Source organism: Pseudomonas sp. LTR0 (assembly GCF_036630035.1).
Taxonomy (GTDB): Bacteria; Pseudomonadota; Gammaproteobacteria; order Pseudomonadales; family Pseudomonadaceae; genus Aquipseudomonas; species Aquipseudomonas putida_Y.
Genome location: NZ_CP123734.1, coordinates 2,907,817 through 2,965,487, shown reverse-complemented (window position 1 = coordinate 2,965,487; position 57,671 = coordinate 2,907,817). Strand labels below are relative to the sequence as shown.

At 58.7% G+C, this 57,671-nt stretch carries 46 protein-coding genes and 5 pseudogenes (1 of these 51 running past the window's edge); 19 read left to right on the top strand and 32 right to left on the bottom strand.

The genetic code is table 11. The annotated features are described in order from the left end of the window. Positions 1–411 precede the first annotated feature (411 nt). The 3 genes from QCL51_RS13720 to QCL51_RS13710 all read right to left on the bottom strand — a co-directional run bounded on the left by QCL51_RS13720 (position 412) and on the right by QCL51_RS13710 (position 2,811). On the bottom strand, positions 412–963 hold the full coding sequence (locus QCL51_RS13720) for a YbhB/YbcL family Raf kinase inhibitor-like protein (protein WP_021785672.1): 552 nt from the start codon (positions 961–963) through the stop codon (positions 412–414). Between the two features lie 48 nt (positions 964–1,011). Beyond that, the gene (locus QCL51_RS13715; protein WP_021785673.1) at positions 1,012–1,320 is read right to left on the bottom strand and encodes a hypothetical protein; all 309 of its coding nucleotides are present in this window, start codon (positions 1,318–1,320) and stop codon (positions 1,012–1,014) included. Between the two features lie 195 nt (positions 1,321–1,515). Then, positions 1,516–2,811: an MFS transporter gene (locus tag QCL51_RS13710; protein WP_021785674.1), complete on the bottom strand. Its 1,296-nt coding sequence runs from the start codon at positions 2,809–2,811 to the stop codon at positions 1,516–1,518. Between the two features lie 428 nt (positions 2,812–3,239). On the opposite strand from QCL51_RS13710, the gene QCL51_RS13705 reads away from it, so the two are divergent. Further along, positions 3,240–4,115, top strand: a complete 876-nt coding sequence (locus QCL51_RS13705; protein WP_021785675.1) for an AEC family transporter — start codon at positions 3,240–3,242, stop codon at positions 4,113–4,115. Between the two features lie 78 nt (positions 4,116–4,193). Here QCL51_RS13705 and QCL51_RS13700 read toward each other — a convergent pair whose 3' ends face one another. The 17 genes from QCL51_RS13700 to QCL51_RS13620 form a co-directional block, all read right to left on the bottom strand. Next, a complete protein-coding gene (locus QCL51_RS13700) occupies positions 4,194–6,710 on the bottom strand; it encodes an excinuclease ABC subunit UvrA (protein ID WP_323601226.1) in 2,517 nt (838 codons plus the stop codon). A gap of 168 nt (positions 6,711–6,878) precedes the next feature. After that, positions 6,879–7,964 carry a type VI secretion system protein TssA gene (gene tssA, locus QCL51_RS13695; RefSeq protein ID WP_021785677.1) on the bottom strand — a complete coding sequence of 362 codons (1,086 nt, stop codon included), beginning with the start codon at positions 7,962–7,964 and terminating at the stop codon, positions 6,879–6,881. 95 nt (positions 7,965–8,059) lie between these two features. Beyond that, positions 8,060–8,578 carry a type VI secretion system tube protein Hcp gene (locus QCL51_RS13690; RefSeq protein ID WP_012052417.1) on the bottom strand — a complete coding sequence of 173 codons (519 nt, stop codon included), beginning with the start codon at positions 8,576–8,578 and terminating at the stop codon, positions 8,060–8,062. Between the two features lie 143 nt (positions 8,579–8,721). Then, the gene (gene tssM, locus QCL51_RS13685) at positions 8,722–11,217 is read right to left on the bottom strand and encodes a type VI secretion system membrane subunit TssM (protein WP_021785678.1); all 2,496 of its coding nucleotides are present in this window, start codon (positions 11,215–11,217) and stop codon (positions 8,722–8,724) included. Beyond that, positions 11,214–12,122 carry a type VI secretion system-associated protein TagF gene (gene tagF, locus QCL51_RS13680; RefSeq protein WP_021785679.1) on the bottom strand — a complete coding sequence of 303 codons (909 nt, stop codon included), beginning with the start codon at positions 12,120–12,122 and terminating at the stop codon, positions 11,214–11,216. Before tagF ends, tssM begins: the two co-directional genes overlap by 4 nt. After that, positions 12,119–15,922 (bottom strand): type VI secretion protein IcmF/TssM N-terminal domain-containing protein, encoded by a 3,804-nt coding sequence (locus QCL51_RS13675; RefSeq protein ID WP_101196074.1) that lies wholly within the window; start codon positions 15,920–15,922, stop codon positions 12,119–12,121. Before QCL51_RS13675 ends, tagF begins: the two co-directional genes overlap by 4 nt. A gap of 30 nt (positions 15,923–15,952) precedes the next feature. Continuing rightward, positions 15,953–16,669 carry a type IVB secretion system protein IcmH/DotU gene (gene icmH / locus QCL51_RS13670; RefSeq protein ID WP_004576640.1) on the bottom strand — a complete coding sequence of 239 codons (717 nt, stop codon included), beginning with the start codon at positions 16,667–16,669 and terminating at the stop codon, positions 15,953–15,955. Beyond that, on the bottom strand, positions 16,666–18,009 hold the full coding sequence (gene tssK, locus QCL51_RS13665; RefSeq protein ID WP_021785681.1) for a type VI secretion system baseplate subunit TssK: 1,344 nt from the start codon (positions 18,007–18,009) through the stop codon (positions 16,666–16,668). Before tssK ends, icmH begins: the two co-directional genes overlap by 4 nt. Next, a complete protein-coding gene (gene tssJ / locus QCL51_RS13660) occupies positions 18,006–18,728 on the bottom strand; it encodes a type VI secretion system lipoprotein TssJ (RefSeq protein ID WP_323601224.1) in 723 nt (240 codons plus the stop codon). The genes tssK and tssJ overlap by 4 nt, the downstream gene beginning before the upstream one ends. 24 nt (positions 18,729–18,752) lie before the next feature. Next, the gene (tssH, locus tag QCL51_RS13655; protein ID WP_135192719.1) at positions 18,753–21,350 is read right to left on the bottom strand and encodes a type VI secretion system ATPase TssH; all 2,598 of its coding nucleotides are present in this window, start codon (positions 21,348–21,350) and stop codon (positions 18,753–18,755) included. Then, positions 21,347–22,417, bottom strand: a complete 1,071-nt coding sequence (gene tssG, locus QCL51_RS13650) for a type VI secretion system baseplate subunit TssG (protein WP_135192718.1) — start codon at positions 22,415–22,417, stop codon at positions 21,347–21,349. The genes tssH and tssG overlap by 4 nt, the downstream gene beginning before the upstream one ends. Then, positions 22,381–24,201, bottom strand: coding sequence for a type VI secretion system baseplate subunit TssF (gene tssF / locus QCL51_RS13645; protein WP_319298144.1), 1,821 nt, complete (start codon positions 24,199–24,201; stop codon positions 22,381–22,383). Before tssF ends, tssG begins: the two co-directional genes overlap by 37 nt. Beyond that, positions 24,201–24,683, bottom strand: a complete 483-nt coding sequence (tssE, locus tag QCL51_RS13640) for a type VI secretion system baseplate subunit TssE (RefSeq protein WP_003248355.1) — start codon at positions 24,681–24,683, stop codon at positions 24,201–24,203. The genes tssF and tssE overlap by 1 nt, the downstream gene beginning before the upstream one ends. Positions 24,684–24,709: 26 nt before the next feature. Then, positions 24,710–26,212, bottom strand: a complete 1,503-nt coding sequence (tssC, locus tag QCL51_RS13635) for a type VI secretion system contractile sheath large subunit (RefSeq protein ID WP_103462541.1) — start codon at positions 26,210–26,212, stop codon at positions 24,710–24,712. A 14-nt stretch (positions 26,213–26,226) separates the two neighbouring features. After that, positions 26,227–26,766, bottom strand: coding sequence for a type VI secretion system contractile sheath small subunit (gene tssB, locus QCL51_RS13630; RefSeq protein WP_028697264.1), 540 nt, complete (start codon positions 26,764–26,766; stop codon positions 26,227–26,229). A gap of 64 nt (positions 26,767–26,830) precedes the next feature. Further along, entirely contained in the window at positions 26,831–27,580 is a 750-nt protein-coding gene (locus QCL51_RS13625; protein WP_028697263.1) for a hypothetical protein, read from the bottom strand. Positions 27,581–28,018: 438 nt separating this feature from the next. Next, positions 28,019–28,588, bottom strand: coding sequence for a hypothetical protein (locus tag QCL51_RS13620; RefSeq protein ID WP_021785689.1), 570 nt, complete (start codon positions 28,586–28,588; stop codon positions 28,019–28,021). A 139-nt stretch (positions 28,589–28,727) separates the two neighbouring features. Between QCL51_RS13620 and tri1 the strand changes: the two genes are divergently transcribed. After that, complete coding sequence (gene tri1 / locus QCL51_RS13615; RefSeq protein WP_319298146.1) at positions 28,728–29,828, top strand: ADP-ribosylarginine hydrolase Tri1; 1,101 nt, start codon at positions 28,728–28,730, stop codon at positions 29,826–29,828. Between the two features lie 115 nt (positions 29,829–29,943). Here tri1 and QCL51_RS13610 read toward each other — a convergent pair whose 3' ends face one another. The 3 genes from QCL51_RS13610 to QCL51_RS13600 all read right to left on the bottom strand — a co-directional run bounded on the left by QCL51_RS13610 (position 29,944) and on the right by QCL51_RS13600 (position 31,971). Further along, positions 29,944–30,255 (bottom strand): hypothetical protein, encoded by a 312-nt coding sequence (locus QCL51_RS13610; RefSeq protein ID WP_009686747.1) that lies wholly within the window; start codon positions 30,253–30,255, stop codon positions 29,944–29,946. A gap of 130 nt (positions 30,256–30,385) precedes the next feature. Then, a complete protein-coding gene (locus QCL51_RS13605) occupies positions 30,386–30,895 on the bottom strand; it encodes a hypothetical protein (RefSeq protein ID WP_021785691.1) in 510 nt (169 codons plus the stop codon). Between the two features lie 50 nt (positions 30,896–30,945). Beyond that, a complete protein-coding gene (locus QCL51_RS13600; RefSeq protein WP_319298147.1) occupies positions 30,946–31,971 on the bottom strand; it encodes a hypothetical protein in 1,026 nt (341 codons plus the stop codon). Positions 31,972–32,262: 291 nt separating this feature from the next. On the opposite strand from QCL51_RS13600, the gene QCL51_RS13595 reads away from it, so the two are divergent. After that, complete coding sequence (locus tag QCL51_RS13595) at positions 32,263–32,961, top strand: hypothetical protein (protein WP_103444328.1); 699 nt, start codon at positions 32,263–32,265, stop codon at positions 32,959–32,961. A gap of 167 nt (positions 32,962–33,128) precedes the next feature. On the opposite strand, the gene QCL51_RS13590 is transcribed toward QCL51_RS13595, so the two are convergent. The 5 genes and pseudogenes from QCL51_RS13590 to QCL51_RS13570 all read right to left on the bottom strand — a co-directional run bounded on the left by QCL51_RS13590 (position 33,129) and on the right by QCL51_RS13570 (position 36,674). Continuing rightward, the gene (locus QCL51_RS13590) at positions 33,129–33,326 is read right to left on the bottom strand and encodes a polymorphic toxin type 46 domain-containing protein (protein WP_338443455.1); all 198 of its coding nucleotides are present in this window, start codon (positions 33,324–33,326) and stop codon (positions 33,129–33,131) included. Between the two features lie 26 nt (positions 33,327–33,352). Next, positions 33,353–33,664 (bottom strand): hypothetical protein, encoded by a 312-nt coding sequence (locus tag QCL51_RS13585; protein WP_103462538.1) that lies wholly within the window; start codon positions 33,662–33,664, stop codon positions 33,353–33,355. A gap of 472 nt (positions 33,665–34,136) precedes the next feature. After that, positions 34,137–34,500 (bottom strand): annotated as a pseudogene (locus tag QCL51_RS13580) (reverse transcriptase domain-containing protein); the annotation flags it as partial. 423 nt (positions 34,501–34,923) lie between these two features. Beyond that, entirely contained in the window at positions 34,924–35,220 is a 297-nt protein-coding gene (locus QCL51_RS13575) for an immunity protein Tsi6 family protein (protein WP_003248391.1), read from the bottom strand. Beyond that, positions 35,217–36,674 carry a polymorphic toxin type 46 domain-containing protein gene (locus tag QCL51_RS13570; protein WP_338444890.1) on the bottom strand — a complete coding sequence of 486 codons (1,458 nt, stop codon included), beginning with the start codon at positions 36,672–36,674 and terminating at the stop codon, positions 35,217–35,219. The genes QCL51_RS13575 and QCL51_RS13570 overlap by 4 nt, the downstream gene beginning before the upstream one ends. A gap of 124 nt (positions 36,675–36,798) precedes the next feature. Here QCL51_RS13570 and QCL51_RS13565 point away from each other — a divergent pair, with 124 nt between their 5' ends. The 7 genes and pseudogenes from QCL51_RS13565 to QCL51_RS13535 all read left to right on the top strand — a co-directional run. Beyond that, a complete protein-coding gene (locus QCL51_RS13565; RefSeq protein ID WP_330507980.1) occupies positions 36,799–37,140 on the top strand; it encodes a hypothetical protein in 342 nt (113 codons plus the stop codon). 246 nt (positions 37,141–37,386) lie between these two features. Continuing rightward, a complete protein-coding gene (gene tssI / locus QCL51_RS13560) occupies positions 37,387–39,228 on the top strand; it encodes a type VI secretion system tip protein TssI/VgrG (RefSeq protein WP_338443452.1) in 1,842 nt (613 codons plus the stop codon). A 21-nt stretch (positions 39,229–39,249) separates the two neighbouring features. Next, positions 39,250–39,843, top strand: a complete 594-nt coding sequence (locus QCL51_RS13555) for a DcrB-related protein (RefSeq protein WP_338443450.1) — start codon at positions 39,250–39,252, stop codon at positions 39,841–39,843. Next, positions 39,840–41,072: a PAAR domain-containing protein gene (locus QCL51_RS13550; RefSeq protein WP_338443449.1), complete on the top strand. Its 1,233-nt coding sequence runs from the start codon at positions 39,840–39,842 to the stop codon at positions 41,070–41,072. The genes QCL51_RS13555 and QCL51_RS13550 overlap by 4 nt, the downstream gene beginning before the upstream one ends. Positions 41,073–41,084: 12 nt before the next feature. Continuing rightward, a complete protein-coding gene (locus tag QCL51_RS13545; RefSeq protein ID WP_338443446.1) occupies positions 41,085–41,765 on the top strand; it encodes an SMI1/KNR4 family protein in 681 nt (226 codons plus the stop codon). 368 nt (positions 41,766–42,133) lie between these two features. Next, positions 42,134–42,619, top strand: a complete 486-nt coding sequence (locus tag QCL51_RS13540) for a hypothetical protein (protein WP_338443444.1) — start codon at positions 42,134–42,136, stop codon at positions 42,617–42,619. Between the two features lie 291 nt (positions 42,620–42,910). Continuing rightward, positions 42,911–43,264, top strand: a pseudogene (locus QCL51_RS13535) (sugar-binding protein); the annotation flags it as partial. Positions 43,265–43,322: 58 nt separating this feature from the next. Here QCL51_RS13535 and QCL51_RS13530 read toward each other — a convergent pair. After that, positions 43,323–44,855, bottom strand: coding sequence for an IS66-like element ISPpu13 family transposase (locus tag QCL51_RS13530; RefSeq protein ID WP_029885958.1), 1,533 nt, complete (start codon positions 44,853–44,855; stop codon positions 43,323–43,325). Between the two features lie 18 nt (positions 44,856–44,873). After that, positions 44,874–45,233, bottom strand: coding sequence for an IS66 family insertion sequence element accessory protein TnpB (gene tnpB / locus QCL51_RS13525; RefSeq protein ID WP_010954006.1), 360 nt, complete (start codon positions 45,231–45,233; stop codon positions 44,874–44,876). A 95-nt stretch (positions 45,234–45,328) separates the two neighbouring features. Here tnpB (QCL51_RS13525) and QCL51_RS13520 point away from each other — a divergent pair. The 5 genes and pseudogenes from QCL51_RS13520 to QCL51_RS13500 all read left to right on the top strand — a co-directional run. Continuing rightward, positions 45,329–46,615, top strand: a pseudogene (locus tag QCL51_RS13520) (RHS repeat-associated core domain-containing protein); the annotation flags it as partial. Positions 46,616–47,020: 405 nt separating this feature from the next. Further along, entirely contained in the window at positions 47,021–47,512 is a 492-nt protein-coding gene (locus QCL51_RS13515) for an SMI1/KNR4 family protein (protein ID WP_260681235.1), read from the top strand. A gap of 259 nt (positions 47,513–47,771) precedes the next feature. Next, positions 47,772–50,513, top strand: a pseudogene (locus tag QCL51_RS13510) (RHS repeat-associated core domain-containing protein); the annotation flags it as partial. Between the two features lie 97 nt (positions 50,514–50,610). Beyond that, a complete protein-coding gene (locus QCL51_RS13505) occupies positions 50,611–51,039 on the top strand; it encodes a hypothetical protein (RefSeq protein ID WP_103444340.1) in 429 nt (142 codons plus the stop codon). 3 nt (positions 51,040–51,042) lie between these two features. Further along, entirely contained in the window at positions 51,043–51,468 is a 426-nt protein-coding gene (locus QCL51_RS13500; RefSeq protein ID WP_275967273.1) for a hypothetical protein, read from the top strand. A 439-nt stretch (positions 51,469–51,907) separates the two neighbouring features. Here QCL51_RS13500 and QCL51_RS13495 read toward each other — a convergent pair whose 3' ends face one another. Together QCL51_RS13495 and tnpB (QCL51_RS13490) are read right to left on the bottom strand one after the other, a co-directional pair. Next, positions 51,908–53,440 (bottom strand): IS66 family transposase, encoded by a 1,533-nt coding sequence (locus tag QCL51_RS13495; protein WP_338443442.1) that lies wholly within the window; start codon positions 53,438–53,440, stop codon positions 51,908–51,910. An 18-nt stretch (positions 53,441–53,458) separates the two neighbouring features. After that, positions 53,459–53,647 carry an IS66 family insertion sequence element accessory protein TnpB gene (gene tnpB, locus QCL51_RS13490; protein ID WP_323601756.1) on the bottom strand — a complete coding sequence of 63 codons (189 nt, stop codon included), beginning with the start codon at positions 53,645–53,647 and terminating at the stop codon, positions 53,459–53,461. A 256-nt stretch (positions 53,648–53,903) separates the two neighbouring features. On the opposite strand from tnpB (QCL51_RS13490), the pseudogene QCL51_RS13485 reads away from it, so the two are divergent. The 4 genes and pseudogenes from QCL51_RS13485 to QCL51_RS13470 all read left to right on the top strand — a co-directional run. Continuing rightward, positions 53,904–55,276: pseudogene (locus QCL51_RS13485) on the top strand (RHS repeat-associated core domain-containing protein); the annotation flags it as partial. A gap of 427 nt (positions 55,277–55,703) precedes the next feature. Beyond that, positions 55,704–56,726, top strand: a complete 1,023-nt coding sequence (locus tag QCL51_RS13480; protein WP_275967270.1) for a hypothetical protein — start codon at positions 55,704–55,706, stop codon at positions 56,724–56,726. A gap of 79 nt (positions 56,727–56,805) precedes the next feature. Beyond that, positions 56,806–57,447: a hypothetical protein gene (locus QCL51_RS13475; protein WP_275967269.1), complete on the top strand. Its 642-nt coding sequence runs from the start codon at positions 56,806–56,808 to the stop codon at positions 57,445–57,447. A gap of 90 nt (positions 57,448–57,537) precedes the next feature. Then, on the top strand, positions 57,538–57,671 hold the 5' portion of the coding sequence (locus QCL51_RS13470; protein ID WP_274150149.1) for a hypothetical protein. The gene runs 76 nt beyond the window's last position; the window shows 134 of its 210 coding nt (coding positions 1–134); it begins with the start codon at positions 57,538–57,540; its stop codon lies beyond the right edge, outside the window.

The window sequence follows — 57,671 nt, the reverse complement described above, 5'->3', positions numbered from 1 at the left end:
ATTGGCTAAATCGCCAGGCAGAGGTGTTTGCGTAGTAATAAGTGGCGTAGTTCATGAATCTGTCCTCAAAGTGAATCGGTGTTGGTCAAAGGCCTGAAAAGCAAAACCCCCGGTCGGGAAGCCGACCGGGGGTTTGAGTATTCTCATGTTCGGCGGCCCCTCGAAGGTGGACGCCGGGTGGGTATCGGCGCCTAATGGCTAAACCAATACCCAAAGTAATAGTTGGCAGGTGCCACGCAGCCGGCAACGGCCAGCACAGGGCGCAGGCTGCGACCGGTGTGGTTGGCGTGGTTGCGGGTGTGTTTCGGCATGTTGCTCTCCAGTGAATGAGCCCGAGCTTACTTCAGTTCGTGCAGGCCATTCAATGGATAAATGCTATGGGGCTGATCATTTGTTTTTGTACTGACTGGTTCAATGGCCGTATCGCCCGACCAGGCTTTGAGCCCCCAGCGCGTGGCCTTGAAGCAGTTGTAGCAGGCCGCTGCGATCCAGCCCCTCAGGCAAGGTACCCAAAGGCAGGTCGGTGGCAATCAGGGTCAGTGCGTAATGATGAGGGTTGTCGCCGGCGGGTGGGCAGGGGCCTCGGTAGCTGAGGGTACCGCGGGAGTTGCGGCCCACTGTCACGGATGGCCCGCTCAGCCCTGCCGTGCCTGCCTTGAGCCCATCCTGTTCGGGGTCGATGTTGTAGGCGATCCAGTGCACCACACCAACGCCCTTGCCACCGTCCGGGTCGAACATGATCAGGGCCAGCGACCGCGTACCTGCGGGCAAGTTGTCCCAGCTCAGTTGCGGGGTCCGCTCTTCGCCGGCGCCGCATGCCGGGTCCTGGCCGACCTGTTGCAGGGCGATGACGCCGCCATCGGTGAATGACGAGGAACTGATCGACATCGCGCCTTGGTTGCCTGCGCCAGCTAAAGCAGTGCACGGCAGCAAAGCAGCGAACAGCCAGTGTTTGAGGTGCATGGTCAATCCTGGTCAGGGCGTCAGGGCTCAGTTTAGTCCAGGTCGGCTTCAGCGGCTGTCCTGGTCCTCGGCAGTGCCGCCGCTGGCACCGGCACCAGAGCCAGTGCCTTCGCCGGTATTGTTGGAGCCGCCAGCGGCACCGTCGGCGGCATCGGTGTTGCTGCCTGTGTCACTGCTGTCGTTACCTTTGCCGCTGCCGGGGCTGTTGACGCTGCTGCCTTCACCGACGGTCTTGCCGCCAGAGTGGTCGGTTTGCGGATGGCTGTCGGTATGGGTGTCGGTGGCGGCGAAGGCAGTGCCGGTGAGGCTGCTCAGGGCGAGCGCCAGGCACAGGGATAGCGGGCGAATGCGGATCATGGGACTTCTCCTTTGCGGATGATCAGTCATTCGTTTGGCTGGCGGCAGCTGGCGGGGTGCCTTCTGGGCGACGAGTGGCAATTTCTGGGGGCTGTATATCCCTGTCACACCCAAGGCCGCCCGCAGAAGGAAATGTAATCTTCTGTGGGAACGGCCTGGTACCGCGATTGGGCCGCAGTGCGGCCCCTGCAATCATCAGGATGCTGAGTGCTGTGCGGGCGCCGGGGTTTCGACTGGCTCCAGCGGCGGATGCTCCTGCGCTGCATGCATCAGGTCTTCGGTCACCCGCAGCTCGGCGCCAGTTGGCGAGAAGGTGGTCGACGCGGTGAACGGGGCAGGGTGCTCTGCTGCCGGGCGTTTGCCACGGCGCCACATGAAGAAGCACACCATGGTCAGGTTGACCACGGCAAACGCCCAGAACAACCCGGCCTCACCAAACTCGGTCATCATCGGTGAAATGGCCACCGGGGCCATGGCCGAACCCAGCGAGTTGATCAGTAGCAGGCCCTGAATCATCGGTACCAGCGCATCGGAAGGCGCGCGGTCGGCCGCATGGCTGACCGCCACCGGGTACAGCGTGAACACGCCGCCACCCAACAGGAACAGCATGGCCGGCAGCAGGAACGAGTCCGATGGCAGGAACACCGTTACAAGCGACAGGACAACGCACAACGCGGCAAGCGCGAGCAGCACATCGAGGCGGTCCTTGCGGTCGGACCAGCGCCCGACCGGGTATTGCAGCAGCATCGCGCCGAGGATGACCCAGGCCATCATGTTGCCAACTTCACCCACCTCCAGGCCGATGCGCTGCAAGTACAGTGGCAGCAGCGCATAGATGCCGGCAATCGCCACGCCCGAGCCGAAGCAGCCGACCAGGCCCGACGGTGCCACGCCCAGTAACTGGCGGGGCTTGAGGGGTTCGACCTGGTCCAGCAGCGGCGACACCCGCGGCAGGATCACGATCGGTAGCACCGACAGGGCGGCCAGCACGCCGGCCAGCATGAACGGGGCGGTATCGCCTAGCTGGGTGATTTCGCCAAGGCCGGCCTGGGCGATCACCCCGGCGCCGTAGAAGGCGATCATGTACAGCGCCAGCAGGCGGCCACGAATCTTTGCGTCACCGGCCAGCAGCAGCCAGCTCTCGATCACCAGAAACACGCCGACTGCCGCCCAGCCATTGATCAGGCGCAGCACCGACCACCAGGTGACCTCGTAGAACAACCCTTGCAGCAGGATGGTGACGGCAATCAGCGAGGCGAAGCTGGTATAGGCGCGGATGTGGCCAATGCGCAGGATCAGCCGGTCGTTGAAGATGGCACCGAGGGTCAGGCCGATGAAGTAGGTCGACGAGACGATACCGATGGTGGTGGCAGACTCACCGGCGGCGCCCAGGCGCAGGGTGGTCAGGGAAGACATGAAGCCGTTGCCCAGGGCGATGATGAACAGCCCGAGCAGGGGCGCCAGCGCCATGGCCAGCAAACGCGGAGACATACGTACCTCTAGTTGGATGAGCGGAATGAGCACCTTCTCGGCGCGCACACCGGCTCGACCCGGCAAGGGGCGAGTGGCGACACGGATGCGACCTGGGCAAGACTCAACCGCTGGGCGTTATGGGAGATGGGCCGGGCGGGGAGGGTTGAGCCTACTTCACATGTGCGTTCATGTGTTCAGGCGCTGACTCTGTCATTGCTGCTGGTTGCCACCGTTCAAGGCGACGGGCGAAAAGGAAGCGGGATTCTACGGGCTTGGACGCTTTTGCCAAGGGGTATGGGTGTGCGACGAGACGCCGCAGTCTCAGCGCGACATGAACATGTCTTCCACAGACATTTCAGATGGCTGCTCCTGCGTGCGGTGAGATCGGCACGGCAATCTTGCAGAGTGCTGCATAATGCTGACCCCCCCCACCAAGGAAGGCCTCCATGTTCGCGTCGCTGTTCGCAGTCCTGGCTCCGGTTTTCATCGTCGCCGGAATTGGCTTTGCCTGGGCCCGCAAGGGCCTGGATTACCCCACCGATTTCATCGCCCGGGTGGTGATGACCGTCGGCACACCTTCGCTGGTGCTGTCCACCCTCAGTCGTACCGAGCTGAACCCGAATGCCTTTACCAGCATGGCCGTGGCCTGCTTGCTGTGCACCTTGGGGATGGCCTTGGCCGCTTTGCTGGTGTGTCGCGCGTCGGGCATGCACTGGCGGGTACTGCTACCGGCGTTCATGTTCCCTAATACAGGCAACATGGGCCTGCCGATCAGTCTGTATGCCTTCGGTGAGCATGGCCTGGCCCTGGCTGTGGCGTTTTTCCTGACCCTGTCCATCGTGCAGTTCACCATCGGCATGGCCATTTCCGGCACGGCGGCTTCGCTCAAGGCGCTGCTGCGCAACCCTATCGTCATCAGCCTGGCCGGCGCCATGCCCATCATCTTTCTCGATTTCGAACTGCCGCGTTGGCTGGCCAACACCGTAGACCTGCTGGGCGGCATGACCATCCCGCTCATGCTGCTGACCTTGGGGGTATCACTGGCCAGCATTCGCCTGCGTCACGTGGGCAGCGGCATGTTGCTGGGCGGTTTGCGCATTGGCCTGGGCGCTGCGGTGGGCTGGGCAGTGGGCGCGGTATTGGATATGGACAGCCTGGAGCGTGCGGTGCTGGTGGTGCAGTCGGCGATGCCGGTGGCCGTGTTCAACTACCTGATGGCGGTGCGGGCCAACCGTGAGCCAGAGCAGGTGGCGAACCTGGTGATGTGTTCTACGGTGCTGTCGTTTGCCTGGTTGCCGGTGGTGCTGGCCTGGTGGATGTAGGCCATTGGCAACGACAGCAATTTCCGTTGAGTCAATGCGCGCTAGTCGGCGGCCCAGCAACCTGGCAATGCGCAGGGGTCACAAGGCCTTGGCCAGAAACGCCGCCGTGCGGCTGTTGGTACATGCCGCCACCACCTGCGGCGTGCCACTGACCACCACCTTGCCCCCGGCATCGCCAGCCCCCGGCCCGATATCGATCACCCAGTCGCTCTGCGCCACCACTCGCATGTCATGCTCGACCACCACCACGCTATGCCCGCTTTCTACCAGGCGGTTCAGCTGTACCAGCAGCCGGTCGATGTCCTGCGGGTGCAAGCCGTTGGTGGGTTCATCCAGCACATACAGGGTTGCCCCGCGGGCCATGCGCTGCAGTTCGGTCGCCAGCTTGATGCGCTGCGCTTCGCCACCGGACAGCTCGGTGGCTGGCTGGCCCAGACGCAAGTAGCCCAGGCCGATATCCTGTAGCACTTGCAGGCAACGGCGTGCAGGCGGTTGTTCGGCAAAAACCTGCAGGGCCTGGTCGACGGTCAACTGCAGCACTTGCGCGATGTTCATGCCTTGCCAGCTCACCGCCAGGGTTTCGGGGTTGTAGCGGGCACCCTGGCAGGTCGGGCAGGGCGCATACACGCTGGGCATGAACAGCAGCTCGACGCTGACGAAACCCTCACCCTCGCAGTTGGCGCACCGGCCCTTGGCAACGTTGAACGAAAAGCGCCCGGCGTCGAAGCCCTGTGCCTTGGCCTGCTCGGTAGCCGCGAACAGTTTGCGCACGTGGTCGAACAGGCCAGTGTAGGTGGCCAGGTTGGAGCGCGGCGTGCGGCCGATCGGCTTCTGGTCAACTTGCACCAGCCGCTTGATGCTGCCAAGCCCGGCGCTTACGTGGCCGCTGCTGGTCTGTTCAGGTTCATCTTCCAGGCTTTGCGCTTCGGGCTCGCTACGTTGCTCGGCATGGCCCAGGTGTGCCCCTACCAGTTCCAGCAGGGCCTGGCTGACCAGGCTGGATTTACCCGAGCCGGAAATACCGGTAACGGCGGTAAAGCAGCCCAGCGGGAATGCAGCGTTCAGGTTATCGAGGTTATTGCGGGTGATGCCTTCGAGCTTCAGCCAGTCGCGGGCCTGGCGGGGGGCGCGTGTGGCCTGGGCCGGGGCACTGAACAGGTAGGTGCGGGTGCATGACTGCTGGACCTCGGCCAGGCCGGCAGGCGGCCCGCTGTAGAGGATGGTGCCGCCGTGCTCGCCGGCAGCTGGCCCTACATCCACCAGCCAGTCGGCGCGGTGCATGGTGTCCAGGTCATGCTCCACCACATACACCGAGTTGCCAGCCTGTTTCAGGCGCTGCAAGGCTTCGAACAGCGCTTCACTGTCAGCCGGGTGCAAGCCGGCCGACGGCTCGTCGAGCACGTAGACCACCCCGAACAGCTGCGAATTCAGCTGCGTGGCCAGGCGCAGGCGTTGCAGTTCACCGGAAGACAAGGTTGGGGTGCTGCGCTCCAGGGCCAGGTAACCAAGGCCGAGGTCAAGCAGCGTGTCAATGCGTTCGAGCAGCTCGTTGGCGATGCGTTGGGCCGCCAGGCGTTTTTCCAGTGTCAGTTCGTCCTGCTGCTGGGTCAGGTAGTCAGCTGCCGCCACCTTGCGGAACACCTCGGCCAGCGCCTGCAACGACAGGTGCGACAGTTCGGCGATGTCCAGCCCGGCGAAGGTCACGGCCAGCGCTTCGCGCTTCAGGCGTTTGCCTTGGCACAGCGGGCAAGGGCTGGGGCGCATGTACTGGGCCACACGCTTGCGCATCTGCGCGCTCTGCGAGTGCATGAAGGTATGCAGCACGTAACGTCGGGCACCCATGAACGTGCCTTGATAGCTGGGCTCCAGTTTGCGCTTGAGGGCTTCGCGGGTCTGCGCCGGGGTCAGGCCGGCATACACGGGGGCGGTGGGCGTCTCTTCAGTGAACAGGATCCAGTCGCGCTGTGCCTGGGGCAGGTCGCGCCAAGGGATATCGACGTCATAGCCCAGCGTGACCAGGATGTCGCGCAGGTTTTGCCCTTGCCAGGCCATTGGCCACGCTGCTACCGCACGCTCACGGATGGTCAGCGAAGGGTCGGGGACCATGGTCGCTTCGGTCACCTCGTAGACACGCCCCAGGCCATGGCATTGCGGGCAAGCGCCCTGGGGCGTGTTCGGAGAAAAGTCTTCGGCGTACAGCATCGCTTGCCCGGCCGGGTAATGGCCTGCGCGGGAGTAAAGCATGCGGATCGAACTGGACAAGGTGGTCACGCTACCCACCGAGGAGCGTGCACTCGGCGTGCCGCGTTGCTGCTGCAGGGCCACCGCCGGCGGCAAGCCATCGATGGCATCGACATCCGGCACGCCAACCTGGTCGATCAGGCGCCGGGCATAGGGCGCCACCGATTCGAAATAGCGACGCTGGGCTTCGGCATACAGCGTGGAGAACGCCAACGAGGACTTGCCCGAGCCGGACACGCCGGTGAACACCACCAAGGCATCGCGGGGGATATCGACATCAATGTTCTTCAGGTTGTGCTCGCGGGCGCCACGGACGCGGATGAAACCGCTTGGGGTGGTTGGGCTTGGTGGCATGAAGCAGTCCTTGTCTGAAGCTGAGCAGGGCGCTCAAGTTAACAGCAATTGCAGCGCCCTTGCGTGGGCAACAGTCAAGGGACCTGCCCGATGGAGCCGGTGGGGGGGGCAGGGAGCCGGCTGTCTTCGCCTTACCTGACGTTCGTCTCAAGGCTTTTATTGCAGACCCTAGCGGGTGCCCAGCACATCGCGGATGTTGTCCACCACGTTGTTGTCCTTGATCACGTCACTCAACCAGCCTTCCAACGGCATGTTGCCCCACTTGATCGCACGTTCGATCAGGTAGGGTACCGGGCTTTGCGGTTCGCTCTGTTTGAAGTACTGGGCGATGCCCGCAAGCATGGTGAATGCCTCGTCGCGGGTCAGCGGGGTTGTGCGCAGGGCTGCAGGCGCGGTCGTCGGGGGCGTGGCATTCATCGGTTCACCTGCTTCGTGGAGGTTGGCGCCCGTGGCCTGTGGCTGTGCTTCCTCCGGGATGGCGGGGTGTAGCTCTACGCCGCGGTCCTTGAGCAGTTTTTCCGCCAGCTGGCTGGCACGCGAAAGCATGTCGGCAAGGCTGGCAAAGCTGGGCGCCTCGTGGCCGAACAGGCGGTCGGCGCTGGCCTGCAGGCGTTTGCATGCATTCAGGCTGGTAGCGATCTGCTGGGCCTTGGCGCGCAGGTAATCGGTGTCGGTAAGCGCTACCGAACGCTGGAAGATCTCGGCGTTGATCTTGCCTTCGTTCAGCGCTGTCTGCATCGCCTTGGGGTTTTGCAAGGCGAGGTTTTCTACATGGCGTGATTCGTCATAGCGCAACACGCCAAAATTCTGCCCCTGGATAATGGGCAAGCCACCGGCAATGTCGGTGAGCGTGGTCTTCAACCAGGACAGTCGCGCCGCGCGCTCGTCCAGGCCGTCTTCGAGGGTGGGGTACAGCGTTTCCCAGAACGCAACCAGGAGCTGTTCGGTCAGCTCGAGGCCAAAGGTGATGCCTTCGAAGTGTTCGCGCTGGGCCAGCCCCTCGCAGAGCCAGGCCACCAGCATCAGGTCTTTGCTTTGCTGCGCAAGCCCTTGAGCCGACAGGTTGATCACCTGCTCCCAGTCGGCAGTCTTCAGGTCGGTTTGCCAGTCGCCCTGGGTCAGGTAGTCAGGGTCCGCCCGGCGTGCCTCCTTGATCTGGTCGAACAAGGCAGAGAAGCTCAAGTCTTCACCACTGCCACCCTCGATAGGGGCGACCAGTGTGGCCAGCGAGAGGTCATTGAGAATTTCAGGCATAGAACACTCTGGACATGGCTAATGAACAGCGCGCCAGAAAACCCGGCGCGCTGCGGAACACAGGCCGCCGAAGCGGCCCATGGTCTGGCACGTGCTTAGGCAAACACTTTGTTCGCGGTGCGGTCCCAGCCACCGACGATGTTGCCGCCGGCCTGGCCGTCGGTGCGGTTCTGCTGGGTGTAGGTGGTCTTGATGCGGGCAAAGTTGAAGCTGATTTCTTCAACCGGCAGGTCGCTGACCGCCTTGTCTTCACCATTCTGGTTGCCACCGGCAACAAACTTGACCGAAGAGACCACCACTTCTTCCATGTCGATGGTCAGGTAGGTGACCTTGTCGCCACCGGCGCGGTTCACGTTCAGCTTCAGCTTGGCAATGTGCTTGCCGGTGCAGCAGTGTTCGAACAGTTTGGCCGATGCCTTGTCGACTGCCTTGCGGATCTTGAAGTCGCTCAGGGCAACGCGCTCGGAGGACGCACCGCCCGAGGAGCTGGCGGTTGCCGACGTAGCCTGGGTGGCGCCGTACTCGTAGCCCAGCACTTCGATCCAGTCCTTGTGTTTTTCATCCAGTACTTCGCCTGGGATGCCGTCGATTTGGATATACGCGTCAAATGCCATTGTGAAACTCTCCATTAACAACATGTAAAGGGTTGCTCATGCGCCCCTTGGTTTTGACCTCGCCGGGCGCGCCGGCAGAGGTAGCTTGCCGCCGCCCGGGCCTCATCCTGTGAGGCCCCGGCGACCGGTTATTGCGGCGTGGCTCAGTTAAGCCCACGCACTTCGATTTCCACCCGGCGGTTGGGCTCCAGGCACTTGATCAACTGCGTTCGCGGTTGTTGCATGTCGCAGTTGACCAACGGTTTGCGGCTGCCTTCGCCCTGCGCGACCATCAGTTCGGCAGGTACGCCCTTGCCAACCAGATAGGTGCGGATGGTTTGTGCCCGTTGTTTCGAAACCTGCAGGTTGCCCTGCCTGTCACCCAGTTGGTCGGCGTGCCCCGAGATGATGATCTTGCCGATATTCGGGGTGTTCAGCAGCTTGCTGGCAATTGCGCTCAGCTGACTCTGGCCTTCGTTTTTCAGGCTCTGGAAGTCGGCGCGGCCGAAGGCGAATAAGGTGTCGGATTCCAGCGTGATGGTCTCGATCGCACGCAGTGACTGGGCCCGCAGGCTGTCGATGTAGTTGCGCGAACTGGACATCAGGAAGGCGTTGTCGAGGATGCGCGGTACATCTGGCTCACGGATCTGGTCGCTATAGAACGTGATCTGGCGGCTGGCATACAGGTAGTCCTGGTTACCGCCGGCCTCGCTGCCGGCGGCGGCCATGCTCTTGCCGGTATGACGGGCGATGGCCGGGTACCAGTAGTCCGGCAGGTGCGCCTTGAGAAACGCCGGGTCGGCATGCTCGCGCTGGCCCGGAGAAAGCATCACGTAAGTGTCCAGGGCCGCCTTTCCGAAATTGGCGATCGACTGGGCGCGGTTGTCATGGGGCAGCGCCTCGGCCTCTACGCTGTCAATGCCGCTCACTGGCTGCAGCTCACGGGTGTTGCGCTGGTAGACCTTGAGCGTGGTCAGCAGGTACAGGGTACGGGTCAGATTATCGGCCGTGGGCTTTAGCATCACATTCTGCAACGTGGCGAAGTAGCGGTCGCGCAGCAGCGGCTCGACCTCATGGCCCTGGTACAGGCCCAGGCGCATGCCGAGGGGCACGCCCTTAGCGTGGTGTTGCTCATGGTAGTGAGCAGCCCAGAAGCGCAAGCGGTCGAGGCTTCGCCAGGCGGTGTACTGGCCGCTGGCCGCCTGGTCGTCGGCCTTGGCCTGGGCCAGTTCTTCGGCAATGCTGGCCAGGGTGGCGCGGTTGTTCAGGTACGACCAGCCCCACAGGCTGCACAGCACCAGTGCCGCCAGGCCGGCAGCGCCCACCCACCCGGCCTTGCGCCGGCGTTCACGGTGGTTGCTGGTGTACAGCGCCACCAAATGCTGGTCGGGAATGATCACTTTGCGGAACAGGCTGTTGATGAACAGCGGCGCCGCGTGGCTGCCGGCAGTGCCCGTGCCTTCTGCGTGTTCAAGCGCGAAGCGTTCGGCCACATGCTGGCCGTGGCAGCCCCACTGAGTTTCGTCGGCCTGCAACGCTGCGGTGAAATAGAAGCCGCGCAGCATTTCGGCATTCTGGTAAGGGTTGGCACGCAGCAGGCTGTCGACGAACTGATGCAGGCGCGGCTTGAGCGCGGCCAGCTCCAGCGGAAAGCGGTAGGCTGCGTTGTTCTGCCGAGTGACTTGTATGTCCTGCTGCACCAGCTGCTGGCTCGCCATCTGCCCCCAGTAACGGGTCAGCTCGTCCATCGCATTGCCGAAGCGCTGGCCCCAGTCGGCTTGCTCGAAACCCTTGTGAGAGAAGGTTTTACCCATCACTTCACCACGCGCGGCATCGTCCAGCTGGCGATAGAACGCGGTGAAACCAGGGATCAGGTCGCACTTGGTGAAAACCAGGTAGATTGGCAGGCGCACTTCTAGTAGCGCGCAGCTTTCCTGAATGCGTTCGCGCAGGCGCTTGGCCACGCGTTCCTGCTCTTCGACCGGGCCATGCAGGATATCGGCGATGCTGACGCTGACGATCAAACCGTTGAGCGGGCGGCGCTGGCGGTGCTGGCGCAGCAGTTGCAAAAAGCCGCGCCACTTGCCGGCTTCTTCGGGGCTGTTCATGTAGCGCCCGGCAGTGTCCAGCAGTACCGCCTCAGAGCTGAAGAACCAGTCGCAGTTGCGCGTGCCGCCCAGGCCCGCGACCCGCGCGCCTTCGCGCTCGGCATAGGGGAAGTTCAGGCCCGACTGCAGGATCATTGTGCTCTTGCCGGCGGCCGGCTGGCCAATGACGAGGTACCAGGGCAGGGCATACAGTGCATCCTTGGTCGAGGTACCGCGCGGCTTGTTGCTGTGCAGCCGCTCGATGCCCTGTAGCAGGCGCTCGCGCAACAGGCTGACCTCTTCCCGGTCGGCTGGGGCTGCACTGAGTACGGCCTGGTCGGCGTCGTCGCGCAGCAGGCCTTCCAGGTTGTGGTGCTGACCCACTCCGCGGTACAGCAGCAGTACATAGCCCGCCGACAGCAGCAGAAACACGCCGATGCCGGCCAGCAGGCTGTGCAGCGAGGCGAAGCCGAAGGCTCGGCCGATGGCCCAGACCAGGAAGATCGCCAGGAAGAACGCCACGCCCAGCAGGTAGGGTTGGTAGCGCAGGCAGTAGTACTTGAGCTTGTTCATACAGGCGTCGCATCCAGTGCATCGACGAACTGGTCGATGACATGTTCAAGGGGGCGGTCGTAATCGTGCAGCCGAGGCACCGTCGTCAGTGGGCTGAGCAACTCCAGGTGCTGGCGCGGGTCGGCACAGCCACTGAGCAGGCGGTAGGCACAGTTGGCGTGGCGCGCCGGGAAGCTGTACAGCTGCGGGTGCATGAAGTCGTCGGCCAACAGGCTCACCGCCGGCAACTCTCGGTGCCCGCTCATGCGGCTCAGCCAGGTCAGCCAGAGATCGGCCGTGGGGTTTTTAAGGCCACGTTCGGCCGGCAACGGCAATTCGATGCCGCCTGCAAAGTCGCCCTGCAGCGAAGCACGGCCGAGCTGCAGGTGGGCGAGGGCAGTGGCGCTGTCGAAACCTGGCCAGGACCCGTGCAGTGCGCGGGCCACATCCGCGAAGCTGAAATCATGCAGGAACTTGGCGTGCACCCGGCGGAACAGGTCCAGATCCTGGCCCTGCAGCGGGCGCAAGGCCTTGATCCGTTCGAACAGGCTGGTGCAGTCGGCGCCTTGCACAGCCTGGTGCAGCATCGGTTTGATCTGTGCGCTGAACAGCTCGCCAAGCGTGAACGGGTTGACCAGTACACTGCTGTCTTCGAGCTTGAGCAGCTGGAAGATGAAGAACGGGTAGCGCCGCTGGCTGGCATCGCGCGAGCTGAGCAGGCCACCCAGTAGCCAGTTGCCGTTGCGTGCGCGGTAGGTGAAAAAACACATCGGCAGCGCGTCGAACAACGCTTGCCAGTCATCGCGGTAGCGCATGGCTGCCAGCGATGACTGCAACCAGGCGTCGAACTCGCAGACTTCTTCCGCCGCCCCATGAAGGCTGACGAAATCTGCGCTCGACGGTAGCTTGCCGAAGCAACCGATCATTGCGCCCCCCTGCTGTTGAGGGCGCTCAGGGCCTTGACGTCAGCCAGATCGGTCAGCTTGACCCCACCGAAATTGCGCACGATAAGGCTTACGCGGCCATTGGCGGTGTTCCAGCTGAAACGTTGCTGAATGCCGTCCAGGTCGTCGACGCGAGCGCTCTCGTTCATGCGCAGCAGGCCCCAGCGCCCCGGGAAGTCGAACACGGTGACCCGTGTGCCGCTCAGGGTGACGACGTCAAGGCGCGCGCCCGGCGCGTTGCTGGTGCCCGGCCAGGCGAAGCGGTTCCAACTGCTGCGGCCGTTGCGGTAGTGCTGCTCCTGGCCATCGAGGGTGAAGACGATGTCGGTGAAGTTGGCTGAAGGCTCCAGCATGATTTCGAAGCCGTTGTCACGGTCCGACAGGCTGGCGATCACCTGGCCCACGGAGCTGGCCTTGTCGATGCTGTTGAGCATGCCAGGGTTGACCAGTGCTGGCCCCTTGCTATCGCCCACGCCCAATCCTTCACCGCCGGCCAGATTGCCGATTTCGTTGCGCTTGAAGGCCGGCAGCAGGCCGCTGTCGGGATCCACGAAGCGCTGCAGGTCTTTCACCGAAGCCTCGTTGCGGCTGCTGCCGGCAATCGGGTAACGGTGTGCCATGACCTGCTCCCAGGGCTTGGCGATCTGCTGCGCCCAGGCCTTGGCGATCTGCTGGCCGGCCGGGTCGCGCAGGGTCGCCCAGGCATACTGGATGGGCAGGCTGAACAGCCCCTGCAGCGAGCGCGACAGGCCATCCTGGCTGGTGTCGACGCTGCTCTCCACGTAGTTGCGCACGGTGGTGATCTCGCTCGGCTGGCCTTCCAGGGTCTCGCTGATCAACTGTTTGCTGCTCTTGCCCACATCCTGCGAGCGCTGGATGTTGTTCAGGCGCACCTTGAGTTTGCGCAAGGCGGCCAGGTAGCGGTCCATGATGGTGCTGTCGGCGCCTTCGGCGTTGTTCTCGGCGAACACCCGCGCCACCGGCTCGAAGCGCTTGGCCAGGCTACCGTCGTCCACCGCCGGCAGGGCCGGGGCAACGTTGGCGGGCAGGGTGTCGTTAGCGTCGAACAGACCGGTGACCTTGCTCCAGAAACCATCGTCGCGGGTGGTGCCGGGGGCCGGGATGGCTTGCTTGAGCGGCAGGTCCCACTGGGTATTGTCGTTGACCGCCTGCAGCAGGTTCTTCACTGGCGAGTTCTGCACGTCGCTCAGCAGCCCCAATTGCCGGGTCGCCGAAGCCAGGTCGGCGAAGTGGCGCACGCCAACGCTGCTGACCATCTTGTACCAGGCCTGGGTGTAGTCGCGCTTGTAGCGGGCCATGAACTCGCGCACGAAGTTGGCCTTCTGCACGATGGCATCGCCGCCTTCGCCGTCCAGCACCCAGTCCGACTCGTTGCGCAGGTTGCCCGACACCAGCTTGATCAGCTCGGGCTTGACGAAGGTGTCCCAGCCCTGGCGGGTGTAGATCGCCGGCACGCCAGCGGTTCCATACAGCAGCGCGCGGCCCGGTTGCGGGACCAGGTCGTTGAGGTTCAGCGCCGGGAACTGTCGGCTCGACTCGAGCTGCAGGCGCAGGTACTCGCGGTCGACCAGCGAGCTGGAGATCATGAATGACTTAAGGTTCTGCCGGGTTTCGTTGATCAGCTGTTCGTTGCGCGGCAACGACGGCGCTTGGCCCTGCTCCAGCAACTGCACGTACAGCGGGGCATTTTCCGCGATCACGCCAGCGTCGGCCGGGGTGCCTTCGGCGGCGGCGCTGGCCCAGGCCTGGGGCAGGCTGGCAGCGACGAAGGCCGGGTCTGGATGGGCCTTGGGCTCGGTCAGCAACAGGTACAGCTTGAGGGTGTTGTAGGCCTCGATGATCGAGGCCACCTGTTGCTCGTCCAGGCGCCCGAGCATTTCTTCGGACAGTGACAGCCCACCGGTGGCGGCGGACAGCTCGGCGCCATCGCTGGCAGTGGCCAGGTTGACCTTGGCGGCATAGGCGCCAGCGCGGGTGTTGCCCAGCGCGGCCTGGGCCCTGGCCGCAATGGCAGGAGCAAGCGGCTTGCCATTGCGCTTTTTCGGCTGCGGGGCCGGGGTGAATTCCAGCTCCTGATTGATACCGTTGGCGAAGGTGTTGAACGCCCGCATCTGCACTTGCAGGTTGCGTGCGATCGGTTCCAGCGCCTGGCTGCGCAGCTGCGCCAGATAGGCGCTGCGGGTCACCTGGTGAATCGCCTCGCCCTGGTACAGGCCGCCACCCAGCTGCAGGGGTACACCCTGCAGGCGATGGGCCTCGACGTTGGCCATCTGTTCACGCAGCACTTCCAGGCCCTTGCCTGCGGCCAGCTGCTGCTCGCGGTCTGCTGCCTGCTCGATGTGCGCCAGCTGCCCGCGCAGGTTGTCCAGCCACTGGCGGTTATTGGCGAACGACAGCGCTTGCCAACCGATGAACAGCAACCCGGTGGCGGCGGCCAGGCCCAGTAGCAGCGGGCTGAACGCAGCCTGGCGGCCCAGGCGCGACTGGTAAAGGATCAGGTCGCGGTCGGGGAAGATCACCTGGCGGAAGGTGTCGGTGATGAAGTAGCTGCGGTTGCCCAGGGGCTTGTCGACGTGACCGGCCTGCTCATCGTAGGCGGCCTGCAGGGCGAATTCGTCGGCGACGACATCTTCATAGACCTGCCCCAGCTGCTGCCCGGTCTGCAGTGCACTGGTGAAGTACAGGCCACGTAGCAGCAGCGGGGCACCGCCGCGATGGCCGCGGGTGAAGTGGTCGAGGAATTGCTCGAGCACACCGCTGAGGGCGGCGAAGTACTGCGGGAAATTCAGCAAGGTGCTGTCGGCTTCGGCACCGAGGGCGATCATCTGCGCGTCGACGTGCTGGCGAATATGAGCCTGCAGCTTCTTCAGGCGTGTCTGCAGCACGGCGTGCAGGCCGTTGGTGCGGATTTCCGAAAGCCCAAAGGTCATGCCCAGCGGCTGTTGGCGATCGTGCAGGTCGAGGCCGTCGAACGCCTGGCTAAAGCCCGGCAACTGGTCGGTCTTGCTCAGCATCAGGTAAACCGGGGGGTTGGCATCGAGGCATTCGGCGTATTCTTCCACCCGTGCCACCAGCTGGGCCGCCAGGGCATTGCGCTCATCGCTGTTGGCCGCCAGCAGTTCGGGCAGGCTGACCACCAGGACCAGGCCATTGATCGCCGCTTTGCCACGCTGCTTACGCAGCATGCGCAGAAAGGCCGAGAATTCGCTGGCCGACTGGTCGTCGCGCAGGTAGCGCCCGGCGGTGTCGATCATCACGGCGTCGGGGCTGAAGTACCAGTCGCAGTGCTGGGTGCCGCTTTCACTGTCGTTGGCCGTAGCGATGCTGGCCGACAGGCCGGAATGGGTCAGCAGCGAGGTCTTGCCGGCCGCCGACATGCCGACCACCAGGTACCAGGGCAGGTCAGACAGCGCCGCCTTGCCGCCGCCACCCGCGGAGCGGTCGGTGCGCAGCATGGCGATGGCGTGCTTCAGGCGCTCACGCAGCACCTGCTGGTCACGGAACTCGCCAGTGGCATTCCACGAGCGGTCGACCTCGATCTGCAGCAGGTTCTCCAGGTTGTGTTCGGCGCGAATGCGCTGGTATTGACGCAGCACGATTACCAGCAGGAAGCAGGCACTGATGATCGCCAGCGCTTCAGGCACGTGATGACGCAGCCACGGCACCAGCGGCGCGGCCAGCCAGCAAATCAACAGGCTAGCCAGCCACAGCAATGGCAGCAGCACCCAGAAACTTTTCAACAGACGCAGTAATGTTTTCATGTCTTCCTGACTCGGCTACCTGGTATGTGCTCAGGCACTGAACAGCTGGCGGATTTGTTCGGACAGGGCGGCGACGTCCTTGTCCAGCAACCAGTCCAGCGTCAGGTACACGGCGACGCAGACCAACGCGATCAGCGCCAGATACACCCACAGCGGTACTTCATGGCGCAGCATCTGCGACACCTGGTCGGGCAGTGCCCAGTCCGGTGACAGGGCCTTGGGCGCCTTGCGGTAGCGGGCAATATCCTGGCCCAGGGTATTGGCCAGGTAACGCAACTGGTCTTTCTGGCCGAGGCTGAACTTGCCCTCGAAGCCCAGTGCCAGGCACAGGTGGTAGACCTCGAGCACGTCAATGTTCTGCTTGACGTCGGCGCGCAACGCGTCGACCTTTTCGAAGAAGCCTTCGCCGGCCAGGTGCACGCCGAAATAGCGGAACTGCAGCGGCTGCAGTTCAAAGTGCCGACGCAGCGCGTTGTCGTCCGAGCGCAGTACGCTTTCGTCGAGGAAGGCGCACAACGCGTATTGGGTGTCCTTGACCTGCTCGACGCTATAGTTGGCGGCACGGGCATCACGTTCCAGGTTGGCGAAGAAACGTTCGACGCTACCTTCGAAGGCCTGCACCGAAGTGACCTGGCGACCGCGACGTACGATCAACGCCATGCTGATGAAGTCCTGGACCAGGTCCTTGAGCGTCGGTTTGTCGCTGGCGGCCGGGACGGCGCCCTGTTGCAGTACGGCTTCGGTCATTTGAGCACCGCCATCAGTTCAAGCTTGAGGTTGGTAAAGGCGCTGGGCGCATAGAAGCAGATGGCCTGGGCGCTGATCATTCGTTCATACACAGTGCCGTGCGGCTCGATGGCGAAGTACTGGTTGTCCAGGCGCACCGGAATCGCGTTCGGCAGCCGCGCGGCGTGATTGAGGGTGACACCCGGCATGGCGCTGTTGACCACCACTTCAATGTCTTCCGGCGAACCGACCTTGAACGCACGGGGCACCAGCTCCAGCAGGCTGGCGCCAGGCATGTCGGCGTGCACGGCGATATAGAAGTCGGCCTCGGCCAGGCGCGGGTCATGCAGTTGGCCTTGCCAGTGCGATGGCTTGGTCTGGGTAAGGTTGATGACGATGCACTGGTTGGGCACGACGTTGTCGAGCATCACCCGGATCATTTCGTCGAGCTTGACCAGCGACGCGGCCGGGTCGTGGTGGTCGTATTCGGGGAGGTCGCTGAGTTGGGTGTCCAGGGTGAAGGTCAGCAGGCCACCGGCCAGGTCGGCCAGGAACAGGTACAGGCGTTCCGGATGCAGGCGCGGGTGGGCCAGTAGATGAGCCAGTTGCGGGTGGGCACGGTTGACCGTGTTCAGCAGCCAGAACAGGGTGACATCGCTGGAGCCGAACTCGGCGATCTGGTCGGCGCGCTCGCGGCGCCGGCCGGAAAGCGCCTTGCTCTTGGCCTGCAGGGCGCCGAGCAGGCGCTTGCCAATGCCGGCAATGGTCTCGTGGCTGCCCAGGTGCAGGGTGGGGTGGACGAAATGCGGGTCAAGGTTGAAACCGCCCATGCTGTTGCGTGTCAGCTTCGCCAGGGGGCAGTGGCTGTAACCGTCGAGGCTGTCACCGTCGACCAGCAGTACGACGTTCAAGCGCAAGCTGGTGATTTCGTTCTCCAGCTCGCCTTCATTAAGGTCGGGCAGGGTGTCGAACTGCTTGCGAAAGCGCCGAGCAGCCTTGTGTTCGTGGCCATCCTCGACGTAGTTGCGGCCGAATGGCTCGGGCAGCTTGAGCGCAGCATACACCTTCAGGTCGTTGGCCTTGAGCAGGTCCTTGAGGTCGCGCGCGGCCGGCAGCGGATCGTGCTGCGGCGCGTCGTAGAGGCTGCCATCGGGGAACACCAGTTTCAGGCGCTTGAGCTGCAGTGAACCAGTGGCCAGGGCGTCCTCGTCCACCTGCAGCGCCTGAACTCCCCAATGGAAAGGGGTGCTGCGCAGGGTCGCCTCAGCCAACTGGTGCTGATGGAATTCGTCCTGATACTGGAAGTGTTGGGGCAGCAGGAACATGCCTTCCGACCACATCACCCGGCTCTGCTTGCTCATTTGACGCTATCCACTAAAGAATTGAAGGTTGAATCCATGGCGTTGCTGGCCGACTGGCTGGCGGCGTCGGTGGCTTTGTCGACGACCGCGTCCTGCATCTTGTCGGTGAGGGGCGTGTCGGCATCCTTGGCCTTCTGCGCAGCTGCAAGCTGGTCGGCGGTCGGAGGTTTGTTGAGTACGTCCACGCCCCGCATGGCGCTGATTTCGGTGTTGTCCACCAGCACCCGCAGGCCGTCGGAGGAGAACCAGATACCGTCCTTGCGCAGCGAGTTGGCGTCGAAGGCGACTTTCCAACGCGCGTCATGCTCATCGCGGAAGAACGCCGCCACGCCGACGTAGCGCGCGCTCTTGGCCAGCGGCCACTGGTCGATCTGGCCGATGCCAGGCAGCAGGGTAATCTCGCGGGTTTCCACCAGGGTGTTGCCCAGGGCTTTTTGCGGGGCGTCCCACAGGGTCTCGGCATCGGTAGCCGCGAAGCGCTCGAGGTCGGTCAGCTGGTACACGCGCATCACCACCGACAGCGGCCTGCCCTCGGCGTCAGGGTTGAGCTGGTTGCCGCCGTCGGAGGTCAGGATGACCTTTTCGCTGTCGGCCAGCATGTCGGCCGCCCAGCTGTCTTCCATGCGTTTGCCGATACGGTCGGTGACCCCGCAGCCGGCCAGCGCTACCAGCAAGGCGGCTGTGGTCAGGCGTTTGAGGACGATGTGCTTGTGTTGCATGACGGCAAAACCTCCGGGTACTGGTCAGGCCAGGCGATAGGCGAAATCGCCATCGCTGCCCAGCTCGATCGCAAGGTGCTGGATCGGCGCGTCCTGGGCCATACGCTCGAGCACGCGCTGGGCGAGTTCGGGCATCAGGGTCTGGGACAGGATGTTGTCGATGTTGCGTGCGCCGCTGTCGACCTCGGTGCAGCGCGCGGCGATGGCCTTGACCAGTGCCTGGTCATAGCTGAGCTCGGCCTGGTGGTTGCGGGCGAAGCGCTTGGCGATGCGTTCGAGCTTGAGGGCGACGATGCGCTCGAGAATCTGGTCCTGCACCGGGTAGAACGGCACGATGCTCAGGCGACCGAGGAAGGCCGGCTTGAACACGTGGTTGAGCTGGTCGCGCAGGTCCTCGACGATCGCCTCGGGCGTCGGCAGCTCGGTGGCGTTCAGGCAGGTCTGCATGATGCGCTCGGTGCCGGTGTTGGAGGTGAGGATGATCACCGTGTTGCGGAAATTGATCTCGCGGCCCTCGCCATCGTCCAGCACGCCCTTGTCGAACACCTGGAAGAACAGTTCGAGCACGTCGGGGTGGGCTTTTTCCACCTCGTCGAGCAACACCACGCTGTACGGCTTGCGGCGCACCGCCTCGGTCAGTACGCCGCCTTCGCCGTAGCCGACATAGCCGGGTGGCGAGCCCTTGAGGCTCGACACGGTGTGGGCTTCCTGGTACTCGGACATGTTGATGGTGATCAGGTTGCGCTCGCCGCCGTACAAGGTGTCGGCCAGGGCCAGGGCGGTTTCGGTCTTGCCGACGCCGCTGGGGCCGAGCAGCAGGAACACGCCAATTGGTTTGTTCGGGTCTTCCATGCGCGCTCGGGAAATCTTGATGCGCTTGCCGATCTCATGCAGGGCGTGGTCCTGGCCCAGCACGCGTTCACCAAGCAGGGCTGGCAGGCGCTGCACGGTATCGATTTCGTCACGCAGCATCTTGCCCAGCGGGATGCCGGTCCAGCCGCTGATGACCTGGGCGATGGCGCCGCTGTCGACCAGCGCGTGGACCAGTGGCTGGTCGCCTTGCACGCGAGCCAGCTCGGCACGCAGGGCATTGAGCTGCTGGGCGTCGGCATCGTTGGCGGCGTCCAGCGCCTTGAGCTGTTCGACCAGTTCCAGCTCCTGCTGCCACTGGGCATTGAGCTGCTGTTCTTGCTGCTGCTCGGCCTGCAGGGCAGCCTGCAGCGCTTCCAGGCGGCGGGCATGGTCGTGCCCCTTGCCGGCTTCGTGGCCGAGCACGCCGATTTCCGCCTGCAGGTTGTCGATCTGCCGGCGGCAGTCTTCCAGTGCGCCGGGCAGCGAAGATTGCGCCAGGGCAATGCGCGCGCAGGCCGTGTCGAGCACGCTGACCGCCTTGTCGGGCAGCTGGCGGCCGGTGATGTAGCGGTTGGACAGGCGTACCGCCTGAACCAGCGCTTCGTCCATCACCGCCACCTTGTGGTGCTCGCGCATCTTGCCAAGCAGGCCGCGCAGCATGTGAATGGCTTTGTCTTCGTCGGGCTCTTCCACTTTGACCACCTGGAAGCGGCGGGCGAGGGCGGCGTCCTTCTCGAAGTACTTCTTGTATTCGGCCCAGGTAGTGGCAGCGATGGTGCGCAACTCGCCACGGGCCAGGGCCGGTTTGAGCAGGTTGGCGGCGTCGTTCTGCCCGGCCTGGCCGCCGGAGCCGATCAGGGTGTGGGCTTCGTCGATGAACAGGATGATCGGGTGCAGACTGCGCTTGACCTCTTCGATCACAGCCTTGAGGCGGTTCTCGAACTCGCCCTTGACCCCGGCGCCGGCCTGTAACAGGCCCAGGTCGAGGGTGTGCAGGGCAACGTCCTTGAGCACCGCCGGCACGTCACCCTGGGCAATGCGCAGCGCCAGGCCTTCGACCACGGCGGTTTTGCCGACCCCGGCTTCGCCCGTGAGGATCGGATTGTTCTGCCGGCGGCGGGTGAGGATGTCGACCATCTGCCGTACTTCGAACTCACGGCCCAGTACCGGGTCGATGCGGCCCTCGCGAGCGCTTTGGGTAAGGTTGACCGTGTACTGGTCCAGCGCCGGGGTCTTGCCGCTGGCCTTGCCCGACGTGCTCACTGGCGCCGCTGGGCTGGCCAGTGGGCTGGCCTGCCTGGACTCGGCGCTACCTTCCACCAGCGCGGCAAGGTTCAGGCGCAGGTCATCGGTGTTGATTTTTTCCAGCTCCGGCGCCGAGGCGATCACCACGCGACGCAGTTCAGCATCGTCGAGCAGAGCCTGCAGCAGGTGGGCGCTGCGCACCTGGCCTACGCCGTACTCGATCGAGGCCAGTAACCAGGCTTGCTCGATCATGCGGGTGATGTGCGGCGACAGCGCCGGGGTGCGGGTATTACCTTTCTTGAAGGTGCCCAGGGCGGTGACCAGTTGCGCCTGCAGGCGTTCGGCGACGACCTCGTAGTGGCGCAGGATCGGCGCCAGGTCGCTGTCGTTGTTGTCGAGCAGTTGCAGCAGCAGGTGCTCCACTTCCACGTCGTAGTGGTGCTCCGACAGGCACAGGGCCGCCGCGCTTTCGGTGGCCATGCGGCTGGTTTCGTTGAGCTTGGCGAACAGAGACTTCAGGTTCACAAGGCGACCCCATCGTAAGGAATGTGGAAGACGGCGCAACGCGAAGGCTCCGCGTCGCGACCAGGGCGTTTGAGCCAACCCAGCCAGCCCAGGGCGACATTGCCGCTACGGCCCAGTTGGGCACGTGGCACCGCCTCGCGCTTGAGGCGCGGGGCGATTTCGAAGTCCAGGCCGGCACCTATATAGAAGCGCACCAGCTCGACCAGCCGGCGATAGCACTCGGTACCAGGCTGAAAACGCTGGTAATCGGCCAGGTTCAGTGGGCCCAGCTCGATGCGGATGCACGATTGGTAGTCCCAGATCCGCTTGCCAGCAACAGCGCTGTGGCCAAGCTGGGCGTTGCGCCGCCCAAGCTGGGTGCGCTGTTCAGGCGGCAGCTGCAACCAGCGCCCGGCGAACTGCCTGACGTGGATCGGCAGTGAGAAATAGAAGCCGAGCATTCGCTCAAGGTTCAACGCGTTGCGCGGCTTCTGGCTGAGCAGGCCGGCAAAGTAGCTGAACAGCTCACGGCGCAATGCTGACGGCTGTTCTTCAAACTTCAGCTGTTGGGCGCGCGGTCCGAGGCCGACCAGGTTGAGCAGGTAGCCATCGAAGCCCGAGGTGCCATTGCGCTCGTGCTCGATGTGGAATTTGTATTTCTGCCAGGCCTCGTAGAACAGCGTGGTCATGCGGTGCGAGAAGATGTCGAGAAACGCATGGGCGGCATCGTCGCGATACTGCACGTGGCGCTCGAGCAGCAGTTCGGTGTATGGGCGCGGCAGCACGCCCGACGGCCCGACCAGGCCCATGAAGGTGACCTGCACTTCCGACAGCGGCAAGCCGGCCGGCGACACCTTGCCTTCGCGCTCGAAGTGCAGGTCGCTGACCTCGCTGGCCGGGAACGCCAGCGACAGCTGGGTACGAAAACGCAGCGGGTCTTCGTGCGGCCGGGTCGCCAGGTCCATGCGCCCGGTGCGGCTGTAATGCAGGCGGAGCAGGCGCACCAATTGGAAGAATTCGAATCGGTGCGGCTCGGCTCGGGCCTGATCGATCAGACCAGGGGCTGATCGCCGGTGCGTGCTGGCCATTGTACGACTCTCTTTTCTCGTTGTTGGGTGCGCAGGGTCAGTTGGGTGAAGCTGTTCATCGAGCAGTACTGGCCGAAGAAGTGGTCCAGCACCTTGCCGAACAGAAACACGCCACTGCCGATGAACTGGCTTTCATCCAGGGTCAGGGTGATGCCGACGCCGCGCACGAAATTAGGCCGCGGGTGGCCGATGCGCGCGACCACCGGTTCGCTGCTGATCGCCTTGATGCCGTTGATCTGTTTGCGAATGGCGGAGACATTGCGGTAGTTGTACAGCGACAACAGCTCCAGCAGCACTTCGCGGCCTTGGCTCACCAGGGACAGATGGTTCAGCGACAAGTGGGCGATCAACCGCCAGATCAGGCCCTTGCCCAAGGGCACACGCACCGTGGCGGTGGGCTTGCGCAGGCAGCGGATATCCTTGATCACCGAGTTGGCGGGAATGGTGAAATCGCCCCGTTCGCCACCGAACGGCAGCATCAGTGGCACGTCGCGGTTGCTGCAGGTAAGGCCGATGCTCAGGGTGTCGCTGCTGGCATCAATCAGCTCCAGATCGCGGTCGACCACGCGGATGCTCATGGCAGTGGCGTCACCCTGGTTTCGCCGGCGCGCGACCCAGAAACTGCTGTGTGGGTCTTGCTCGCCCCGTGGTTCGAAAAACGGCTGGCAGGTGGCGACCTGGTCGATGCCGCCGAGTTTGCGCACCCGCCGTACCCGGTCGATCGATACCACTTCTGCCGCGTTGTGCAGCCGTGTGTCAGGGGTGACCTGGTATTCGTGCTGGGTGTGGGTCAGCTTGATCGGCTCGGCCTGCTGGCGGAACAGGTTGATGATCGGCGTGCAGTTGAGCTTGAAGTTGTTGCGCCCGATGTTCTGGGTCAGCCGCGCCAGGCGCTCGCTGAGGTCGTAGTCGGAGAAATAGAAGTTGAGCTCTACCTGCTCGATGGCCTTGCCCTGCAGGATGCGGGCAAATCCACTGAGGTCGAAGAACATGAACTTGTCGGGGAAGGTGAAATACTCGTGCAGCAGGCGGTAGCCCAGGAATGAGCGTTCGGAGTAATCCACCAGGCCTTCGTCACGGGCGTAGCCCACGGCTTTCAGGGCGTCGGCCGGCAGTGCCACTTCGCGGCTGCGGCCCTGGTCATCGAAGCATAGCGTGGCCTTGGCCAGGTTGTTGAACAGCAGTTCGTACAGCTGCAGCATCAGGGTCGCTTCGCCGTCGAGGAAGAACCGCAGGCGGTTCATGTCCATCTGCCCGAACAGGGCATCGCCAGTGGCTGCCAGGCGGATGCGCAGACGAGCGACCAGGTCGGCGCTGTGCCCGTTGAATGCCGAGCGTTCCATTTCTGTGAACGAGGCCTGCTGCACGGCAATCGGCCACAGCTCTACCGGGAAGCAGGTGCGGAACTTGCACACCACGCCTTCCACGGGATTGGCATGCATCTCGGTATGGCGCGCCACGCGGTAGGCTTCGGTGACCTTCTCGTGCCTGCCCAGGCTCAGTTCGACAATCGACATCGACGGAGTAGGGCGCAGGTAGTGGGGGTACAGCACCTCGAGGAAGGATTCGACGATTTCCGGAAACTCGTCATCGAGCTTCTTGTGCACCCGCGCAGACAGGAACGAGAACGCCTCGATCAGGCGCTCGGTGTGCGGGTCTTCGCAGTTGTCGCCCTCGATCAGCAACCGCGAAGCGATCTTCGGGTACTGCGCGGCAAACTCCTGGCCGAGAAAGCGCAGGTGCGACAGTTCCTGTTCGTAGTAGGGCAGCAGTTCGTCGAGCATCAGTTGAGGTTCTGCACTTTGTATTCCTGGGTGTTGACCTGCAGCACGGCGTCGAATGACACCTGGCGGCTGATGTCCTGCAGACGCAACACAGCGTCCACGCGGAAGGTCAACATGCGGTGGCCGTTCTGCTGGGCCAACAGCTGAACACGGACCCGGCGAAAGCGCCGGTCTCCGGTGCTGATCGCCCGCTCCAGCTGTTGCTGGATCAGGCGACGATCGTGCGGGTCGAGCACGCTGCGGCTGATGAAGTCCGGCATGCCGTATTCAAGGATGGAACCACCGAGCTGGCTGAAGCCGTCGAGCTCTTCGGCGACCAGGGACTGGCGGGTGTTCACCAGCACTTCGAGGTCGCGGACGATGCTGGCCTTGTACTCGGCCAGCGAGCAGGTGCGCTGCGCTGCGGGCTCGGCCGACTGGTAGGGACGGTCGTCCAGCAGTCGGTCGAGCAGCGAGGGCAGCAGGCGGGCCTGGTTACTCATGTGTCATCCCTGTACACAACGGCCTGTCAGCCGCGCGCGCCCTGTGGCAGCTCGGCAACCAGCCGCAGCGAGGCGGTCAGTTCATCCAGCTGGTAGTGCGGGCGCAGGTAGGTCACGGCCTTGTACACGCCTGGCTTGCCGGGCACTTCGAACACCTCGGCGCGGGCTTCGCGCAGCGGGAACTTGGCCTTGGCCTCCTGGCTGGCGGTGTCGTCGAGCAGCACGTAGCTGGCCAGCCACTGGTTGAGGAAGCGCTCGACATCCATGCGCGAGGCAAAGCTGCCGATCTTGTCGCGCATGATCGCCTTCATGTAGTGGGCGATGCGCGAAGTGGCGAAGATGTATTGCAGCTGGGCCGACAGGCGTGCGTTGGCGTTGGCGATGTCGGTGTTGTACTGCTTCTGTTTCTGCGCCGACTGGGTGCCGAAGAACGCGGCATAGTCGGTGCCCTTGCAGTGCACCAGGGGGATGAAGCCCAGGTCCGACAGCTCTTTTTCGCGGCGGTCGGTGATGGCGATTTCGGTCGGGCACTTGAGGGCGATTTCGCCGTCGTCGGTCTTGAAGGTATGGGTCGGCAGGCCTTCGACCAGGCCGCCACCTTCCACGCCGCGGATGGCCACGCACCAGCCGTAGCGGGCGAAGGCATCGGTGACGCGGGTGCCGAGGGCGTAGGCGGCGTTCATCCACAGGTACTTGTTGTGGTCGCGGCCATCGACGCTTTCGACGAAGTTGAATTCTTCCACCGGGGTGGTATCCGGGCCATACGGCAGGCGACCCAGCACGTGGGGCAGGGTGAGGCCGACGTAGCGCGAGTCTTCCGAGGCGCGGAACGACTTCCACTTGGCATATTCCACAGTGTCGAAGATCTTCGCCAGGTCACGCGGGCCGGACATCTCGGTGAACGAGTCCCAGCCGAACAGCTCGGACGAGGCGGCCGAAATGAACGGGGCGTGCGCCGCCGCGGCGACGTGCGAGATCTCTTCGAGCAGGTACATGTCTTCGGGGTTGCGGTTGAACTCGTAGTCACCGATCAACATGCCGAAAGGTGCACCACCGAAGGTACCGTACTCTTCTTCGTAGACCTTCTTGAACAGCGCGCTCTGGTCGAATTCGCTGGCGGCCTTCAGGTCGCGTACCAGGTCTTTCTTCGAGGCATTGAGCAGATGGATCTTCAGCGTGGTGCTGGTCTCGGTCTGGTCTACCTGGTATTTCAGGCCGCGCCAGGAGGCTTCCAACTGCTGGAACTCGCGGGCGTGCATGATCTCGTTCATCTGCTCGGAGAGCATCGCGTCGATCTCGGCGATGCGCGAATCGAGCACGGCGATCAGGTCCTTGCTCGGGGTCATCTCACCCTCGAGCACCTGGTTCACCAGTTCGCCAATCAGGTCGCGGGTGCGGTTGCGCTCGGTGTCGGAGCGGGCCACGCGGCTTTGCGAAATGATGCTGTCGAGCAGCGAGGGCTGTGGCGCGAAGTTTTCCACTTCGACCAGGTCGCCGGCCTGTTGCGGTACGGTTTGCTTGTCGGTCATGTTCGGGCTCCTGCTCAGGCGCGATCGTCGCTGGACGGGTCTTTCACTTCGGCTTCACGGCCGAATTCCTTGCCCAAGGTCTTGAGCTTTTCGGTGTTCTGCAGCACGTCCATCAGCAGCTCTTCGAGCTTGTCGTTGCCGCCCATCTTGTTGCGCAGGTCGGCCAGTTTGTTGCGCACTTCCAGCAGCTTGCGCAGCGGCTCGACCTGCTTGACCACGTTCTGTGGCTCGAAGTCTTCGAGGCTGTTGAAGTTCAGCTCCACGCCCAGCTGGGTACCGTTCTTGGCCAGGGTGTTGTCGACGCGGTAGGTCAGGCGTGGCTTGATGCCCTTGAGCACGCCATTGAAGTTGTCGCGGTCGATGAATACGAACTTGCGGTCCTTGAGCTTGGGCAGCGGCTCCAGCGGGTTGCCGGAAAAGTCGCCCAGTACGCCGACGACGAAGGGCAGCTCTTTTTTCTCGATGGCATCGCCGATGTCCACGTCGTAGGTGATATGGACCCGAGGCGCGCGAACGCGGTCAAGTTTGTGCTGAGTGCTTTCCTTCTTCGCCATCGTGTTCTCCAGTGCGAGCAATTCGCTGCGAATCATTGCGCGGCCCGGTGCCGGGCGCTGCGCGTTACAGTCCTTCGATCGTCAGCAGCAGGCGCTGACGGATTTCGTCGTTCATTTCCAGAATGTTGTCGCGGCCTACCAGTTCTTCGAAGCTGGTGTTGCCGGCAATCTGCGTGCTGCTGCGGATGACCGAGTCGTCGGGAAGTTCCGAGCGCACCGGCGAGCTGATGACGCAGAACGGCAGGTCGCCAAAGCCCTTCAGGCGCTCGAAGCTCAGGCCGTAGCGCAAGCCCTCGAACAGCCGCCCAAGGCCAGGCGACTTGCTCAGGCAGTAGAACAGCACCAGGTAGTGCACCACGAAGCGGTACAGCTCGGCGCTGCTGCGGTTGGGGTCTTTGATGACATTGCGAAACCGCGCCAGGTCGAAGGCGTGGAAGCCCACCACCCAGCGGGTCGGGCTGGTGATGCGGATGACCTGGCCGCTGTGTTCCAGGGTCTTGTCGTATTCCAGCGGGAACAGTTCGGGGGTGGTGCTGATCAGGTTCAGCGGTACTTCCAGCTCGGTGACCAGCTGGAACGGCGCGGCCGAGCCGATACGTTCGTAGAGTTCGACCAGGGCCTGGAAGTGGCCCTGGGTTTCGCGCCCGCTGCTGCGTTGGGCGCCTTGCAGGTATTCGCCAAACAGGGTTTGCGGACGGATCAGCGGTGCCACGGTGGCAAGGTAATCCGCCGCCTGCGCCTTCAGCGCATCGGAGATCGCCCGCGTCTGGCTACGCAGCTTGATCAGTGCTTCGACATCGAATGTCTGTGTCATCGGTGCATCGTCCATGAGCCTGCTTGATCGTCCTGAAACGCCAATGGCGTGGACCTGAAAATCGCGCCACTCGGCTGCGGCAATTTGAATGCTGGCACATGAATATCGTGTTGCCAGCAATGCCGAGTAGGGCACCTCGCCGGGGAAGAAGTTCCGGTGAGGGGCGCGATTTTTTCCCTGTTTTGTGATGCGGCGCAATGATGGCTTCATGACATTGCGCGCAGGTTTCGAGCACATAAAATGGGGCTTTGACCCGCAAAATCAGGGGGGGAAGGTGTCAAGATCGCGGTAAAAACTGGCGTGAAAAGAATTTTTCAAAAAGTGATCTGGGTCGCATTTTTCAGTGCTACGCCGTTCATGCCTGTCTTTCATCGCAGCGTGTTTTCGTGATGGCAATGCGACGGAATATGCCGCGTCGAAGCGGGTCCGTATGGGTTGCTACAGCGACTTTGCGCCGGCGATGCGACCTTGGATTCCCCACTCCCACAAGCACCCTAGCAATGCATGTAATTCATCGGTGGCCTCGACCAACAGCACGCCGTTTTCATACAGTACGGCATCGCTGAGCGTGCCCATGCCGCGAGGCATCGCGAACAAGCTCAGGCGCACCTGCTCGGTATCGCTGTGCAGCCGTGAACGGTAGCCCAGGAGGGTATTGGCCCAGCTTGCGTAGCCGCCATCGCGCAGCAGCAAGGTTGCTGCTCGTGCCAACACCGCCGAGATCTCCGTCAGGTTGCAAATGCACGGGGCAGCCGTGCCACGCTGGGCGCCGGGTTGCATCATCAGGGCGTGGTCCAGTTCGCGGCGGCGGCATCGAACAACCATGGGCAGCGCTGCCGAAGGTTCCTGTAGCCAGGCCTCGTATCGGGCCTTGTCGATGCGGTAATACTCTTCGTAATCGACCAAGGTATTGCTGACTGGGATGGACAGGTAGCACTGCTGCGAAGCCAGTTCTATCCCGAGGGCAAAGCGGTGCTCGCGGCTTGTGTAGGTGTCATTGAATTTCATGCTGAGAAGCACCTTCGAGGTGGGTTGTTAGCGGCCATCACTTGGGCATGGCTACCTGCCTGGGCATGTCGTTGCCAGTAGCGTGCATGTTCCGCAGAATGCTCGCATGGATGAGCGCGAACCACAGCAAGGAATCAGCATGATCGATCTGAGAAGCCCAGATGCAGTCCTGAGCGAGTACGCCCAGCGTTACGCCGAACTGCAACCCGAATGGTCGCCGCAGTTGCAGCAGCGCATGAGCTACACGCTGGAACCCGGCGCCCCCAGGCTGCCCCGTATCAAGCCCGGCTGGCTGAGCGACAGGCCCTGCACGTTGTCACCGGACCAGGCGCTGGACCGCGCGCAAGGTGCACTGCTGGGGTTGGCGATTGGTGATGCGGTAGGCACGACCCTGGAGTTCCAGCGGCGTGATCAAGGGCATGTCAGCGATATGGTCGGCGGTGGTCCTTTCCGCCTGGCGCCTGGTGAGTGGACCGACGATACCAGCATGGCCCTGTGCCTGGCGGACACCTACGCCAGCCAAGGCAAGTTCGATTTCGCAACCTTCGCCGATGCATTGGTGCGCTGGTACCGGCACGGCGAAAACAGCGTCAATGGCCGCTGCTTCGACATTGGCAATGTCACCCGCCGTGCCCTGGAAGGGTGGGAGACCCAAGGGCTTGGCTGGATGGGCAATATCGAGGCCTCGACCGCAGGCAATGGTTCGTTGATACGCCTCGCGCCTACGGCTATTTTCAGGCGTCATTCGCTCTCGGCAAGCTGGTGGGAGAGCGTCACCCAAAGCAGCGTGACCCATGGCGCCGTCGAGGTTCAGGATTGCTGCAAGCTGTTCGCTGCCCAGTTGCACCTGGCGCTCAATGGCGCAGACAAGGTCGAGGCGTTGGCACCCAAGGTGCGGCCGCTGCAGCCGAGACCCACGATCATCAATGCGGGGGAGTACAAGCACAAATCCCGCGACCACATTCGCTCGTCGGGGTATGTGGTCGATACCTTGGAAGCCGCGCTTTGGGCTGTCTGGAATACCAACAATTTCAGGGATGCGATCCTGCTGGCTGCCAACCTTGCCGATGATGCCGACAGTGTCGCTGCAACGGCAGGGCAGATTGCAGGGGCGCTCTACGGGGTATCGGGCATGCCGTCGGAGTGGGTGGCCAAGGTGGCCTGGTCGCAGCATATTCGTAGGTTGGCGAGCCGGCTGTTCGAGCTGGCGCCGCCGCGCGATGAGCTCGATATCCCGTAGAGCGGATTGCGTGGGCAGGCCGTGTTTCGCTGCAAGGTAAGATCGATTGCCATCTGCACCACATCCCTTGCACGCCGCCCTCGTGATGAAAACCATAAGGGTGCAATGTCAGGTTCTATTCGTGCGTGTTACTTCTGGCTTTAAATTTTTTAAATGAACTCCATTCTTGTCCCTTGATTAACGCCATATAGAATTTGGCAAAAGCCTCGCTAAGCTCATGATCGTCTCGTAGGTTTGTTTCAGGTAGATAGCGATAACAAGGGATGTCTCGCGCCTCTAAAGGTGTGTGGATGTCACCGTTCTCAGATTTCAGCAGAAGGTCGCGAAGTAGGTTGAGCATGGTCATGGCGTCAGGATTCTGATCCTTGAGAATCTCAAGCTTTTCGCGAAGCGCTCTGGCTGTAATTTTCAGTGTGTCTTTGTCCATTTAATGCCTGAGTATGTGTAGACCGGAGGGGCGCCGCTGTACGCCCCGTCTCCAGGTCGCTGCGGCTTATCAACTGTTACCTTTTCGGTTTTCCGCCGTACTCACTTTGAGCCTGGCCAAGGTAGGCAACTTACCGCCCGTCGACCTGGACGCAAACGTCCTTGCCGTCGATAACCTTGCATGGCCAGTTGTCGTTGATGTAGTGATCCGGCTTGAAGCACACCCGGTCATCATTGACCCAGAACAACTGCCAGGCAGAACCCGATATCAGCAGCTTCGAGCAGGGCGTGTAACCCCTGGCCAGCAAAGCCCCCGTAGTCAGAACCATCACCGCAGGTACTACATAGATCAGTGTTTTAATCGATATCCCGAACATCAACGTCTGGAAGCGGTGCAGCCAGGATGCAGGGGGCGGGTCGAATTTCTTGCCGGTCCAGGCGCAGATCGCACTGCCAACGAGCAGGATGGCGAGTGCCGGTGGGGCCATGAGCAGGCCGAACGCGAGGTACGGTGTCTCCACAACCGGGGCGCCACGTAGCAACCTGCCGTACAGCGGGAACAGGTAGTTGGTATAGGCATAAAGCGAGACGGCCCCTACCAGCAGCAATACGATAAACATGCCGACGGCCAGCAGCCTCATCTTGAGGGGGGAAAGCCCGGGTGAAATTTGTGAGGAGCGAGTATTCATTCTCAGAACTTAGGCAGGTTGAACGTTGGGAGCGATGGCAATGAGGGCATCAATGGCAGCCTGGGGGCGTCTGGCCATGCAGGCAAGTCTATCCCGTCGGGGCGCAGCTTACGGATGACCCACGACTTGGCCTCATCGTAAAGCTCGTCGGCAATCCTGCCTGCGATGTTGGCGGCGGTTTCCTCAGCGTAGCGACGCAGGTCGTCCGGCTTGATCTCGGTGATTGTCTTGTGAATGGCCTCGATATGATCCACGGCATAGCGTAAACCCGCCTTAACGGCATTCTTGATGCCGAAGTGATTGTCGAGTGCGTTCAATCCAAGGCCTACGGCAAATACCACGAGCGCCCCGGCAATGACTGGTGCGGCGGCTGCAGTGAACAGGGCGCCAGCAGCCAGGGCCGCGGCGTATCCGAGTGCCGAGGCGATACCGGCCTTGATCAGTTCCACGCCAACGCCGCCAAACAGGTCGCTCATGACGTGCTCGTCGGCAAATATCCATTCTGCGACTTCAATGGCCACCGCCACGTAGCACGAAAGCTTGAATCCTTTGATGGACGAACCGCGCACTCCATACTTGCCGATGCCCATGCTGACGAGCTTGGCATTCTGGATGCCATAGCGTGGCGCGTTGAGTGTCTTGCGCAGGCCAGGGTAGCCGGTGAGAACGACGTACTGCTTACCATTGCGCACTCTGTAGCGTACTTTTGTGCCCAACCCGTTCATGTCGCGAATGAAACTGGCGGTGTTTTTCGCGTCCCAGGCGGCCATGGCCGCGGGCACACCCCAGGTGGTATTGACGAAGGTATGAGGCAGGCCGTTGTAGGTGGATTTCACGCCGTGCCAGGTGCCGGTCAGCATATCGCCCTGTGTGCGCGTACAGACTTGCGGCGATTGCGTGGCGCCATGTGCCTGCTGAGCAAACTGGGCCTGTGCGTGAAAATCCTCAATGGACATGATCACCATTTCCCGGTGATTCTGGTCCATCTCCCGGTCGAGCTGGCTGAGTTGGCTTTCGCTCACGCTCATGGCGATTCTCCCTGATATTCGCGATCTACTGCCTCATGGCTAGGCGTAGGGAGCCTACACTCCAGACCTCCAGCAGCTCAAACCGGAGGACATATTCCGATGTAATTAATCAAGAAATTGTCTACTGATACACAGGCCCATGATCCACCTGTTGCACGCGGCTTTTGTCCTCGTGGTGAGGCAATCTGGCTTATTGCCATCATTTGACAGCTCCCGGCCAAGCGCGTTTTCATTGTGAGATTTCCAGCTTGATGCAGGATGCATTTACCTGACCGGGAAAGATTGAATTAAATGTTTACGACCGAACGGTTTTTTGCGCGAATTTGGGCCTTCTGGTTTTTGACGCTTATGATTTCAGTGTTGACACTTGGGGTGGCGCCGAAAATTGTTTTTGTGCCAATGGCTGTAGCGTCTTTTGTTACATTTTGCTGGTGCGTGAAATGCGCCTATCGTTCGGAACGATTTGCTGATTTTGCGTCCTTACGTCTCTGTTTCAGCTTGACTGCCGTGCCGCTTTTTGCCTTTGTTCTGTCAATGGCGATAACGTACAAACAAGCAAAAATGGGAGGCGTAGCGGCGCTTGCGATCAGCGCCGTGCCGCTCATTCTTACTGCGTTGGCTTTCGCATTGGCCTATGGGCATCGAAGCAAGGCGAGTTCATTCCTGTTACGCGGTGATCGGGTAGAAGTATTCGAACCCGAGCAGGCCAATTCGTGGGTTGTGGGCGGGCTTGGTGCAGGGTTGAGTAGTCTGCTGTATCCGACGATAAAGAACTATAATAGTTCTATGGCCGTGGTGCTGTGTGTGATGGTTTTCATTTCGCTGTATTTGGTCTTCTATAATCGCACCAATATCGCTTCGTTAAGGGCGTTAAAAGAACGCGAGCGTCGTGAGGCGCGTCAATACACATTTCTTGAGATCGAATATGTGCGTGCGTTACGTGACGCTTCATGGTTGGCTCGGGTTTTTGCACTCAAGAGCCGAAAATAAGCGATATTAGACGCCAGTTATCCAGGAAGTGTGATGTTGACTTGCTCTCTCGACTCGCGAATCTTCCAGGGTAAGACGGTACAAGACCTAGTTGGCGAGGTACTTGCAGGTTTTGGCAGCTTGGCAAAGTGCGATTTCCGCCTGAACAAATCGTTGAAATCTTATAGCTACTGCAATCCGGAAAGATCGCCGTTCGTACCTTTGACTATAGTCAGTCGCGCAATTTCTTTCCGGTGATCATGCAGAGGCTCAATGAGCAGGGGGATGTAATCGGCAGACTTATAGCCCTGTGACTTGAAGAAATTGGCAGCAGTATCCTGGTTGCCTCGTATATTGGTGTACTGCCAAGTTGCCCGTTCGAGCAAGCTTCTTGTATGTGCTCCATCTTTTTCTAATCGTGATTTTTATTTTTGGCTTGGAATTTCTTAAAGGAACTCCACTCCTCTCCATCAATCAATGCCATGTAAAATTCTGCAAATAACTGACTGAGATTACGATCGTCCTGTAAGTTGGTTTCCGGTAAGTAGCGGTAACCAGGTATGTCTCTAGCCTCCATGGGGGCATGAATTTTTCCATTTTCAGCTTTTAATAAGAGGCCGCGTAGGGTGTTGAGCATCAGCTTCGCATCGGAATTTTGATCTTCGAGAGCCTCAAGTTTTTCACGAAGCGCTGCAGCGGTAGCCTTCAGTGTGTGCGTGTTCATTGTCTATCCTAGTTATCAATAGTGCCTATGACTTTGGTGGCCGACCACTCATTACGGTTAGGGGTAAGATATTGAAGTGCGCCACCCGCCCTGTCAATGTTACCTCCAGATTCGGCGGTAGTCGCAGTTTGCGGCACGTAGCTTTTGCAGATATAGCCCACCATCAGGGCTGTCGAGATACTCATTAATCTGTTTGTTGCTAAGACCTCGGGTGCAAAAGTCTCTGCATATTTTAGTTGTTGATCGTGCGCTACAAAGTCAGGGTCCTGTTTCGCATGAAGTTCTCGCAAGCGCTTCGGCTCGACCTGGCTGATGGGAGATGGTCCTTTAAGGAAACTCCGAACAAGTTGCTCATCAGTCGGAAATGGGCGGCTTTGGGATGCCGAAAAGCCCGATTTTCAGTCGCTGATTATTGGATAATCAAGGCAAAGCCTTGGTATCTGGACTCACGGGCGCACCTCTCCCCGCACTCGCGCACTGCCCGCCGCATCCGCTTCAACGCCTGCGCACTGACTCCCGGAAGGAAGCTGGTAGAAAGCTTGTTCTGCTGGCCGATTGCCTTCCTGGGTCTAAAAGTGAAACCAAGGAAGGTAAAGCTCACATGCGGATACCCTGCGCGTCGATTGCTGTCCTTGCAGTACACGATTTTCGACTTCTCGGGATGCATCGTGAGGCCACAAATCGCTAGACGTGAAGCGATTGAACGCATCACGTGTTCTGCTTGCCTCTGGCTACGACAATGCACTACCGCATCATCGGCATACCGGGCAAAAGGACAGTTTGGGCTATTTCGTTGCATCCATGCGTCAAAGGCGTAATGAACTCATGAAAAGATGGCAAGGCTGCCCGCCCATCATCCCTGGGAGGGTTTCTCCCCCATGCGCGCCTTGAGCTTGTGCAGGGTAGGGGCTCGCCCCCGGACAGCTCGATACGAAACTCGGCGAAGGCGTGCTCGAGATCGGCATACTGCTGCAGCCCTTCTTCGGTGAACAGATAGCTTCCGGGGATGTCACGCCATTCCATCGGGGTGCGGATCCGCTGCTGCTTTGCCGCGTTCAACAAGAGCGTCAGCTCTACACTCAACTTCATGGCGGCCGGGTCGTGTGACTTCAGCCGGTTAATGATGACACGCAGCGCTATCGATTTTTGCCGGAGTGCGTAAATGTCCATCGTGGCTCAGTCTGCTGGGTGTAGGGTTTATAGCTTTCGTCAGTGACTGCGCCCGATGTTCAGTGGCTGGCCTGATCGAACTTCGGCAATCAATCGGGCAGTTGAATTTTGAGGCCACGAGCCGACTGGATGGCTACGTAATAGGCGTCTTTCAGTGCTCTGGCCAACTCGGGGTCATTTTCTTCGAATTCTTTCGAGGCAATGGCACCGATACTGAGTTGGTGGAGTTTCGATTTATCTTGCTCACGCCCTTCGAACACGGCTTTCACATAGTCAAGTTGGTTTAGTAGCATCCCATAAATGGGGTAAGCGGGACAGGCCTTGTTCCGCTGCGCGGTGATGTCGATAGCCTTCTGTACATAGCCGAGGGGGGTTGTGGGTTTCATAATGCACCTGGTGTTATCAGTTTGAAGAGCTCGCGTTGGCCAGAGGTCATCTGCCGAGCACCGCCAATGGCGTTATAGGGTTGGGAAGGAACGGACCAGGTATCCAGTACCGGTGCCGAGGTACTCCTCAGCAGCGTGACCTTCTCAGTGCTCTGATAGACGTTCACGATCTTGGGCACGATGGTTTCCGTTTTGTAGATCTGGCCAAGCGGGTTGATCCCCAGTTGCCCTGGCACCACGTCAGGGGTAGGAGAGTACCACATGCCTTGCCGGCCGCCGGGCACCTGGAATTGCCAAAGTGTCTTGCCCCGGTTGATTGTTTCCGTGAAGACTGGTTGAGTGAAGTCCAAGCCGTTCATGTAGCCTTCGTAGTCGGCAGGCTTATAGCCCTGTGACTTGAAGAAGTTTACAGCAGTTTCCTGGTTGCCTCGTATGTTGATGTCCTGTGCCAAGTTACCCGTTCGAGCAAACTTCTTGTTCAGGTACTCCCTACGGGAAACTTCCGTTAAGCCTGGCTTATCCGGTGCCTGAGCAATGGGTGGTCGATCGGGTAGTGGTCGCAATGGCTCCGGTTGCGCTTGTGCACGAGAGATCGGTGTGGCCTCTTTGGGCTGCAACTCCGGCTGCGCCAACAGTTTCTGCTCATTCTTCGCCAACCAGGCCGCCAGCTGTTTGTTGGAGATCTCGGCTTGCAGCCGAGCGCTCCGGGCGGCAATGCTTTCCATGCTGCTCATGACGCCGGCCTTCATCTGCCCCCGAGTAAGGTAGGTGACGATGGCTGTCAGTAACAGCAGCACCAACTGCTCCTGCCCGCGAGCAAGCTGGCGTGCAGCGCGCTCGACACGCTCCTGGGCCTGCGCCGCGGAACCGCCGCTCGGGTCCAGGCCAGCGGGCTTGAGGCCATCCTCGGCGAACCAGGCCGTGGCCATGCCTTGCTGAAGGGTCGACAGGCAGGCCGGCAGCCCCTGATAAAAATACTCGGCGATGGCGGACAGCCCCAGGCCCATGAGGATCAGGTTGCCGACCTGCAGGCCAATGCCGGCGCCGGCCACCGCGCCCGGCGCCGCGCCGACTCCAAAGGCGAACGCCCCGGCCACGCCACCGGCGAGCGAGCCAACCGCCACACTGCCACCGAGGATCATCGACACCTCTTTGACCAGTTGCAGCAGCACCGGCAGGATTTGCTCGATACCTATCGAGGACCACTTGCGCTTGAGGTTGTCCTGAATGATCGGGTAGGACAGGGCCATGGCCTGGCGCACGTTGTCGATACGCTGGCCACCGAGGTAGCCATAGGCCTGATTGGCGCCATTGCTCACTCGCCGGCTGAAACCGTCCCAGGCCTCATGGGCGCTGTTCAGGCCGCTGTCGACGCTCTGGTTGAGCTCGCTGAATTTCTGCTCGAGATTGCGTTCGATGTCTCCCCAACTGGGGATGTTGGATAAAAGATCCATTTTCGCTTCACTGTCCATGGAAGTGGCGGCGCTCGGCGGCGAGCGCAGCATGTCGCGTCAGACCTCAGGATGGGTGTGAAGTCCGGCGGAGAGCCCATTGTTCTCATGACAGGCGTGCGCGGCAATGATGGCAATTGAGCATCGCTGCACGGCTTTGTGGCTGACCGCATCCCGCAAGTGCCATTACGGCCGCGTTCGCAATGGCCATTTGGCGGAATTGGCCAGTGGCGAAAAATTTGAACCAATCCACGTTATGAAACATTTTTCTCCGCCAGTGGACCTGATGCATCAGGTAGCGAGACAGTTCGAGTGGGAGCTGTCAGGCATGGGCGCTGATCGACACCTCAAGAACCTTCTGCGACGGGCCGTTCGGCGATTGCCGGGGGCGCTTCCGGGCGCCAGTGAGGAGGATGAAGGATGGCGATATGACATTGCCTTGCAGGGCGGTATTGCCCGGTTTTCCTAGGCCTGTAGTGAGTTGACAGGACAGCTTTTGCCGGTGTTTCCTTTGGGCCTTTCTGCCTGCCTGGCATTCGGGAATGTGAACCCTGTCGCATTTATTTCAATGCATGATGGCACTTTCCTTTCTGCAGGCAGTCGCATGATTCCGCAAGCACGCGCGTTATGCGCGCATGCAGAATACGCCCGCAAGATCAGGGTTGCAGCTGAGCATCGCAAGCGCGTGCTGGCCGTGTTTTCAAGGAGATTTCGCATGATCATGGACTTGGCCTCCGCGCTGCTGTCGCCACAGAACCGCCGCCTGTTCAAGTTTCACAACCTGGCCAACCCCGAGCAGGAGCTGCTGCTGGAAACCTTCAAGGGCACCGAAGCCCTGTCGCGGGCGTTCAACTACGAACTGTTGCTGGTCTGCGAAGACTCCGGCGTGCCGCTCAAATCCATGATGGGCCAGCACGTCAGCATCGAGATCGAACTGGCCGAAGGCGGCCCGCGGTACATAACCGGCTACCTCACACGCTTTGCCAGCATCGGCAGCGACGGCGGCATGGCGCGCTATACCGCTACCCTCAACCCTTGGTTCTCGATGCTGAAGAACCGCTTCGACACGCGGATATTCCAGGGCAACACGGTCGAGGAAGTGGTTACCGAAGTGTTCGCCCTATGCCCGGCGTTTTCCCGCCACGAGTTTCGCCTGACCCGGCCACAGAAGCGCTACACCTACATTACCCAGTACCGCGAAACCGACTTCAACTTCGTCCAGCGCCTGCTGGAGGAAGAGGGGATGTTCTACTACTTCGAGCACACCGCCGAAGGCCACACCATGATCATCTGCGATGACTCCAGCACGCTGGTGGCCATCCCCGAGCAACCGCAAATCCGCTTCCACAGCGCCTCGGTCACCGAGACCGCCGACTCCATCACCCAGTGGAGCGGCAACCGTCAACTGCAATCCGGCAAGATGGCCACGCAAACCTTTGACTACCGCCAACCGAACAACCGCCTGCCAGTGGCGCTGAACAGCGTGAACAAGCAGGGCGATGTCGAGAACTTCGAGATCTACGACTTCCCCGGCCAGTACACCCACGGTACCTATGACGAAGGCGAAACCCTGCTGCGCCTGCGCATTGAGGCGCTGGAGCTGCGCGGCAAAAAGTTTGAAGGTGCCAGCAACTGCCGGGCCATGAAGCCGGGCTACACCTTCGAACTGCTGCAGCACTACATCCACGACCAAGGCCCGGTAGAAGACCGCCAGTTCCTGCTGATGAGCGTGGAAAGCGAAGGCCACAACAACTACCTTACCGGCCAGCAGGCCAGCTACTTCAACACCTTCAGTTGCGTGCGCAAGAAGATCCCGTTCCGCCCGCAGCTGAGTACGCCCAAACCGACCATTGCCGGCCCGCAGACCGCGATCATCGTCGGCCCACCGGGTGAGGAGATCTTCACCGACGAACTGGGCCGGGTGAAAGTCCAGTTCCACTGGGACCGCAATGGCAAGTACAACGACCACAGCTCGTGCTGGGTACGTGTCGCCCAGTCCGGTGCAAGCGGCGGCTTCGGTAGCATCCAGATCCCACGTGTAGGCGACGAAGTGGTGGTGGTGTTCCTGGACGGCAACCCGGACCGGCCGCTGATCATGGGCAGCCTGTACAACAGCACCAACACCCCGCCATGGTCGCTGCCGGCGAACAAGACCCAGAGTGGGTTCCTGACGCGGTCGATGAAGGGCAAAGGGTCGAATGCCAACTTCTTCCGCTTCGAAGACAAGGCTGGTGCTGAGCAGATCATCATGCACGCCGAGCGCAATCTGGATACAGAGGTTGAGGCAGATGACAGTCTCAAGGTGGGCGGGAATCGAACGATCAACGTCGAAGGCAAACATTCCGAAACGATCAAGCTGGAAACCAGTATTGCGGTGGAGGAGGGTTCGTATTTTGTGACGGTGGATCAAGGGGCAGTGAAAATTAAGGCTGCAACGTCCATCACGTTGGAGGTCGGAAGCAGCAAGCTGGAAATGAAATCGGATGGCACGATTACCCTGTCAGGCATCTCCGTGGACGTTGCAGGCAGCAAAATAATCAATTTGAACAAGTCTTGATTAGCGACAAGGAAAAGTCCCATGCGTAGAAACATCTACGACCGATTATCTGAACGGCGCGAACGCGAAGAATGCCTTGAGCGTGAGCGTCTAGAAGAGGAGGCTCGCAATGCGGAGCCCCCTCCACCAGAGCGTTTTCTTACAAATGAATTGAGTTTCGTTCGTCCAGAAAATTTAAAAGACAAGACGTTTCACGTCTTCACGCTGACGGACATCGGACCTAGCCCGTTCTCGTTCGTCGTGGGGCGTTCGCCAGTGGAACCGGGTACGGACTTGGAGACGCTTGCGCAACAACTGCTTGGTGAGTTGAAAAAGACGTTGTCCCATGTTCAGTGGATCGAGCCGGTTTCCCCGGTAGAAGTAGCTGGATTGGAGGCCCGACGTGTCGAGTTTCGTTGGCGACAACAAGGCCAACCGGTTCATCAAGTACAGCTGATTTTTCTGCATCAGGATGAGTACAAGCGGCCTTTGCTCATGCAAGTTACTGGTACGAGCAACAGTCCCAAAGGCATGACGGCGGAGGAGCGTAGTGCTTTCGATACGTTGGTTGAAAGTCTTCAACTGCGCTATCTGCCCGCGAACGAGGGGGATGCTGAACAGGCCGAATCAGCATGACTGCGGCTGCTGCGAGATTAGATGATCCAATCGAGCACTCCAGCGCTTTAGGTGGATTGCTTGCTGGCTTAGCAATTGGTGCAGGCGCGGTACTCATAGGTATTGCCGTTATCGGGACCGGCGGGCTTGGGGCTGTAGCGCTAGCCGCGATGGTTGGCGCGGGAGCAGCTACTGGCGCTGGAATCGGTCAACTGATTGGTAGCCTATCTTTCGCTTGTAGTGAAACAGGGCAAATACGATCAGGCTCAAGTAACGTTTATATAAATGGGAAGCCTGCTGCGAGGGCTCATCTGGATAATGCCGAGTGTTCGGATCATCCAGGGGGGCCTAAGATATTGGCCCAGGGCAGTGACTCGGTTTATATCAATGGTCAGCCTGCGGCTCGAGTCGGTGACCGAACAGTTTGTGATGCGAAGATAAGCGCTGGCTCTCCTAATGTGTGTATAGGAGGGGGAACAGCGACGACTGATGCAATTGCCCCGGAAGTTCCTGTTTGGCTTGAGCGTTCGGTGATGGCGTTGGGGCTGGCGAGTGCTTTTGTACTGGCAAGTCCAGTGTTGGTGATGGCGGGGTTGGCAGGTGGCATTGCGGGCGGAATGGCCGGGCATTGGGCTGGCGGTGAGCTATTTGGTGAAGGTTCTGATGGCCAGAAACTGATGGCATTTGGTGGTGCTCTACTTGGGGGCGGTATTGGTGCCAAAGGTGGGAAAGCTTTCGATGCGCGATATGAGTTTAAGTCTCAGGGATTTGGATCTAACCTTGGTAACGTCAAGCTTGTAAAAAAACCGGTTCTCCCTCCGAAGTCTGATAAAATTTCACCAGAGCTATATGGTGAGCTAAGGAGTAAGACTCCCAGTGCTGCAATTCGAAAAGCTGTGAATCAAGATGTTACTCTTCCCATGAAAGACCCCGCGCTTCCCGGGCTTGAGGTTACGAAGCCTCTCCATGCGGATCACATTGTTCCCATGAAGAAAATTACAGAAATGGAGGGCTTTTCCCGGTTGACTTTCGAGGATCAAGTAAAGGTGCTAAACTACGAGCCGAACTTCCAAGGGTTGAGTGAAGTGGCAAATACTTCAAAAGGAGCAAAGTCTTTCACTGAGTGGGAGCTGTACAAGAAGGGGAATATTTCTGTTGATCCGGCGTTTCGTTCTGCCATGATAGATAAGGCCGCTAAATTGGAGCCGGAATTACAGCAATATATCAATGGTTTGCTTTTGGGGTATTGAGGTGATATGAAGATGAACTGGTCTGATTCTTTAAGGCTGCGTATTACAAGCGAGCTAAAGGGTTATGATGTGTATTTTTCAGCTGACGATGTTCCTCTTGAAGTCGACTTTCCCAAGCAGTGGCTTGGGTTTGGTTTTCTAGATAGTGAAAAAAAACATATTCCTGTGGAGTGGGCTGATTTTTCTGAGTTTTTGCCTTGGGTAAGCGCATGGCTCGACAAATGTGTGTTAGGAACTGTTTTGGCAGTGAGTGATAGGCCGTATCTCATGTATGTATATGGCGAGGGTGGTGATTTGTATTTCTATATGGGGGGGGCTCCGCTAGGCGTTGAAGGGTCAGATCTCGATAGTTATCCCAGCCTTCCTGCGAGCTTCAGGCAGTTCTATTCAAGATTGCATAATGGCTTTGGGTTTTATATTGGTTGTACTATGGGGCCATCAAGGTTGGAAGATTTTGTTCCAATCAAGGATTTGTGCGATGAAGATTATCCGACGCTTCCTGATATGCTAGGAGTTTTTTCTAGCGGGGCTGGTGATTATTTGGCTTTGGGTGAAGGCCCATTCAAAGGCGAGGCTTTTATCTGGTGGCATGAAAAGCCAGAAAGTCCCACAGAAGGAATCGATTTATGGAATGTGATGGACTCATGGATGTCAATTTTTTTGGAGAACTCTGACTCTAACGAGTATTGTTAGGTATGATTTTTTGCAAGAAGATTGAATACAGACAGTACATGCCGTAAGCCAGCGAGCCCAGGGGAAGCGGCTTTGCGCGAAACTTTCAGGTTAGGTGATGATTCGAAGACTATTTCTCGGCTAGCAGTTTCCAGTCGATTTCGTTTTCGCGACCTGATCGCCATAGGGCATGAGGGCGAGATGATGAATGAGGTTGGTATGTTCTCTAAAGGTGACTTGTTGCAGTCCTTTCCTAGTGTAGATGAATTCGCTGGTTGCTATTTTTTTCAGCATAAGCTTCCCAAGGTGGTTTACGAATATTGCTTGAAAAGCTCAGATGAGAAAGACCTGCTGGTTATATCTGAAGGCTTAAGTGACAGGGCATTTCGGTGGAAGTTTTTGAGCAAGCGCCTCGCTCTTTGGATCAGGGCGAAGTTATTATCTTCAATATTTCGCAAAATAAATATGGGTTTACTCATGCGTTGGTAGTGCCCAATACATATCATGGCAGCCTGAAAGGACGACTGGAATCTAAGCGAGATAATCTATTTCTTTGTATTCCGATCCATCGATGTGAGTTTTCGGGAGGAGAGTCTGAGGCTGAATTTAAAGAGATGATTCGGCGAAGCATTCCGGTCTTTCGTTGGGATAGAAACGTTTGCCCTAAAATTAAAGTATATTTTGACAATCCTGGGACCGAAGCAGGTACAGATGAAGCAGGCGTGCTGATGAAGTACCCTACTCTGCTGTCAAAGATAGAGAGCCTCAATGGTGTGGTTAGTGGGTTTATTGAGATAACGAACTACAGAGGGTGTAGTGGAGGTCCTTTCACCAAAAAAAGAAGTATTCACTCTGATTCGCAATCGGAAAGATGAGCAGGTGCTCACTCACTCTCGATTGGTCGAGGCAGTGCACGATTTTGTTTTCGCTGGAAATTGAAACTGTTAGGTAGAGTTTCGCTCGCTAAACGGCATACCCTAAGCAACGACCGCTGGCTTTGAGGCGGTCGTATATTTTATTTTGCTCCAACACCGAGCTTGCCAGATCGCTAGTGACTCCTTCGTACCGCTCAAATCCATACTGGGCCAGCACGTCAGCATCGAAATCGAACTGGCCGAAGGCGGCCCGCGCTATACACCTATGTTGGACAGCATGGCGTCTAGCCCAGCCACCCCGACGGCACCACGGAAACCTTCACCTACAACGTCCACGGTCAGGTGCTCAGCCACACCGACGGCAAGGGCCAACGGGTTCGGTACGAGTACGACAAGGCCATTCGCCTGACCGCGCTGGTCAACGAGAACAACGCCACGTACAGCTTTGCCTACGACGCTTCGGACCGGCTGAGCGAAGAAGTGCGGGTGGATAACCTGACCCGGCGTTTCAGCTACAACGTCGGTGGCCATCTCACACGACTGGATGAGATTGGCTATGGCGAAAATGCCGAGCGGCCCGAGCGCCATACGCTGTTCGAGCGTGATGCCATTGGCCGTTTGGTCGCCAAGATCAACCGTGATGCGAGCCAGACATTCGGTAAGCGCTCCATAAACCCCACCTAACCAAAGATGGGCAGCGCACCTAGCTGTGTATGTGAGGTGTGCAATTCCATGGCAGTAGCGCTTCGTAGTCTTCCACTGAGCACGCCTGCGGCAGGCGTTCCAGTGCGTGGCGCAGCCACGCATAGGGCTCTTGGCCGTTGGCTTTGGCCGTTTCTACCAAGCTGTAAAGTTGTGCGCTGGCAGTGGCACCTTTGGGCGTGTCACTGAACAACCAGTTCTTTCTCCCGATGACAAACGGGCGGATCGCACGCTCGGCCGCGTTGTTGTCCATCGGCAAGTAGCCGTGCTCGACGTAGCGTTCCAACTTGCTCCAGTTGCTGGCCAAGTAACCGATGGCCTTGCCCAAGGCATTCTGCGTCGTGACCTGAGGTTGCGTTTTCTCTACCCAGTTTTTCAGCTGAGTCAGCAATGGCAGGCTGCGCTCCATGCGGGCAACCTTACGATCTTCGTCGTCACTGTCCTTCAAGTCGCGCTCGACGCCATAGAGCTTATTGATCAGGTTCAATGCGATGTCAGCGCGTCCTGTTTTGCCCTTGGGCTGTACTTTCTGCGCTTCGACGAACTTGCGGCGCGCGTGCGCCCAGCAGCCCAATCGCTCCAGCCCGTCCTGTGCGGCCAGCGCGTTGTAACCGGCGTAGTCGTCGGTCATGACATAGCCGCGATAGCCGTCCAGCAGGCGCACCGGCACCTCCTGCGCTCGGCTGGTGGCGTAGTCGAAAAGGATCACCGGGCGATCAGGTGGGCCGCCGGTTTGCACCCACATCCAGGATTGGCTGCTGGGCTCACGACCAGGCTCTTTCAACACCTGCACACGTGTTTCATCACAGTGGATGATCCGACTGTTCAACAGGCTTTCGCGCATCAGATTCAGCAGCGGCTGAAAGTGCTCGCTGCATTGAATCACCCAGCGTGCCAGGGTCTGGCGCGGGATATCGATACCGTGACGCCCCAGCACTTTTTCGAAGCGGTGAAGCGGCAAGCCGTCTACGTATTTGGTGGTCAGCAGCATGGCCAGCACACTCGGGCTGGCCATGCTTTTCTCGATCATCTGGGCGGGCTTGTCCGCCGTTACGGGCGCTGACTCGCAGTCCCGGCAGCCGTACACCTTGCGAACATGCTTGATGACGCGAATCTGCATCGGGACGATTTCAAGCTGTTCGCTGACTTCTTCACCGATGGCATGTTTACGGCAGCCACAAGCGCAGGTCAGTTCATGCTCCGGCAGTTCGTGGACAACTTCGATACGCGGCAAATCAGCTGGCAGCGGCTTGCGCTTGCCACGGCGTTTGGTTGGCGCAACGACTTCTTCGTCGTCAGCCTCATCCAAGGGCTCGGCCAGGCTTTCCGCTTCGTCGAAGAGTGGCAACTGTGGTGTCGCCGTATCGCCAGTCTGCTCGGTCTTGCGCCCGAACAAGCGCTGGCGCAACAGCGCAACTTCCTCTTCGAGATGAACGATCTTGCCCTTGTCGGACGCGCGCTCGTGGATCATCTGCTCAAGCAGTTGCTTGAGCAGAACAGGATCGTCAGGGAGGTTTTCGGGCATGGAAATCATGCCGCGGATTATACCGAATCAGGCGACGTATCGAGGCGTCAAAACCTGATGCGGACGGTTGCGCCAGAGGTCGAAGCCATCGAGCAGCCAGTTCAGTTCCTGAACGGTCAGGACAATGGCGACGTCAGTCGGATCAGGTGAAGTTTTGAAACGTTCGGACTCCAGGCGTTTGAGCCAGAGGCAGAAGCCGTTGCGTTCCCAATACAGGATCTTCACGCGGTTGCGCGGCTTGTTGAGGAAGACGAAAAGCACTGGGTCGAACACCGCCACCTTGATATCGAGTTCGACCAATGCGGCCAGGCCATCGATGGATTTTCGAAAGTCGACAGGCTTGGGGTAGAGGTACACTTTTTCGACTTTGGCGTCGGGTCGCATCATGGTCGGCGAGCTCCAGAAAGAAATCGGGAGCACAGCATCGGGGATCAGGTAAGCGCTTTGAATGTGGGGTTCATGGAGCGCTTACGACATTCGCATACGACGACGGTGACCGTTTGCTGAGCATCGAGCGGCAACCGAGCGGGATCGGCAAGCAGCTTGCGATCACGGAAGAAAAGCTGGAATACACCTACGATCTGCTCGGCCGGCTGACGAAAGAAATCACCCCTGACGGCACGCTTGGCTACGAGTACGACCCGCTCAGCAACCTGACCACGCTGACCCTGCCGGATGGCCAGGTCATCAGTGACATGGAGCGTGACGACCTGCACCGCGAGGTGTACCGCACGCAGGGCAAGCTCACCAGCTGCTTCGGTTATGACGCCATGGGGCGCAAGGCCTGGCAGTTTGCCTCGACCTTGCCGGCCGACAAGCTTTCGCAGGTGCACAACACCGGCATCAATACCTCGTTGCTGGTCGAGCACGCCTACAACCCGATCCACCGCCGTTACCAGTACGACCCGGCCGGTGAACTGGTGCGTACGCTGGACAAGCTACGTGGCGAGATCAAGTACGAGTATGAAGCCAATGGCCAGTTGCGCAGCCGTGATACGGGCTCGCTGGTGGGCAGCGAAGAGTTTCGTTATGACCCGGCGGCCAACCGGTTGGACTTCAATGCGCGTCAGTTTGACAAGGTCAAGGACAACCGCATCAAACAGTGGCGGGATCAAGAGTACCGCTACGACCCGTGGGGCAACCTGATCGAGAAGCGCTCGGGGCACTGCAAGCTGCAGCACTTTATCTATGACTGCGAGAACCGGCTGGTGCGGGCGGAGACGTTGGTCAATGGCAAGCTGGATAGCCAAGGCGAGTACCGGTACGACAGCTTGGGGAGGCGAATAGCCAAACAGGCGGAAATGAATGGCGAGGTAGAGCAGAAGCGCTTCCTCTGGCAAGGCTTGCGGATGCTGCGGGAGGAAACTCCTGGGCACAGCATCTTGTACCTGTACGAGCCGGGTAGCTATGCGCCGTTGGCGCGAGTTGACCAGGCGGAAGGGGAAGGGCAGAAGGTCTATTACTTCCATACTGACCAGATTGGCACGCCGCTGGAGCTTACGAACAGCGATGGCGCAGTCGTTTGGCAAGCTACGTACCGCTCGTGGGGCATGCTAGAGCAGCTAGATATTAGTGAAGTCGAGCAGAACCTTCGATTTCAAGGGCAATACTTCGACGTTGAGAGTGAGCTGCATTATAATACCTTCCGTTATTATGCGTCGGATATTGGGCGCTTTGTAACTCAAGATCCATTGGGTTTAGGTGGCGGTGTAAATCTTTACCAATATGCGCCTAATGCCACTGCATGGATTGATCCTTGGGGGCTATCTTTCAAGAGTGTGAATTTTGAGGGTTCGCCTGAGTTGTTCCCCGTAACCGGCAACCAAAAAATATCGTATCTATTCAAATGCAAGGGTCTCGAGGTCGAGACTTTACTGAAGCTTACAAGCAAGCTGGTTTGTCAAAGGCTCAGGTCAAATCGATTGGTAAATATACTTGGCATCATTTGGATGATTTCGATCCTGTAACTGGTAAGGGAACAATGCAGTTAGTAACTCAGGCCGCGCACGAGGCTTCGTTGCCCCATACAGGGTCGGTGGCACAATTCGAGAAGCATTTCGGTTTGCCTTCTGGATCTTACGGGACACCTGAAGCTGTAGCTATCTCGCAGGACAAGGGGTGGCTGAAAGGGCGCCCACAAAAAATAACGTCTACAACTTGTTGAGGACTATATGGTGGATGATTTTAAACTCTTCAATTCTGATGTCGCTATTTCAGGGCTTGATATTGATGCACTTGAGTCTGAAATCGGTATGAGATTTCCTGCGGAATTTAGGGCGCTATACCTGACCTTCAATGGGGGTGAGCCTAATCGGGCATTTTGGGCGGAAGACGAAAATTATGAGCCGATTAGAGTTGAAGATTTTAAGAGTATTGCTAGTGATGGCGCTGTAGACAAGAATGAGACTAAGTACATAGGTGGTTGTTTCAGGTTGATGGTGAGCAGGAATGTATTGCCAGCACACTTGGTGCCATTTGCCGTAGATGAGGCGGGTAACTTTATTTGCCTTGATAAAAATGAGGGCAAGGTGATTTATTTTGCGGTGGACATTTTTCAGCCCGATATTGATATGCATCTAAATCACATCAATGCTCAACGGGTTCTTTCGTTTTCATTTCATGAGTTCATTGGGTCCTTGATTCATGAGGATCAAGTTGATCAGTGAGTGTGTGAGGTGTTGCCCTGAAGGCTGAAAGCTTTTACTGGCTTTAGCGCTTTAGCGCTTTAGCGTGAATGTCAGTGAATGCTGGCTTTAATTCAACCTTCGGCGCTATACTTTCTAAGTGGATTTAGTGTGGCTGGGATCTTTAATAACTTAACGTCGGAGGGCTGAGGCGTTAGCCTCAGTCATTCCAGTAAACGAGTCACACTGAATAGAACGTCCTGCAGCAGTCAGGCGAGATTGCTCTTTTAGCCGATAATTCGACAACTAGGCCGTTGAAACGCTCACACAGTACCGCTACGACGAACACGGCCAGCTGAGCGCGGTGATCAACCGCAACGGCGACACCGTGCGCAGCTTCAGCTACGCCGACGGCCTGATGGTGACCCACAGCAACGCGCTGGGGCTGGGCTGCCACTACCGTTGGCAAACCCAGGGCGACAAGCCACGCGTGGTCGAACACTGGACCAGCGACGGCGAGCACTACCACTTCCGCTACGATCTCGATAGCCGCACCAGCTGGGCCACCGACGTGCTCGGCCGCGAGCTGGAAGTGCAGTACAACGCCGACCACCGCGTGGTCGCCAGCCGCGACTATGGCGGCGAGTGTTACGCCATCGAGCTGGACGAACACGGCAACATGGTCGGCCTGACCTTGCCGGACGGTAACCGCCTGCAATTCAAGTACGACGAATTCTCCCGCTTGCTCGAAGAGACCGACCCACTCGGCCGCAAGACCACCTACGAATATCATCACCTGACTACACTGGTGACCCAGGTCAGCTACCCGGACGGCAGCACCTGGCGAGCGCGCTACGACGACAAGGGCAACCTGCTCGCCGAATTCGATGCCCTCGGCCAGATGACCGAGTACCTGAACAGCGATGACGGCCTGCCGCACACCATCATCGATGCGACCTACAAGTCCAAGTACCTGTGGTGGAACACCCTGGCCCAGGTCGAGCGCTACCAGGACTGCTCGGGCAAGAGCACGTACTACCGCTATGACGAGCGCCAGCACCTGGTCGCGGTAACGGACGCGCTGAACCAGACCACCACACTGGAGCGCAAGCCCGACGGCGAAGTGCTGCGCATCAGCCACCCGGACGGCACCACGGAAACCTTTACTTACAACGTCTACGGTCAGGTGCTCAGCCACACCGACGGCAAGGGCCAGACCACCCGCCTGATGCGCACGGCCCGTGGCCTGCCGAGCAGCCGTCAGGATGCCAAGGGCCAGCGGGTTCGCTACGAGTACGACAAGGCCATTCGCCTGACCGCGCTGGTCAACGAAAACAACGCCACGTACAGCTTTGGCTACGACGCTTCGGACCGGCTGAGCGAAGAAGTGCGGGTAGATAACCTGACCCGGCGTTTCAGCTACGACGTCGGTGGCCATCTCACACGACTGGATGAGATTGGCTATGGCGAAAATGCCGAGCGGCCCGAGCGCCATACGCTCTTTGAGCGTGATGCCATTGGCCGTTTGATTGCCAAGCTCAATAGCGATGCGCGGCAAGACTTCGTCTACGACGACGGCGACCGGCTGCTGAGCATCGAGCGGCAACCGACCGGGATCGGCAAGCAGCTTGGGATCACAGAAGAAAAGCTGGAGTACACCTACGATCTGCTCGGCCGTCTGACCAAAGAAATCACCCGTGACGGCACGCTTGGCTACGAGTACGACCCGCTCAGCAACCTGACCACGCTGACCCTGCCGGATGGGCGTAAGGTCAATCACCTGTATTACGGCAGTGGCCACCTGCACCAGCTGAACCTGGATGGTCAGGTGATCAGCGACATGGAGCGCGATGACCTGCACCGCGAGGTGTACCGGACCCAGGGCAAGCTCACCAGTTGCTTCGGTTATGACGCCATGGGGCGCAAGGCCTGGCAGTTTGCCTCGACCTTGCCGGCCGACAAGCTTTCGCAGGTGCACAGTCGCGATACCGGTTCGCTGATCGGCAGTGAGGAGTTCCGCTACGACCCGGCAGCCAACCGCCTGGACTTCAATGCGCGGCAATTCGACAAGGTCAAGGACAACCGGATCAAACAGTGGCGGGATCAGGAGTACCGCTACGACCCGTGGGGCAACCTGATCGAGAAGCGCTCGGGGCACAGTAAGCTGCAGCACTTCAGCTATGACTGCGAGAACCGGCTGGTGCGGGCGGAGACGTTGGTCAATGGCAAGCTGGAAAGCCAAGGCGAGTACCGGTACGACAGCCTTGGGGGGCGGGTGGCCAAGCAGGCTGAAATCAAGGGCGAGGTCGAACAGAAGCGCTTCCTCTGGCAGGGGCTGAGGATGCTGCGGGAGGAAACGCCTGCGAAGAGCATCTTGTACCTGTACGAGCCGGGTAGCTATGCGCCGTTAGCGCGGGTCGATCAAGTTGAAGGGGAAGAGCAGAAGGTCTATTACTTCCATACGGATCAGATTGGTACGCCGTTGGAGTTGACGGACAGCGAGGGCAAGATTGTTTGGCAGGCGACGTATCGGTCTTGGGGGGCGATTGAGCAACTGGCGATCAATGAAGTCGAGCAGAATCTACGGCTCCAGGGCCAGTACTTTGATGTTGAAACGGAGCTTCATTACAATACGTTCCGATATTATGATCCTTAAATTGGACGATTTATTTCTCATGACCCTATAAGCTTGCTCGGTGGTGATAATTTATACATTTTTGCACCTAGTACCACTGGATGGATTGATCCTTGGGGGCTAAGCTGTCGAACAGAGTATCTGGGCAGAACTCCTGGCAAATCTAGCAGGACCGGCCGAAAAGTAATTGAAAATATGAGAGGCGAGGGTCGAATTAGAGGTGAAGGTGACTCGATGGAATTTAAAAGCTCGACCGATAAGCAGTGGTATTCGGTTGGAGAGGCCGATATGGCACATAAGTATGATGCGGTAACATATTGGAATGATAGAAGTGGGTTCTTTGGAGCTAAGTCTAAGGAGGTTAGAAAGTGGATGCTTGATCCGAAGAACTATGAGCTGGAGCATTAATCGTATAACAGGTCGGCAGGTGCAAAATTGAATCAGTTCTACCGGTCGCCAGATAATATTGTTGGTCCGCACGAAAGTTTTCAATATTGAGGTGTTTATGAAAGATTTGTCGGAAGTGAACTTGCAGCTGTATCAAAGAATAGTAGCGGCTATGGAGTCTGGAAATGCACTGCAAGAGAAAGGGGCTTATCAGGCTGCTTTAGAAAAGTACAAAGAATCGTGGAGTATGCTTCCCGACCCAAAAGAGCAGTGGGATCTTTGCCACTGGATCGAAAAATGCAATTCCGAGGTCTATTTGAAGCAGCAAGATTATGAAAGTGCGAAGATATGGGCGCTCAAGGCGGTTGAGTCGAAACCACCTCGAGAAACGTCCAGTTTTATCATTCTTGGTGCATGTTTTCTCGGGTTGGGTGAGGAGGGATATGCATTTGACGAAATGAAAAAAGCTTTCGATATGGGCGGCGAGAGAGCATTCAAGGGATTTGATAAAAAATATCTCGCCTTCTTTGCTGGTTTCAAAGGTTAAAGAATGGGATTTTTACCAGATCAGGTTCATGAGGAGATACTGGTTCTTAGTGAACAGGGCAATCTGCTGATGGAAAAAGGTCGATATCCTGATGCTGTCGAAGCGTTCACGGCTGCCTTGGTCAAACTGCCTGAACCCATCGAGCAGTGGGAGGCGTTCGTTTGGTTGAAGGCCAGTATTGGGGACGCTCTATTTTTCATGCAGGACTATAGTCGGGCCTTGAGCGAGTTTTTTGAAGCCGCCAACGGCCCGGACGGCGCACAGAATGCGTTCGTAATTCTTCGTTTAGGCGAGTGTCTATACGAACAAGAAAATCCAGATGCGTTGGATTATTTATGCAAAGCATATTTTTTGGAAGGGGTAGATATTTTCAAAGACGAAGATATAAAATACTTTAGCGCCGTTGAATCTGTATTGGGAATGGCATGAATGTAACGTCTGTTTTTTTTGGGGCTGGATCTTATCATCGCCAATCTGTGATGTGTATTGTAAAGGCGAGAAAATTCTTGAAGGTATTTTTTGGAATTAAAATGACTAAGGAAATATAGTGCTGAATCACTCCTAGTGAACTAGTAGCTTTCATGAGGGAAATGAACTGCTGGGAGGTTGAGTTCTTTGGCCAGCGTAAAAAAGCCTGGCTCAGGGGGTAGAAGATTCTCAGCTAAAAGAAAAGTATGCAAAGCAACTTGAGGAGATACTTGATAAATATGCCGTTAAGGATAAGTCTAATTATGGGCGACTTGTCGATCTTGGGTGCACTAAGCCTGCCACTTATGATCCTGCGACTGATGAGTTAGAGGTTTTGGAGGGGGGTGAGAAAACGGTAACCGATCCATGAACCCCACCTACCACAAGGTGGAAGCCAAAGTTACCGTGGCATCTCTGGCGAACAGTTCCATGGCAGCAGCGCTTCGTAGTCTGCTACCGATGAGGCGTGCGGCAGTCGCTCCAGGACGTGGCGCAGCCACGTATAGGGCTCTTGGCCGTTGACCTTGGCGGTTTCGACCAAGCTGTAGATCTGCGCGCTAGCCGTGGCTCCCTTGGGCGTGTCACTGAACAGCCAAGCTTTGCGCCCGATCACAAACGGCTTTATGGCCCGCTCTGCCAGGTTGTTGTCGATCGGCAGGTGGCCCGCCTCGACATACCGCTCCAAGCGGTTCCAGTTGTTTGCCAGGTAAAGCACCGCCTTGCCCAGTACGCTTTGCGGTGTCACCTGTGAGTGCGTCTTGTCGAGCCAACTTTTCAACTGCTCAAGGATCGGCAGGCTTCGTTCCTGACGACCGAGGAATCGCTGTTCATCGCTGGCATCCTTGAGGTCGCGTTCGATGCCATACAGTTTGTTGATCATCGTCAGCGCAACATCGGCGCGACCGGTCTTGCCCTTAGGCTGCACCTTCTGCGCTTCGACGAATTTACGCCGGACATGCGCCATGCACGCCAGTCGTTCAACGCCCGACTGTAGCGCCAACGCGTTGTAGCCGGCGTAATCATCGGTCATCACGTAACCGCGATAGCACTCCAGCAGGCGCAGCGGCACCTCCTGCGCGCGGCTGGTGGTGTAATCGAACAGCACGACTTGTCGATCAGGCGGGCCACTGGCCTGCACCCACATCCAGGATTGACTGGTCGGATCACGATCCGGCTCTTTGAGCACCTGCACGCGAGTTTCATCGCAATGGATCACCGGGCTTTCCAGCAGGCGGTCACGCATCAGGTTCAGCAGTGGCTGAAAGTGTTCGCTGCACTGGATGACCCAGCGGGCCAGGGTTTGCCGGGGGATCTCGATACCATGTCGGCTCAGCACCGTCTCGAAGCGGTGCAGCGGTAAGCCATCGACGTACTTGGTGGTCAGCAACATAACCAGCACGCTGGGACTGGCCATGCTCTTTTCGATCAACTGCGCCGGCTTGCCAGCGGTGACCGGCGCAGTTTCGCAACTACGGCAGCCATAGACTTTGCGTACGTGTTTGAGCACACGGATCTGCATCGGCACGATGTCGAGCTGTTCGCTGGTTTGCTCGCCAATCACGTGTTTGCGGCAACCACAGGCGCAAGTCAGTTCGTGCTCGGGCAAGTCATGAATGACTTCAATGCGTGGCAGGTCAGCCGACAGTGGCTTGCGTTTGCCGCGCTGCTTGCTTGGCGCAACAACTTCTTCGTCGGCATCATCAGCGGTAGGTACCCACTGACTTTCGGGTTCATTGAACAACGCCAGTTGGGGCGTGTTGGACTCGACGGTTTGCTCGGACTTGCGATTGAATAATCGGTCACGCAGCAGCTTGACCTGTCCTTTAAGATCGACGATCTGACCTTTGTCGACCGTGCGCTCGACCAACAACTGCGCAAGCAGTAGTTTGAGCGCGGCAGGGTCGTCAGGAAGGTTATCGGGCACTGAAATCATGGCCCGGATTATACCCGGTCAGGCGACGAAACGAGGAGTCAAAACCTGATGCGGACGGTTGCGCCAGAGATCGAAACCGTCGAGTAGCCAATTCAGTTCCTGGACGGTCAGCACGATAGCTTCGTCGGTCGCGTCGGGTGAAGTTTTGAAACGCTCGGCTTCGAGGCGCTTGAGCCAAAGGCAGAAGCCGTTGCGCTCCCAATACAACACCTTGATGCGGTTACGGGCTTTATTGAGGAAGACGAAAGTACCGGGTCGAACACGGCGACCTTGATGTCCAGTTCGACCAGGGCAGTGAGGCCGTCGATGGACTTTCGAAAGTCCACGGGCTTGGGGTAGAGGTAGACTTTTTCGACTTTGCTGTCGGGGCGCATCATGGTGGGCTGGCTCCAGAAAGAAATCGGGAGCACAGCATCGGGAATCAGGTGGACGGTTGGAATGTGGGGATGATGGATCCCTTACTCATCTCACACGACTGGATGAGATTGGCTATGGCGAAAATGCCGAGCGGCCCGAGCGCCATACGCTGTTTGAGCGTGATGCCATTGGGCGTTTGGTTGCCAAGATCAACCGTGATGCGAGCCAGACATTCGCATACGACGACGGTGACCGGTTGCTGAGCATCGAGCGGCAACCGACCGGGATCGGCAAGCAGCTTGGGATCACGGAAGAAAAGCTGGAATACACCTACGATCTGCTCGGCCGTCTGACCAAAGAAATCAGCCCTGACGGCACGCTTGGCTACGAGTACGACCCGCTCAGCAACTTGACCACGCTGACCCTGCCGGATGGGCGCAAGGTCAATCACCTGTATTACGGCAGTGGCCACCTGCACCAGCTGAACCTGGACGGCCAGGTGATCAGCGACATGGAGCGCGATGACCTGCATCGCGAGGTGTACCGGACCCAGGGCAAGCTCACCAGTTGCTTCGGTTATGACGCCATGGGGCGCAAGGCCTGGCAGTTTGCCTCGACCTTGCCGGCCGACAAGCTTTCGCAGGTGCACAACACCGGCATCAATACCTCGTTGCTGTCGAGTACGCCTACAACCCGATCCACCGCCGTTACCAGTACGACCCGGCCGGTGAACTGGTGCGTACCCTCGACAAGCTGCGTGGCGAGATCAAGTACGAGTACGAAGCCAATGGCCAGTTGCGCAGCCGCGATACCGGCTCGCTGATCGGCAGTGAAGAGTTCCGCTACGACCCGTGGGGCAATCTGATCGAGAAGCGCTCGGGGCATAGCAAGCTGCAGCACCTCAGCTATGACTGCGAGAACCGGCTGGTGCCGGCGGAGACGTTGGTCAATGGCAAGCTGGAAAGCCAAGGCGAGTATCGTTACGACAGCTTGGGGAGGCGAATAGCCAAGCAGGCTGTAATCAATGGCGAGGTCGAGCAGAAGCGCTTCCTCTGGCAGGGGCTGAGGATGCTGCGGGAGGAATCGCCTGCGAAGAGCATCTTGTACCTGTACGAGCCGGGTAGCTATGCGCCGTTGGCGCGGGTTGATCAGGTTGAAGGGGAAGGGCAGAAGGTTTACTACTTCCATACTGACCAGATTGGTACGCCGCTGGAGCTAACGGACAGCGATGGCAAGATTGTTTGGCAGGCGACGTATCGGTCTTGGGGTTCGATAAAGCAATTGGTTGTCGATAAGGTCGAGCAGAACCTTCGGTTCCAAGGGTAGTACTTCGATCATGAGGCAAGTCTGCATTATAATATGTTCCGCTATTATGATCCTGAAATGGGTAGATTTATAGTGCAGGATCCATTAGGTTTGATGGGGGATAATCTTTATCGTTACGGCCCGAATCCAATACTATGGATTGATCCTCTCGGCTGGATGCCATTGGCCAACCCAGTTAAAGTGGGGCATCACATGGTTCCTCATTTTTTAGCTACCTCTTTAGGGATACCCCGTTCAACTCATTTAATAACGTCCCTTCCATGCTCTGGCTGGAGCCTGGGCAATGGAATAGAATGGAGCACAGCGGTATGCACGGTTACAATGGTTTGGGCGCGAGTACCAAGCCGGCCGTGACGCTAGATGCTTTCAAATCCGAAGGCCTAACGAATGAGAAATGGTTGCAGTCGTTGGAGGCACATTACAATAGCCCGGAAATTTCCCACCTTAGAGGGGATTTAAGGCTTGTTGAGAACGGAAATCCTGGGCGTATTATTGCTGCAAATGTTTCCCCTGCCGAGGGTTGGGCAGCAACCAAGGCATGGGCGCGATCCAAAGGTGCAAGTTTGCCAGGGTGTAGTTGATGAATAACGCTAAAGTTAGTTACGTAACAGTTAATGATTCGAGGCTAGTGGCTGGCGGTAAGCTAGAGATTGGTAGTGCGGTAGTGGGGTTGAATGAATTCGATTTTGGCGAGTTTGGGTCTATCCAGAGAAAAGTTGTTGTAGGCTGGTTTGGTGAAGAGCGAGCTAGATATGCTAGTGCTGTGCGTGCGCGAGAGATTTCCTCCAAGGAAATATCCATAATTGTCGAGTCCGACGGGCCAGTTGTACTAGATCTCGGCTGCGAAAAACTATTGCTGGACGAACAGAGGCAGGCTCGAAACTTCTACAAGTTGTTTGTTGAAATTTCATTAGAAGTTCCGCTGGAAGCGTTTGGTGAGGTGCCGGATCATATTAAGCCGCTACTGCAATACTCCGAAATATTGCATGTCACGGTTTCCCTCTCTAGCGGCGATGTAGGCACGCACATAGAATCAAGTTCCAAGCGTCCGGTGTATGATGGGTACGGAGAGTTGGGTTTTTTCCTTGCTGACTTGGATAAAATGAATGAGTATGTTATTTCCAGGTTGGGTAGTGGCGTTATTAATCTTAAGGACGCATTCTGCCAGACTGAAATTGCCAATGAGCTGTTTTCGGAAGGCTTATTAGTTTTAATTTGGGGGATGACGCCGTGGCACTATTATCTGTATGGCTTGAGCGGGCCTGAAGATGCTGCTTATATCCCAAAACTCATGAATCCCCAGTTTCAAGGTACCTATAGATTGCGTCATGATATTCAAAATCCAAGCGTTGTTCCAGGTGAGTTTTTGCTGAATTGGCCTGAATGCCTTGGCAAGAGCTTTCCAAAGATACACATAGGTGGGGAAGGGGAGTTGTTGAAGGTCGAAATCAGTGTCATGGGTTTTTACATTCCAAATGTCGGCGTTGGACCTCCGCTGTCGGTAATCACTGCCAGCAGGGAAGAAAATGAGCCTATTATTAATCCATTGCTAATGGTCGATATTGAGGCTGTAGAGCCTGGGCTATGTTTTGATGTGTCGTGAGATGCTGTTTGTAAGGTGTGGAATTGAACGCATAATTTTATAACAGGTTTGTAGTGGATGCGATTACGGGGCGCTTGCTATGAGTGAGAATGAAGAGAATTACTATGTTATGAGCTATAACTCGACGGAGGCAGGATGTCCTGTGAGCATGGCAGGTTTTTTCAATTGCCAGAAATTCGAATGGGATCCCTACGAATCGAATCCTGAAAGGTTGGATATAAAGCATCACTATAGCCTTGAATTGACGAGTTTGGATTTGGATTTTGGAAGTTTAGATTTCGATTTTTATCAGGTCGGTGCTATATATGTTTCAAAAAAATTCTTAGACGTTTGCGATAGTGTGGGCGCCAAGTACAGGGCTGTTCCCTTTGACTTGAAATCTGGAAACAAAATAAGACAGGGTGAATTTTTTATTTTTCTTCCGGGCGAAAGCTTGGTGGCGATGGATAAAGAGCGTTCCATATACGAAGTGTCAAAAGATATTGACAGCGGCGTCATAATTAACAGTCCGCTTTACCCTGGCTCGGTGAGTATTGATAAAATAGACTTGTTTGTGGTTTCTAAATCTGTAAAAAGTGATATTTTTCGTTGCCAAGAGACGCTGGAGTTATTTTGCAGTGAGCGGTTCTTGTTGGCGGCAAGTGATTTAAAGGGGGTTTCGTTTAGTAAGGTGGATAGTTCCTATAAGTATGATCCATGGGCGGAGTTTGATGAGCTCTAATTGCTATTGATACAAGGTGATTTATAAACTATCTACTAAATATTAACCCAGTTGACCAAGGCCGGTACCCAAGCCGGCATGAAAGCCGTCATGCCTTGCGCCCTGAAGTTCACGTCCGGCTTCGTCGCCGGTGAGGTGGCCAGCCGTTACGTGGTCGAACCCGTGGCCCGCAGAGCTATCGGCGGCCTGGTCGGCAACCCCGTCGACATCGCGACGGGCCGCAA

Bases quoted from the DNA above. Each gene is read 5' to 3' on its own strand.
- QCL51_RS13585 (WP_103462538.1), bottom strand. From the start codon at position 33,664: ATGAACACGCACACACTGAAGGCTACCGCTGCAGCGCTTCGTGAAAAA.
- QCL51_RS13545 (WP_338443446.1), top strand. From the start codon at position 41,085: ATGAACTGGTCTGATTCTTTAAGGCTGCGTATTACAAGCGAGCTAAAG.
- tssB (WP_028697264.1), bottom strand. From the start codon at position 26,766: ATGGCGAAGAAGGAAAGCACTCAGCACAAACTTGACCGCGTTCGCGCG.
- icmH (WP_004576640.1), bottom strand. From the start codon at position 16,669: ATGACCGAAGCCGTACTGCAACAGGGCGCCGTCCCGGCCGCCAGCGAC.
- QCL51_RS13720 (WP_021785672.1), bottom strand. From the start codon at position 963: ATGCACCTCAAACACTGGCTGTTCGCTGCTTTGCTGCCGTGCACTGCT.
- QCL51_RS13610 (WP_009686747.1), bottom strand. From the start codon at position 30,255: ATGGACAAAGACACACTGAAAATTACAGCCAGAGCGCTTCGCGAAAAG.
- tssI (WP_338443452.1), top strand. From the start codon at position 37,387: ATGATCATGGACTTGGCCTCCGCGCTGCTGTCGCCACAGAACCGCCGC.
- tagF (WP_021785679.1), bottom strand. From the start codon at position 12,122: ATGATCGGTTGCTTCGGCAAGCTACCGTCGAGCGCAGATTTCGTCAGC.
- tssC (WP_103462541.1), bottom strand. From the start codon at position 26,212: ATGACCGACAAGCAAACCGTACCGCAACAGGCCGGCGACCTGGTCGAA.
- QCL51_RS13495 (WP_338443442.1), bottom strand. From the start codon at position 53,440: ATGATTTCAGTGCCCGATAACCTTCCTGACGACCCTGCCGCGCTCAAA.
- QCL51_RS13480 (WP_275967270.1), top strand. From the start codon at position 55,704: ATGAATAACGCTAAAGTTAGTTACGTAACAGTTAATGATTCGAGGCTA.
- tssA (WP_021785677.1), bottom strand. From the start codon at position 7,964: ATGCCTGAAATTCTCAATGACCTCTCGCTGGCCACACTGGTCGCCCCT.
- tssE (WP_003248355.1), bottom strand. From the start codon at position 24,683: ATGAGTAACCAGGCCCGCCTGCTGCCCTCGCTGCTCGACCGACTGCTG.
- QCL51_RS13600 (WP_319298147.1), bottom strand. From the start codon at position 31,971: ATGAGCGTGAGCGAAAGCCAACTCAGCCAGCTCGACCGGGAGATGGAC.
- tssK (WP_021785681.1), bottom strand. From the start codon at position 18,009: ATGAGCAAGCAGAGCCGGGTGATGTGGTCGGAAGGCATGTTCCTGCTG.
- QCL51_RS13570 (WP_338444890.1), bottom strand. From the start codon at position 36,674: ATGGATCTTTTATCCAACATCCCCAGTTGGGGAGACATCGAACGCAAT.
- tssJ (WP_323601224.1), bottom strand. From the start codon at position 18,728: ATGCAACACAAGCACATCGTCCTCAAACGCCTGACCACAGCCGCCTTG.
- QCL51_RS13700 (WP_323601226.1), bottom strand. From the start codon at position 6,710: ATGCCACCAAGCCCAACCACCCCAAGCGGTTTCATCCGCGTCCGTGGC.
- tssF (WP_319298144.1), bottom strand. From the start codon at position 24,201: ATGCTCGACGAACTGCTGCCCTACTACGAACAGGAACTGTCGCACCTG.
- QCL51_RS13595 (WP_103444328.1), top strand. From the start codon at position 32,263: ATGTTTACGACCGAACGGTTTTTTGCGCGAATTTGGGCCTTCTGGTTT.
- tnpB (WP_010954006.1), bottom strand. From the start codon at position 45,233: ATGATGCGACCCGACGCCAAAGTCGAAAAAGTGTACCTCTACCCCAAG.
- QCL51_RS13605 (WP_021785691.1), bottom strand. From the start codon at position 30,895: ATGAGGCTGCTGGCCGTCGGCATGTTTATCGTATTGCTGCTGGTAGGG.
- QCL51_RS13565 (WP_330507980.1), top strand. From the start codon at position 36,799: ATGATGGCAATTGAGCATCGCTGCACGGCTTTGTGGCTGACCGCATCC.
- QCL51_RS13715 (WP_021785673.1), bottom strand. From the start codon at position 1,320: ATGATCCGCATTCGCCCGCTATCCCTGTGCCTGGCGCTCGCCCTGAGC.
- QCL51_RS13575 (WP_003248391.1), bottom strand. From the start codon at position 35,220: ATGAAACCCACAACCCCCCTCGGCTATGTACAGAAGGCTATCGACATC.
- QCL51_RS13620 (WP_021785689.1), bottom strand. From the start codon at position 28,588: ATGAAATTCAATGACACCTACACAAGCCGCGAGCACCGCTTTGCCCTC.
- QCL51_RS13475 (WP_275967269.1), top strand. From the start codon at position 56,806: ATGAGTGAGAATGAAGAGAATTACTATGTTATGAGCTATAACTCGACG.
- QCL51_RS13500 (WP_275967273.1), top strand. From the start codon at position 51,043: ATGGGATTTTTACCAGATCAGGTTCATGAGGAGATACTGGTTCTTAGT.
- tri1 (WP_319298146.1), top strand. From the start codon at position 28,728: ATGATCGATCTGAGAAGCCCAGATGCAGTCCTGAGCGAGTACGCCCAG.
- QCL51_RS13690 (WP_012052417.1), bottom strand. From the start codon at position 8,578: ATGGCATTTGACGCGTATATCCAAATCGACGGCATCCCAGGCGAAGTA.
- QCL51_RS13625 (WP_028697263.1), bottom strand. From the start codon at position 27,580: ATGACACAGACATTCGATGTCGAAGCACTGATCAAGCTGCGTAGCCAG.
- tssG (WP_135192718.1), bottom strand. From the start codon at position 22,417: ATGGCCAGCACGCACCGGCGATCAGCCCCTGGTCTGATCGATCAGGCC.
- QCL51_RS13550 (WP_338443449.1), top strand. From the start codon at position 39,840: ATGACTGCGGCTGCTGCGAGATTAGATGATCCAATCGAGCACTCCAGC.
- QCL51_RS13555 (WP_338443450.1), top strand. From the start codon at position 39,250: ATGCGTAGAAACATCTACGACCGATTATCTGAACGGCGCGAACGCGAA.
- QCL51_RS13710 (WP_021785674.1), bottom strand. From the start codon at position 2,811: ATGTCTCCGCGTTTGCTGGCCATGGCGCTGGCGCCCCTGCTCGGGCTG.
- QCL51_RS13530 (WP_029885958.1), bottom strand. From the start codon at position 44,855: ATGATTTCCATGCCCGAAAACCTCCCTGACGATCCTGTTCTGCTCAAG.
- QCL51_RS13705 (WP_021785675.1), top strand. From the start codon at position 3,240: ATGTTCGCGTCGCTGTTCGCAGTCCTGGCTCCGGTTTTCATCGTCGCC.
- QCL51_RS13675 (WP_101196074.1), bottom strand. From the start codon at position 15,922: ATGAAAACATTACTGCGTCTGTTGAAAAGTTTCTGGGTGCTGCTGCCA.
- tssM (WP_021785678.1), bottom strand. From the start codon at position 11,217: ATGAACAAGCTCAAGTACTACTGCCTGCGCTACCAACCCTACCTGCTG.
- QCL51_RS13505 (WP_103444340.1), top strand. From the start codon at position 50,611: ATGAAAGATTTGTCGGAAGTGAACTTGCAGCTGTATCAAAGAATAGTA.